General features: G+C 54.6%; 51 protein-coding genes. 16 read left to right on the plus strand and 35 right to left on the minus strand.

Features of this window, described 5'->3' with window-relative positions; genetic code table 11:
- Positions 1-620: 620 nt before the first annotated feature.
- The 5 genes from ACTIDN_RS04415 to fumC all read right to left on the minus strand — a co-directional run bounded on the left by ACTIDN_RS04415 (position 621) and on the right by fumC (position 6,097).
- On the minus strand, positions 621-2,291 hold the full coding sequence (locus ACTIDN_RS04415) for a Na+/H+ antiporter (RefSeq protein WP_441376125.1): 1,671 nt from the start codon (positions 2,289-2,291) through the stop codon (positions 621-623).
- 263 nt (positions 2,292-2,554) lie between these two features.
- Positions 2,555-4,282, minus strand: coding sequence for an ABC transporter substrate-binding protein (locus ACTIDN_RS04420; protein ID WP_441376126.1), 1,728 nt, complete (start codon positions 4,280-4,282; stop codon positions 2,555-2,557).
- Positions 4,260-4,412, minus strand: coding sequence for a hypothetical protein (locus ACTIDN_RS04425; RefSeq protein WP_415508220.1), 153 nt, complete (start codon positions 4,410-4,412; stop codon positions 4,260-4,262). The genes ACTIDN_RS04420 and ACTIDN_RS04425 overlap by 23 nt, the downstream gene beginning before the upstream one ends.
- A gap of 17 nt (positions 4,413-4,429) precedes the next feature.
- Positions 4,430-4,609, minus strand: coding sequence for a hypothetical protein (locus tag ACTIDN_RS04430; protein ID WP_146806739.1), 180 nt, complete (start codon positions 4,607-4,609; stop codon positions 4,430-4,432).
- Positions 4,610-4,648: 39 nt separating this feature from the next.
- Positions 4,649-6,097 carry a class II fumarate hydratase gene (fumC, locus tag ACTIDN_RS04435; RefSeq protein WP_441376127.1) on the minus strand — a complete coding sequence of 483 codons (1,449 nt, stop codon included), beginning with the start codon at positions 6,095-6,097 and terminating at the stop codon, positions 4,649-4,651.
- A gap of 337 nt (positions 6,098-6,434) precedes the next feature.
- On the opposite strand from fumC, the gene ACTIDN_RS04440 reads away from it, so the two are divergent.
- On the plus strand, positions 6,435-9,095 hold the full coding sequence (locus ACTIDN_RS04440) for a cation:proton antiporter (RefSeq protein WP_441376128.1): 2,661 nt from the start codon (positions 6,435-6,437) through the stop codon (positions 9,093-9,095).
- A gap of 103 nt (positions 9,096-9,198) precedes the next feature.
- On the opposite strand, the gene ACTIDN_RS04445 is transcribed toward ACTIDN_RS04440, so the two are convergent.
- A complete protein-coding gene (locus ACTIDN_RS04445; protein ID WP_441376129.1) occupies positions 9,199-9,753 on the minus strand; it encodes an HdeD family acid-resistance protein in 555 nt (184 codons plus the stop codon).
- A gap of 333 nt (positions 9,754-10,086) precedes the next feature.
- Between ACTIDN_RS04445 and rpsD the strand changes: the two genes are divergently transcribed.
- On the plus strand, positions 10,087-10,704 hold the full coding sequence (gene rpsD, locus ACTIDN_RS04450; RefSeq protein WP_048839383.1) for a 30S ribosomal protein S4: 618 nt from the start codon (positions 10,087-10,089) through the stop codon (positions 10,702-10,704).
- A 101-nt stretch (positions 10,705-10,805) separates the two neighbouring features.
- Complete coding sequence (locus tag ACTIDN_RS04455; RefSeq protein WP_048839382.1) at positions 10,806-12,353, plus strand: peptide chain release factor 3; 1,548 nt, start codon at positions 10,806-10,808, stop codon at positions 12,351-12,353.
- A gap of 77 nt (positions 12,354-12,430) precedes the next feature.
- Here the strand turns inward: ACTIDN_RS04455 and ACTIDN_RS04460 are convergent, their stop codons facing one another.
- From ACTIDN_RS04460 to ACTIDN_RS04485, 6 genes are all read right to left on the minus strand, one after another.
- Positions 12,431-13,654, minus strand: a complete 1,224-nt coding sequence (locus ACTIDN_RS04460; protein WP_441376130.1) for an MFS transporter — start codon at positions 13,652-13,654, stop codon at positions 12,431-12,433.
- Between the two features lie 110 nt (positions 13,655-13,764).
- Positions 13,765-14,475 (minus strand): NUDIX hydrolase, encoded by a 711-nt coding sequence (locus ACTIDN_RS04465; RefSeq protein WP_441376131.1) that lies wholly within the window; start codon positions 14,473-14,475, stop codon positions 13,765-13,767.
- A gap of 89 nt (positions 14,476-14,564) precedes the next feature.
- A complete protein-coding gene (locus ACTIDN_RS04470) occupies positions 14,565-15,596 on the minus strand; it encodes an isocitrate/isopropylmalate dehydrogenase family protein (RefSeq protein ID WP_048839379.1) in 1,032 nt (343 codons plus the stop codon).
- A gap of 94 nt (positions 15,597-15,690) precedes the next feature.
- Entirely contained in the window at positions 15,691-17,475 is a 1,785-nt protein-coding gene (locus tag ACTIDN_RS04475; protein ID WP_441376132.1) for an aminopeptidase P family protein, read from the minus strand.
- 71 nt (positions 17,476-17,546) lie between these two features.
- Positions 17,547-18,464, minus strand: a complete 918-nt coding sequence (locus ACTIDN_RS04480; protein WP_441376133.1) for a 50S ribosomal protein L11 methyltransferase — start codon at positions 18,462-18,464, stop codon at positions 17,547-17,549.
- Entirely contained in the window at positions 18,464-20,701 is a 2,238-nt protein-coding gene (locus ACTIDN_RS04485; protein WP_441376199.1) for an ATP-dependent helicase, read from the minus strand. Before ACTIDN_RS04485 ends, ACTIDN_RS04480 begins: the two co-directional genes overlap by 1 nt.
- 168 nt (positions 20,702-20,869) lie before the next feature.
- On the opposite strand from ACTIDN_RS04485, the gene ACTIDN_RS04490 reads away from it, so the two are divergent.
- Together ACTIDN_RS04490 and ACTIDN_RS04495 are read left to right on the plus strand one after the other, a co-directional pair.
- Positions 20,870-21,508: a JAB domain-containing protein gene (locus ACTIDN_RS04490; protein WP_441376134.1), complete on the plus strand. Its 639-nt coding sequence runs from the start codon at positions 20,870-20,872 to the stop codon at positions 21,506-21,508.
- A gap of 23 nt (positions 21,509-21,531) precedes the next feature.
- Positions 21,532-22,299, plus strand: a complete 768-nt coding sequence (locus tag ACTIDN_RS04495; RefSeq protein WP_441376135.1) for a JAB domain-containing protein — start codon at positions 21,532-21,534, stop codon at positions 22,297-22,299.
- A gap of 23 nt (positions 22,300-22,322) precedes the next feature.
- On the opposite strand, the gene ACTIDN_RS04500 is transcribed toward ACTIDN_RS04495, so the two are convergent.
- Genes ACTIDN_RS04500 through ACTIDN_RS04510 form a run of 3 tightly spaced genes read right to left on the minus strand, consistent with a single transcriptional unit; the run spans position 22,323 to position 24,267 of the window.
- Positions 22,323-23,492: a 5-(carboxyamino)imidazole ribonucleotide synthase gene (locus tag ACTIDN_RS04500; RefSeq protein WP_441376136.1), complete on the minus strand. Its 1,170-nt coding sequence runs from the start codon at positions 23,490-23,492 to the stop codon at positions 22,323-22,325.
- Entirely contained in the window at positions 23,489-24,028 is a 540-nt protein-coding gene (gene purE, locus ACTIDN_RS04505) for a 5-(carboxyamino)imidazole ribonucleotide mutase (RefSeq protein ID WP_415508208.1), read from the minus strand. Before purE ends, ACTIDN_RS04500 begins: the two co-directional genes overlap by 4 nt.
- Before the next feature lie 32 nt (positions 24,029-24,060).
- Positions 24,061-24,267, minus strand: coding sequence for a YdcH family protein (locus ACTIDN_RS04510; RefSeq protein WP_048839374.1), 207 nt, complete (start codon positions 24,265-24,267; stop codon positions 24,061-24,063).
- Positions 24,268-24,501: 234 nt separating this feature from the next.
- Here ACTIDN_RS04510 and ACTIDN_RS04515 point away from each other — a divergent pair, with 234 nt between their 5' ends.
- Entirely contained in the window at positions 24,502-24,666 is a 165-nt protein-coding gene (locus tag ACTIDN_RS04515; RefSeq protein ID WP_415508207.1) for a YdcH family protein, read from the plus strand.
- 53 nt (positions 24,667-24,719) lie between these two features.
- On the opposite strand, the gene ACTIDN_RS04520 is transcribed toward ACTIDN_RS04515, so the two are convergent.
- The 3 genes from ACTIDN_RS04520 to rpmE all read right to left on the minus strand — a co-directional run bounded on the left by ACTIDN_RS04520 (position 24,720) and on the right by rpmE (position 26,441).
- Complete coding sequence (locus ACTIDN_RS04520; protein ID WP_441376137.1) at positions 24,720-25,319, minus strand: DUF1013 domain-containing protein; 600 nt, start codon at positions 25,317-25,319, stop codon at positions 24,720-24,722.
- Between the two features lie 211 nt (positions 25,320-25,530).
- Positions 25,531-26,022, minus strand: coding sequence for an Hsp20 family protein (locus tag ACTIDN_RS04525; protein ID WP_441376138.1), 492 nt, complete (start codon positions 26,020-26,022; stop codon positions 25,531-25,533).
- 191 nt (positions 26,023-26,213) lie between these two features.
- A complete protein-coding gene (gene rpmE, locus ACTIDN_RS04530; RefSeq protein WP_048839371.1) occupies positions 26,214-26,441 on the minus strand; it encodes a 50S ribosomal protein L31 in 228 nt (75 codons plus the stop codon).
- 282 nt (positions 26,442-26,723) lie between these two features.
- Here rpmE and mscL point away from each other — a divergent pair, with 282 nt between their 5' ends.
- From mscL to ACTIDN_RS04545, 3 genes are all read left to right on the plus strand, one after another.
- Positions 26,724-27,182 (plus strand): large-conductance mechanosensitive channel protein MscL, encoded by a 459-nt coding sequence (gene mscL, locus ACTIDN_RS04535; protein WP_441376139.1) that lies wholly within the window; start codon positions 26,724-26,726, stop codon positions 27,180-27,182.
- Between the two features lie 175 nt (positions 27,183-27,357).
- On the plus strand, positions 27,358-27,609 hold the full coding sequence (locus tag ACTIDN_RS04540; protein WP_415508203.1) for a hypothetical protein: 252 nt from the start codon (positions 27,358-27,360) through the stop codon (positions 27,607-27,609).
- A gap of 95 nt (positions 27,610-27,704) precedes the next feature.
- On the plus strand, positions 27,705-28,973 hold the full coding sequence (locus ACTIDN_RS04545) for a hypothetical protein (RefSeq protein WP_441376140.1): 1,269 nt from the start codon (positions 27,705-27,707) through the stop codon (positions 28,971-28,973).
- 338 nt (positions 28,974-29,311) lie between these two features.
- On the opposite strand, the gene secF is transcribed toward ACTIDN_RS04545, so the two are convergent.
- Entirely contained in the window at positions 29,312-30,220 is a 909-nt protein-coding gene (gene secF, locus ACTIDN_RS04550; RefSeq protein WP_441376141.1) for a protein translocase subunit SecF, read from the minus strand.
- 14 nt (positions 30,221-30,234) lie between these two features.
- Positions 30,235-31,800 (minus strand): protein translocase subunit SecD, encoded by a 1,566-nt coding sequence (gene secD, locus ACTIDN_RS04555; RefSeq protein ID WP_441376142.1) that lies wholly within the window; start codon positions 31,798-31,800, stop codon positions 30,235-30,237.
- Between the two features lie 304 nt (positions 31,801-32,104).
- Between secD and ACTIDN_RS04560 the strand changes: the two genes are divergently transcribed.
- The 3 genes from ACTIDN_RS04560 (at position 32,105) to ACTIDN_RS04570 (ending at position 36,302) form a co-directional block, all read left to right on the plus strand.
- Positions 32,105-33,085, plus strand: a complete 981-nt coding sequence (locus tag ACTIDN_RS04560; RefSeq protein ID WP_441376143.1) for a Gfo/Idh/MocA family protein — start codon at positions 32,105-32,107, stop codon at positions 33,083-33,085.
- 201 nt (positions 33,086-33,286) lie between these two features.
- Positions 33,287-35,221, plus strand: coding sequence for a ribonucleoside-diphosphate reductase subunit alpha (locus tag ACTIDN_RS04565; RefSeq protein WP_415508198.1), 1,935 nt, complete (start codon positions 33,287-33,289; stop codon positions 35,219-35,221).
- A gap of 64 nt (positions 35,222-35,285) precedes the next feature.
- Positions 35,286-36,302: a ribonucleotide-diphosphate reductase subunit beta gene (locus tag ACTIDN_RS04570; protein ID WP_415508197.1), complete on the plus strand. Its 1,017-nt coding sequence runs from the start codon at positions 35,286-35,288 to the stop codon at positions 36,300-36,302.
- A 65-nt stretch (positions 36,303-36,367) separates the two neighbouring features.
- Here ACTIDN_RS04570 and ACTIDN_RS04575 read toward each other — a convergent pair whose 3' ends face one another.
- Positions 36,368-37,159 (minus strand): tRNA1(Val) (adenine(37)-N6)-methyltransferase, encoded by a 792-nt coding sequence (locus ACTIDN_RS04575; RefSeq protein ID WP_441376144.1) that lies wholly within the window; start codon positions 37,157-37,159, stop codon positions 36,368-36,370.
- A 114-nt stretch (positions 37,160-37,273) separates the two neighbouring features.
- On the opposite strand from ACTIDN_RS04575, the gene ACTIDN_RS04580 reads away from it, so the two are divergent.
- On the plus strand, positions 37,274-38,344 hold the full coding sequence (locus ACTIDN_RS04580; protein ID WP_441376200.1) for a polyprenyl synthetase family protein: 1,071 nt from the start codon (positions 37,274-37,276) through the stop codon (positions 38,342-38,344).
- A 92-nt stretch (positions 38,345-38,436) separates the two neighbouring features.
- Here the strand turns inward: ACTIDN_RS04580 and murI are convergent, their stop codons facing one another.
- Complete coding sequence (gene murI / locus ACTIDN_RS04585) at positions 38,437-39,300, minus strand: glutamate racemase (protein ID WP_441376145.1); 864 nt, start codon at positions 39,298-39,300, stop codon at positions 38,437-38,439.
- A gap of 11 nt (positions 39,301-39,311) precedes the next feature.
- Complete coding sequence (locus ACTIDN_RS04590) at positions 39,312-40,064, minus strand: orotate phosphoribosyltransferase (protein ID WP_048839357.1); 753 nt, start codon at positions 40,062-40,064, stop codon at positions 39,312-39,314.
- A gap of 419 nt (positions 40,065-40,483) precedes the next feature.
- On the opposite strand from ACTIDN_RS04590, the gene ACTIDN_RS04595 reads away from it, so the two are divergent.
- A complete protein-coding gene (locus tag ACTIDN_RS04595; RefSeq protein ID WP_441376146.1) occupies positions 40,484-40,723 on the plus strand; it encodes a hypothetical protein in 240 nt (79 codons plus the stop codon).
- Between the two features lie 98 nt (positions 40,724-40,821).
- Entirely contained in the window at positions 40,822-41,211 is a 390-nt protein-coding gene (locus ACTIDN_RS04600) for a hypothetical protein (protein WP_441376147.1), read from the plus strand.
- A 33-nt stretch (positions 41,212-41,244) separates the two neighbouring features.
- On the opposite strand, the gene ACTIDN_RS04605 is transcribed toward ACTIDN_RS04600, so the two are convergent.
- From ACTIDN_RS04605 to ACTIDN_RS04620, 4 genes are all read right to left on the minus strand, one after another.
- Positions 41,245-42,555: a citrate synthase gene (locus ACTIDN_RS04605; protein WP_415507488.1), complete on the minus strand. Its 1,311-nt coding sequence runs from the start codon at positions 42,553-42,555 to the stop codon at positions 41,245-41,247.
- 151 nt (positions 42,556-42,706) lie between these two features.
- Positions 42,707-43,234 carry a SixA phosphatase family protein gene (locus tag ACTIDN_RS04610; protein WP_441376148.1) on the minus strand — a complete coding sequence of 176 codons (528 nt, stop codon included), beginning with the start codon at positions 43,232-43,234 and terminating at the stop codon, positions 42,707-42,709.
- Positions 43,231-43,554, minus strand: a complete 324-nt coding sequence (locus ACTIDN_RS04615; RefSeq protein WP_441376201.1) for a chorismate mutase — start codon at positions 43,552-43,554, stop codon at positions 43,231-43,233. The genes ACTIDN_RS04610 and ACTIDN_RS04615 overlap by 4 nt, the downstream gene beginning before the upstream one ends.
- Before the next feature lie 51 nt (positions 43,555-43,605).
- Positions 43,606-44,349, minus strand: a complete 744-nt coding sequence (locus tag ACTIDN_RS04620; RefSeq protein WP_441376202.1) for a metallophosphoesterase — start codon at positions 44,347-44,349, stop codon at positions 43,606-43,608.
- A 287-nt stretch (positions 44,350-44,636) separates the two neighbouring features.
- Between ACTIDN_RS04620 and ACTIDN_RS04625 the strand changes: the two genes are divergently transcribed.
- The gene (locus ACTIDN_RS04625; protein WP_441376149.1) at positions 44,637-46,154 is read left to right on the plus strand and encodes a succinate CoA transferase; all 1,518 of its coding nucleotides are present in this window, start codon (positions 44,637-44,639) and stop codon (positions 46,152-46,154) included.
- A 99-nt stretch (positions 46,155-46,253) separates the two neighbouring features.
- Here the strand turns inward: ACTIDN_RS04625 and ACTIDN_RS04630 are convergent, their stop codons facing one another.
- The 8 genes from ACTIDN_RS04630 to ACTIDN_RS04665 all read right to left on the minus strand — a co-directional run bounded on the left by ACTIDN_RS04630 (position 46,254) and on the right by ACTIDN_RS04665 (position 57,518).
- The gene (locus ACTIDN_RS04630; protein WP_415507485.1) at positions 46,254-47,015 is read right to left on the minus strand and encodes a hypothetical protein; all 762 of its coding nucleotides are present in this window, start codon (positions 47,013-47,015) and stop codon (positions 46,254-46,256) included.
- Positions 46,999-51,552 carry an AAA family ATPase gene (locus ACTIDN_RS04635; protein WP_441376150.1) on the minus strand — a complete coding sequence of 1,518 codons (4,554 nt, stop codon included), beginning with the start codon at positions 51,550-51,552 and terminating at the stop codon, positions 46,999-47,001. Before ACTIDN_RS04635 ends, ACTIDN_RS04630 begins: the two co-directional genes overlap by 17 nt.
- Positions 51,553-51,590: 38 nt before the next feature.
- Positions 51,591-52,226 carry a thioredoxin domain-containing protein gene (locus tag ACTIDN_RS04640; protein ID WP_415507483.1) on the minus strand — a complete coding sequence of 212 codons (636 nt, stop codon included), beginning with the start codon at positions 52,224-52,226 and terminating at the stop codon, positions 51,591-51,593.
- Between the two features lie 84 nt (positions 52,227-52,310).
- Entirely contained in the window at positions 52,311-53,246 is a 936-nt protein-coding gene (locus tag ACTIDN_RS04645; protein WP_415507482.1) for a hemolysin family protein, read from the minus strand.
- Entirely contained in the window at positions 53,243-53,782 is a 540-nt protein-coding gene (ybeY, locus tag ACTIDN_RS04650; RefSeq protein WP_441376151.1) for an rRNA maturation RNase YbeY, read from the minus strand. The genes ACTIDN_RS04645 and ybeY overlap by 4 nt, the downstream gene beginning before the upstream one ends.
- On the minus strand, positions 53,766-54,830 hold the full coding sequence (locus ACTIDN_RS04655; RefSeq protein ID WP_048839430.1) for a PhoH family protein: 1,065 nt from the start codon (positions 54,828-54,830) through the stop codon (positions 53,766-53,768). Before ACTIDN_RS04655 ends, ybeY begins: the two co-directional genes overlap by 17 nt.
- Before the next feature lie 44 nt (positions 54,831-54,874).
- Positions 54,875-56,293, minus strand: a complete 1,419-nt coding sequence (miaB, locus tag ACTIDN_RS04660; protein ID WP_441376152.1) for a tRNA (N6-isopentenyl adenosine(37)-C2)-methylthiotransferase MiaB — start codon at positions 56,291-56,293, stop codon at positions 54,875-54,877.
- Between the two features lie 151 nt (positions 56,294-56,444).
- On the minus strand, positions 56,445-57,518 hold the full coding sequence (locus ACTIDN_RS04665; RefSeq protein ID WP_441376153.1) for a lysophospholipid acyltransferase family protein: 1,074 nt from the start codon (positions 57,516-57,518) through the stop codon (positions 56,445-56,447).
- Positions 57,519-57,671: the final 153 nt, after the last annotated feature.

A 57,671-nucleotide genomic window follows, 5' to 3' on the forward strand; every position in this document is an offset into this window, starting at 1 on the left:
CTCCTTCTTCCATCCCTACAATATGGGAAGAAATTCAAGATCTAACAGGCCCTAAGTTGCGTACTGTAATATGAAGTAAAGTGTTCCAGAAAATCTTGGCACTTAAATTCTGCTCATTGTGTTAAAATTTATTTCTAAAAAACATTAAGACTTTTATTCTTATATAAAACCGTAAGCATAATTTTGTACGGATTGGTATTATTGAATACGCATCACTATGCACGGTTAAGTGCATCTGTCTTGTCGAATACCTCAAGATTTTGCAGACCATTATGGAGAAGAAAAACTTTCCCGTAAAAAACAAAGCATGATGAGAGACTTGGCCCGCTCTGGCATTTCTTGAACATGGCTTCCGATGAGAGGTTTCTACCGGGGATGGTGCTGACAAGCGGGCTTTATGGTTATGGAATGGGAATCCAGTCCATTAAACTCACTGTGCGCGGGACTATAGAATGCGGAAGGCTCGGCCGGAGAAATAAGCCTTCTTCAGTATCCCCAGAGCATTTCTGGCAGAATTTAGCCGTTTTAAGAGACACATTCGCAGTGTTCAGAGGATAGTCCCGTTGTTATCCCATAGCCTATCCACAGATTCTGTGGATAAAGAATAAACGAACCAAGGATCAGGCATGAGGTAGGGCGGCGGCTTCGTTAATGAGTTCCTGCTCGTGCACATCTATCTGGCGGGACAAAACGCGTTCTGTCTCATCATTGATTTTTCGATCATGCAAAAATTCACGCAATGTCTTGCGTTGTGCACGAATAATGCGCAGCCTTATGGCAACTTCTGCCCGACGGTTTTTGACAGACAGTTCGCGCGTGCTGCCGGGGTCAGGCTGTTTGCTATCCAGCGTTTGCTGCAATTCCTGAAATTCCTGCAAAAGTAACGGGACAGCATGGGCAATTTCAGGGGCATCTGTACTCGTTGCAGGGTCGGTCTTGCTGCGTGTTGTCTCGTTTTTCAAAATGGTCAGGGCCGTGTTGACCAGAGCCAGACGTGTATCGTCCAATTCCTGCTGTGGGGTGCTGACCTGTGACGGGGGCGGTAATAACCGGAGGGCAAGGGGAAGGAACAAGCTGGCTAGAAGCAGGGAACTGATAATGACCCCCGCAGCAATCGTGATCAGCAGGTCACGTTGCGGAAAGTCTGCTTCTGAGGGAAGGGTAAGGATGGCAGCAAGGGTTATGGTGCCGCGTGTGCCCGCCAGTGCAAGCACCAGTTTCTCACCCCAGCTTGGCACCACGCAGGCGTGATGCCGAATACGGGCCGTGATTTGGCGAATAAATGCAGAACCCGTCACCCAGACAAGCCGAATGAGTGTCATGACTGCCTGCAAGCCAAGAATGGCCAGCAGAACAGTCCACAAAGACAGGTCACCAGAGGACCGCATGATGAGTTGTGCTTTGTGAACAAGGTGTGGGAGTTGCAGCCCCAAAAGCAGGAAGACCAGCCCGTTAAGTGAGAAGGACACCATGTCCCAGATGGCGGTGGCGCGCATACGGGTTTCTATTTGTGTCTCATTCATAACGCCGCTGAGCCGGATGGTCATACCACCTGCGACAACAGCCAGAATACCGGATGTTTCAAGTGATTCTGCGGCCAGATAAACGGCAAAAGGGAGCATTAAGGCCAAAAGGGCGTGGCTTGGTGGATCATCATATCCGCGCCGCAGCAGAAAAATCTCCAGCCTGCTGCTGACTAAGCCAATCACGATGCCTGTTAAGACACCACCCACGGCAACCCACACGAAGTTGGCCGAAGCTGCCTTAAGCGAAAACAGCCCTGTGGTGGCAGCAGCGACAGCAAATTTGAAGCAGACCAGACCGGATGCATCGTTAAGCAAGGCTTCTCCGCCCAGAAGGTAGAGCAGCCGGGGTGGGACACGCCCACCCCGTAAAATACCGGAAACTGAAATGGCATCTGTCGGGGAGAGCGCGCCCGCCAAGGCAAATGCCGCAGCAAGAGAAACCGCCGGAATAAGCCAATGCACAAAATAGCCGCCGCCGAGTGTGACGAGTAGCACGAGCCCAATCGCCATAGCGGCAATAATATGCCGCAATTCACCAAATTCGCGCATGGGAATGCGGTAGGCATCAACAAACAAGAGCGGTGCAATAAACAGCAGCAGAAACAGGTTGTTATCCAACCCCACATTCATGCCTGCCAAGCCAGCAGCAGCCCCGGCAGCAATTTGCAGAAGCGGCATGGGGATATGCAGCCTGAGCACCCGGGCAACAATGCCTGTTATGCCTGTAATGGCCAGGAGTGACAGGGCAAGAAGCGTTTCATGCATTGGAAAGAATACTAATCCCGATCGAGAAAGGGCATAAACGCAAGCCCTATAGAGGCTTTCCCGTATCATAGGCGGCATGGCTCTGCCAGTTGCGGGAGCCGCTAGGCGGGTGTGCGCAAAAGTTGAGACCATATGATGGATTTTGGAGGAGCCTGCTGTGGCGCGTGGAAGGTTATGCCGTGTCGCGCACCAATAGTCCCGTACTTGTCCCTTATTTCATCCACAGATTCTGTGGATAACCCCCCCGGTCGATATGGAGCGCCTTAGCGGACCCAGACTTGAGAAAAGAAAAGCTGATTGACCGTGGTGTAGAAAAAATTACCCAATCTGGCAGATGTCAGCACAACAGTGTCTTTTTCAATCAACGGCGCAGCCGGGGCTTGCTCCATGACCAGACGATCAGCCTGACGCCATAAAGCTTTGGTTTCAGCGCTGGATAATGTGACATCCGTTTTGGCGCGATCCATCAAGCTCTGAATGGTCTGGTTACAGAAGCCGGGAATATTGATGGAACTGTCTGAATTGGGGTGGAAATTTTCACAGCCCAGCAAATCATCCAGAAAGTTGGAGGGTGAGGGATAATCAGCCGACCAGTCTTTGAGGGCAATTTGCACATGGTTACTGGTGTTTTGCATATAGTTAAAAGCGAGCGAGGTGCTTAAAGGGCGAAGTGTAGTTTGGTAGCCAAGGGTTTGCAGCATGTCGCGTATCCATACACCCATGGCCATATCAACGCTGGTATTGCCCACCACCAGCGTAACTTTCTGTCCTGCCGTGCCACTCTCTTGCACAAGCTGTTTGGCTTTCTCAAGATCCGGCGCCTGCCAGAGTGCAGCGGGCTGCTCAAGTGATGCGCCCTTCGTGTAGAAACAGAAGTCTGTTGCGGCAGGCAGCGAGGAAGGCAACATGCCGCACAGGGGGCGGGCTACACCGGGGCCGCCGTAAAAAATGACCATAGCCTTGCGGTTTACCGCGTAATTCACCGCCTGACGGGCCTTGAGCACATTAAACGGCGGAATGTTGACGTTCATGGGCAGGAAATACATAGCCGCGTGGGGCATAACGTGAGTCTGCGCTGTAAAGCGGCTGCCGAGCTCGCCCAATCTGTCCATTGGAATGTCATCTGCCATCCAGTCGAACTGACCATTTTCAACAGCGGTAACGGCTGCTTCATCTGGGATGCCAAAACTGTAGTCTATTGCGTCGGGGTAGCCATCAGGCTGGGCTTCAGCACTCCATTGACGGAATGCCGGGTTGCGAGAAAGCCGCAGGCTTTTATTCGGGTCGTAAGATGTAATGGTATAGGGGCCAGTGCTGGGGATGGGCGTATTGCCCACATCGTGCTCAGGCGTGTTGGCTGGCAAAATAACGGCATGGGTGAATGCCAGTTTCTGCAAGAATTCGGTATCAGGTTTTGTAAGGTGAAATGTGACGGTTCGTCGGATGGGGTCTTCTTCCAGTCCGCCTTTTAGTGTGCATGTGGCGGGAGCATGCAAACAGGCCTCTGCGCCCACAATGGCAGAATAAAATGACCCGGCGGTAGGCGAACCTACTTTAAAGATACGCCGAATGGACGCCGTAACATCTGCTGTTGTCAGGAGCTGCCCATTGGAAAAATGAATCCCGGGCCGCAACGTGAATTTATAGGTTAGGCCACCATCCTCGGGTGTCGGGAGGTTTTCAGCCAGATCCGGCACCACGGTGTTTCCGTCTGCCCCGCGAACCTTTTTGAAGGTGGCCAGACCATCATACACTACAGCAAACAGGTTAATATATTTGCCGCTATAGTTGATCTGTGGGTCCAGCGTACCGCCGGAAGCAGCTGCAACAAGCCGTAGCGTGCCGCCACGATGCGCGGAAAGCAGGCTGTCTGGTGTATCAGCGCTGCTGGCGTTTATGGTGAAAGCGAGTGGGAGGCAGGCAATAAGGGCTGTGCAGAAACGCCAGACGCGTGTGCCACACTCTCCCTTACTGCTGCGCGGGTGGCGCATGATCGACCGGGGCATCCGTCGCAGGAGGCGCCTGAAGGTGAGAGAAGTTTTTGTACAGGGAGCCCAGTACAAACAGTCCCATAATAAGCGTTGCAATAACGACACCGAGCCGTACGAGCCGACCTGCCATGGATGATATTTCCTACTTTAGCGTGATGGCTGCATGTCGCCCGGTGGTTTGTACCAACCGGGTGTGCGTTGACCGTGATGTTTGTGGGGGTGGTAGAAATTATTCTGCGTATGGTTGTCAGCACAGGCGCTCAGGCTGAGAGCACTTAGGATAATCAGGCCGCTCAGGGCGACAAGGCGGTACAAGGCAGGTTTCATAAAACTACCTTACTGGTGTTTGAGCCTGTGGAAAAGACGTTACGCACCTGCTACGCCATGGCCAACCATATCAAGCGGATTAACCAGCCGGTCAAAGCTGCTGCCATCAAGGTACCCAGACTGAAGTGCGGCTTCACGCAGGCTCACACCATGTTCTGTTGCAATATGGGCAATTTCCGCAGCCTTGTCATACCCAATCTCAGGGCTGAGCGCTGTGACAAGCATAACGGAGCCGTTAACGTATTGCGCCAGTCTGTCGTGGTTCAGAGTAGTGCCTTCCACGGAAAAAATCCTGAAATTATGGCACCCATCGGCTAGAATGCGGATGCTGTGCAGGCAGTTCGCCAGAATAACGGGGCGCATGACGTTCAGGTCAAGTTGGCCTTGGCTTGCGGCAAAAGCAATCGTGTTGTCGTTCCCTAAAACCTGCGTTGCTATCATGACCATGGCCTCGCACTGGGTGGGGTTGACCTTGCCGGGCATGATGGAGGAGCCGGGTTCGTTCTCCGGTAATATCAGCTCTCCCAACCCGCAACGGGGGCCAGAGGCCAGCCAGCGCATATCGTTGGCAATTTTCAGGAGAGGCACCGCCAAACCACGTAACCCGGCGGACGCGCGTACCATGGCATCCACACCACTCAGGGCTGCAAATTTGTTGGGCGCTGTTACAAATGGGCGACCTGTCAGGTCTGCAATTTTTTGGGCAATGGCTTTACTGAAACCTTCTGGCGCATTTAACCCGGTACCGACCGCTGTCCCGCCTGCCGCCAGAGCAAACAGGCCCTGCCGTGCGTAACGCAGCGTTTCAAGAGCATCCTCCAGTGCTGTTGCCCAGCCAGACCATTCCTGCCCCACTGTCAGGGGGACGGCATCCTGCAAATGGGTGCGGCCTATTTTGACAACATCCTGCCACTCAGTGGCTTTGCGATGCAGTGTGGCGACCAGTTTTTCCACTTCCGGAAAAAGGCGGTCTTCAAGCTCCAGAAGGGTGACGACATGCATGGCTGTGGGAAATGAGTCATTGCTGGACTGGCTCATATTCACATCGTCATTGGGGTGCACAGGTGTTTTACTGCCTATAACACCGCCCAATAGTTGAATGGCGCGGTTTGCAATTACTTCATTGACGTTCATGTTCGTCTGGGTGCCGGATCCTGTCTGCCAGACATAAAGCGGAAAATGCGCGTCCAGCTTGCCGCTGCTGACCTCATCCGCCACCGTGGCGATCACATCCGCTTTCCAGGAGGGCAGGTGTCCGTTGGCTGCATTTACCAGAGCCGCAGCTTTCTTAACTATGCCATAGGCATGGTAGAGCGGAAGCGGCATATGGTCAGTACCAATGGAGAAATGCACAAGGCTTCGCTGTGTTTGCGCGCCCCAATATTTGTCGGCCGGAACCTCAATCTCTCCCATGGAATCCCGCTCCAGACGCATGCCCTCAGCCTGAATGCCGATAGGGCAGAACCGCAGTGTTGGCGTGGTGTTCATGTCTTGGTCCTTCAGAAGTGCATGAAAGAGTGACTCAGTGGCGTGATGAGGGAGCGGATTAGTCAACGTGTAGTGTTGAGCATGACGCGCAAAAAAACTTCTCACAACTCAGCGACCTATGGGGTTGTGATGCGTTGACCCCTTATCATGAGCAGAATGGCCCAAAATAAGGATAAAGCTGTGAAATTATGAGGATACGGTGTGGTCTGACCGATCGGTCAATGCTACAAGTTTGACAAGAAAATCTTCCCGCCCGCCATTTTGGTGCCGCAACAGGCGGTTAAGGGGTAGTGAGAGAAGAGCAATAAGAATGTGAGTACGGAAGGGCTGGGGAAGTATGGCGGTAACTGGTCTGGCTGCGGTTCTGCTTGCCATTGGTCTTTTGCTTGTTGTGGTCAGTGCAGTGCAGCCTATTGCGCGCAGGCTGGAGCTTTCTGAAACCGTATTGCTGGCTATTGTCGGCATTGTTATTGGTAGTCTGGCTGACTTCGCGCTCCGCAACTCGCATTTTTCCGCCCTTAACGGGCTTGCGGAAATGCTGCTTGATTTCCCGATCAACAGCGAGGCCTTCCTGCTTATCTTCCTGCCTGTCCTTGTTTTTCAGGGGGCGCTGGCCATTGATGTCCGCCGTCTGGCGCACGAAACAGGGACGGTGTTGCTGCTGGCGGTTGTAGCGGTTGTAGTTTCGACGGCAACAATCGGGTTTGCACTCAAGCCGTTTGCGGATGTTCCACTGGTCGTGTGCCTGTTGCTAGGCTCCATCGTGGCCACCACTGATCCCTCCGCTGTGGCCGGTATTTTCCGTGATATTGGCGCGGCTACACGGCTCACGCGTCTTGTGGAAGGGGAAGCCCTGCTGAACGACGCAGCGGCTATTTCCATCTTCTCCATTCTGCTGCCTTCTGTCACGCTGCACCATGCCATTCATCCGGGTGAGGCCATCGTCTCCTTCGTTGTCTCTTTTGTAGGGGCACTGATTGTAGGTGTGGTGTTTGGGCAGTTGACCCTGATGATGATTACCGCATTGGGTAACGCGCCTGCTGCAGAAATCACGCTGACCGTGGCGCTGCCTTATGTAGCGTACATTATTTCTGATGAATTTCTGGGTGTGTCCGGGGTGGTTGCAACGGCGGCCGCAGGTCTTACGCTCTCCGTGTATGGTCCTTCAACTTTCCGGCCACAAACATGGACATTCCTTACCCAGCTTTGGCAGCAGCTTGTCTTCTGGGCAGGGTCTTTGGTGTTCGTTCTGGCCTCCATGCTGGTGCCGCACCTGCTTGTTGGCATGACCAAATGGGACTGCGTCCTCATTCTCATCGCCAGTGTGGCAGGTCTGGCTGCACGCGGGGCCGTGGTGTTCGGGTTACTGCCCTTTTTGGCCATGACCAAACTGTCGCCTCCCGTACCCACACCATTCAAGGTGACAATGGTGTGGGGGGGCTTGCGCGGTGCCATTACACTGGCACTGGCACTGGCCGTAACAGAAAACGAGCGCGTTTCCACGCCTGTTGCACACTTTATTGGTATTATTGCTACGGGCTTCGTGTTGATTACGCTGCTGCTTAATGGCACGACGCTTCGCTCCCTCGTTCTGTTCTTAAAGCTGGATAAGCTTTCTCCTATTGATGAGGCCATGCGCCATCAGGTGCTCAGTATCGGCCTAGACAAGGTGCGGGACCGTGCCGCCAAAATGGGTGAGGAGCTTGGCTTTTCGACCGATGCGACACGCCCCGTTCTTCAGCAGATCGACCGGAGGGCGGATGAAGAGCAATCCGCCAACGAGTTTGATGCTGCCATGAGCGATACCCAGCGCGTTAACCTGGCTCTGTTGACAATCGCCAGTCAGGAACGATCGGTTCTGCTGGACCTGTTCCGTATTCAGGGTTTGTCCCGGCGCGTGATGGAAACATTGCTCCGCAGTAGTGAAGCCGCCATTGACGGGGCTATTTTGGAAGGGCGTCTGGGGTATGTGCGGGCGTTACGGCGCAGGTTAAGTCCGTCTGTACGGTTCAAGATTGCCCAGTGGGTGCATAAGCGGTTGCGCATTGACCGCCCCCTTATGCTGTGCATGGCCGAGCGGTTTGAAATGCTGATGGTCGCGCATTTTGTATCCATTTCTCTGACCCGCTTCATGCGTGAACGGCTGGAGCCGACGCTTGGCCCGCGTATTGGTGAGATTGTTGCAGAGGTTTTGCAGCGTCAGCGCAAGATGCTGAACGAGGCGCTGGAAACCTTGCGCCTGCATTATCACGGATATTCGGAAGCGCTGGAAAACCGTATTTTCCGCCAGATTGTTCTGCGTCTGGAAGGGGAGGAGTATGATGCGCTTCTCTCTGAATCCCTTATTAGTGATGAGTTGAACCGTGAGCTTCTGAAGGAGCTGGAACGCCGCCGGACCCGTTTGGACAAGCCGCTTAGCTTTGACCTGAGAAGCGGAATTGAAAGCCGTTTGAAAAATGCGGCAATCTTCAAGGGGCTGCCGGGGGCGGAGTTGCATGATCTTGCGACTACCACATCCCTGCGTTTTGTTGCCCCACAGGAGCTGATTGCACGGCGTGGGCAGAAAGTGCGGACAGTCTATTTTATTAGTGCGGGTCTGGCTGAGTCTCATGTGGCGGAACGCGATATTCGGTACGGGGCCGGAGACCTGATTGGCGCGTTGGGCGCTTACCGGAACGAGCGCTGCCCGGCCAGTATTCGTGCGGTACAGTTCGGGCACTTCATGGTTATCAGTGCATCACGTTTCCGCCGTCTGGTGGAGGAATATCCAGTTGTTCTGGAGAATATCGAGAACCTGCGGAAAAAGCGGGAAGTCGGGGAGCGTGCTGTTAAGGTTGTGCCCGGTCAGAGGTTATCCGACAAACTGGCGGAGCAGCCGGGCATCGCGGCACGGGCTTTGCTGGGTAACAATAGCCAAGGGCTGATACCCCAAAAAGAGGAAAAGCCCGAAGCTGACGAGGTTGATCAGGAACGTCCGGTGTCAGACCAGAAGATCTGAACGCGAAAAAGGGGCTGCTCTCTAAAAGCAGCCCCTTTTTGTATGGGCAGTTTCCACTCTCCCCAAGGTCTCAACCGCCGAGGAGGAGTGGGAAGCGGTTTGTTCAGAAACCGCTTGAAGGGGGAAGCTGATTATGGGTGTTCTGCCGCAGGGCAAGGCCTATCTGAACCCAGCTCAGGCCGCTGACAATCAGTTCAACAGCAATAAACGTGCCGATAAGCCACAGGCCAGACCATGGCAGAGTCAGATAAAGGCTTACCCCGACGATCAGACTGATAATGCCGCCACACAGGATAATACCCCAGCCTGCAAAATTGCGATTTTGGAACGCCACAACGCAGCGCATAATGCCCACAACAATAAAGCAGATAGCCGCAAAAAGAGTGATTAAGGTAGCGCCTGTGGCAGGCTCTTCAATAATGATGACGCCCGCGGCTACATAGAGCAAACCGCCAAGAAGCGAAAACAGAAAGCCGCTCCAGCCGCGCATGGCAAAGGCGTGTATCATCTGCATGACACCTGCCATAATAATCAGGAAGCCCAAAAAGACCGTGCTGGCCAGAGTGACGGATACTGTGTCGATGCAGGCCAGCAAGCCAAGGGCGATCAAGGCAACGCCCAGCCCTACGAATAGCCCCCATTTTCTGGTGAAATCCATATCTTTCCATCCTCGCTTTACATAAGAGACACAGGAAGCAGACTACGCCATTTATGGTGCTGGGCACAGCATTTGCTTGCAGTGGCATAGTGCGTCTGCCAGAGCGCGGCTGTGTCCAGAGTTGACAGGTGGCCTGCCTTTCCGTAAGTGCTGCACCCATTGCCGGGAACGTGGACAGGACGGCTGCTGTGAATGGACTATGCTCCCATTCATGCAGTAATACGGACTGCGCCCGCTCTGATCCGTGGGGGACAGAGACTACCGGCCCAAATATGCAGGCAGTAAAGCGGCAACGCAGCGCTGTGTGCAGGTGTGAAAAGAGTAGAGCGCACTATGAGCAAGCGTCTCGAGAGCAAGTATAAAATTAACCGTCGCCTTGGCGTTAACCTGTGGGGCCGTGCAAAGTCTCCGGTAAACCGTCGCGAATATGGTCCTGGCCAGCATGGTCAGCGCCGTAAAGGCAAGCCTTCTGACTTCTCCATCCAGCTGATGGCTAAGCAGAAGCTTAAAGGCTACTACGGTAACATCAGCGAAAAGCAGTTCCGCCGCTACTATCAGGAAGCCGTGCGTCGTAAAGGCGATACGTCTGAAAACCTGATCAACCTGCTGGAACGCCGCCTGGATGCGGTTATCTACCGCATGAAGTTCGCCATCACGCCGTTTGCTGCGCGTCAGTTCCTCAACCATGGCCACGTCCTGGTTAACGGTCGCAAGCTCAACATTCCGTCTTACATTGTTAAAGACGGTGACGTGATCGAAATTCGTGAAAAATCCAAGCAGCTCGCTATCGTTCTGGACGCAACCCAGACGACCGAACGCGATGTGCCGGAATACATGGAAGTCGATCATCGCCAGATGAAGGGCACGTTCCTGCGTGGTCCTAAGTTCTCTGACGTACCTTACCCGGTACAGATGGAACCCAACCTGGTGGTCGAATACTACTCCCGTTAATCGGCGCTTCGGCCCGATTTGTGCAGCGCCGGGTGGAGGGTATCCCTCTCCACCCGGCGTTTGCCGTTTTTACCTGTTTTATACCAGCCGGATGATCCGTTATGTCTGATGCGCCCACAACCGACCTGAGCACGGAAATTAAACGCCGCCGTACTTTTGCTATTATCTCGCATCCAGACGCCGGTAAAACGACCCTGACAGAACGGATCCTGCGTGCAGGGGGCGCTATTCAGCTTGCCGGGAACGTGCGCGCCAAAGGGGAGCGCCGCCGTACCCGCTCTGACTGGATGAGCATTGAGCGTGACCGTGGTATTTCGGTTGTCAGCTCGGTGATGACGTTTGAATATGGTGGGTGTATTTTCAACCTGCTCGACACGCCGGGCCATGAAGACTTCTCGGAAGATACTTACCGTACCCTGACAGCCGTTGACTCTGCCGTCATGGTTATTGACGCTGCAAAAGGCATTGAAGACCGGACGCGCAAGCTGTTTGAAATCTGCCGTCTGCGTGACATTCCCATCGTGACCTTCATTAACAAGATGGACCGTGAAGCGCAGGACCCGTTTGAGCTGCTGGATGAAATTGCGGCGTCATTGGCGCTTGATACGTCCCCCGCAACATGGCCGGTGGGACGGGCTGGCAAGTTTGTTGGCACTTACGATATTCTGACCAAACAGCTCCATACTCAGGAAGAACTGTCCCCGACTGACCCGCGGATGGTACAGCTGACTGAAGAACTGGAGCTTGCGGAAGGTGTACTGCCCCAGTTTGACCGTGAATCTTTTGATGCAGGGCATCTGACCCCAGTTTTCTTCGGGAGCGCCATGAAGGAAATTGGCGTGACGGATCTGCTGGATGCATTGGTAGCGTTCGGGCCATCCCCACGCAGTCAGGTGGCAGAAAGCCGGACAGTGCAGGCGGACGAACCCGGCATGACGGCTCTGGTCTTTAAAATTCAGGCGAATATGGACCCTAACCACCGGGACCGTATTGCCTTTGCCCGTATTTGCTCTGGCAAGCTGGAGCGCGGCATGCGTTTGCGGCATACGCGTACGGGTAAGAGTTTTGCAGTGCACACGCCGCAGTTCTTTTTTGCGCGTGACCGCCAATTGGCTGAAGAAGCTTTTGCTGGGGACGTAGTGGGTATTCCCAACCACGGCACCCTGCGCATTGGGGATACGCTGACCGAGAGCGAGGATCTGAAATTTACGGGTGTGCCGCACTTTGCCCCGGAAATTCTGCGTCGTGTCCGTCTGGATGACGCCATGAAAGCCAAAAAGCTGAAACAGGCTTTAACCCAGCTTGCTGAAGAAGGTGTGGTACAGCTTTTCCGGCCGCAGGATGGTGCACAGCCTATTGTTGGCGTGGTGGGTACGCTTCAGCTTGACGTGCTTCAGGCCCGTCTTAAGGCGGAATACGGGGTGGCTATCGGGTTTGATGCCACGCCGTTCTCGCTGGCGCGCTGGGTTACAGGCCCGCGGGATAAAATTGAAACCTTTGCTCAGATTAACCGTACAGCCATGGCGGATGACCTGGATGATGATCCGGTTTTCCTAGCGACATCTTCTTTCATGATGCGCCGGACGCAGGAGCAGAATCCTGACATCAGCTTCCATGATATCAAGCAGATTGGTCTGGAAATAAAATAAGCCTCTCAAGGCGGGACAACTCAGCCCGCGCTGTTTGCCAATTGTACGCCTCTGGAAAGAGGCTGCGGCTGGCAGCCTTATGAGGCCTGCCGTGCCCCTTTTTCCGTCAGGCATACAACAAAGGAGAGAGCGGGCAGGGCTGCACCAAAAATGGAGGCCAGTGCCCAGCCCCCATGAGCATAAGCCCAGCCACCTACAGCGGAACCCAACGCGCCCCCAATAAAGAAAAGCGCCATATACACGGCATTTAACCGTGCACGATGTTCTGGTGCCAGAACAAACAAAACGCGCTGCCCCAAAACCAGATTAGCGGTAATACAAAAATCAATCACCACCCCGGCTACAGCTAACACGACAACAAACAGCATGGAGGGGCTGACAAGCCATGTTGTGAGGAAGGCTGCTGACGTAAGCGCCATGGCTAGAAGTGTTGCGGGCCAGATCCAGCCTCTATCCGCAATACGCCCGGAAAGCGGCGCAGAAATGGCGCCTGCAACTCCTACTAGAGCAAATACTGCAATTTCACCTTGTGTCAGGGCATAAGGGGGCGCTGCCAGCAGGAGGGGAGTGACAGTCCAGAAAAGGCTGAAAGCCCCGAACATGCAGGCATGGTAAAAAGCACGGCGTTGAAGTGCCGGGATAGAGACAAGAAGAGACCCCATTGAGCGTAAGAGCGCAGTGTAGGATTGCCGGGTGGTGGGTTGCCTGCTTGGGAGCACTCTTCCCAAAACTACAGACAAAACCAGCATAATACCTGCGGACAGAAGAAAAATGGCGCGCCAGGAGGCTATATGCGCCACAAGGCTGGCGACTGGCCGCGCCAGCATAATCCCCAGCATCAACCCGCTCATTACATTGCCTACAACGCGCCCACGTATGGCAATGGGGGCAAGATGCGCTGCAAAGGGGACCAGAATTTGCACTGAGACAGATAGAATCCCTACAAGCCAGATTGCCAGAAGAAACGGCATTGCGTGGCTGGTAAAAGGCAGAAGGAGCAACGCGCCTGCCAGTAATCGTGTCATCCAGACAATCAAACTACGATTTTCGAGCAGGTCTGCCAGTGGCACAATGAGCAAAAGGCCAAGGCAATAGCCTATCTGGGTGACAGTTACGATCAGACCAGACTGGCTCTCCGGCATGCCCAAAGCGGCACTGATAAGGCCGGAGAGAGGCTGGGCATAATAGAGATTGGCAACGGTTAACCCGCAGGCCGCAGCAATAAGAAAAATAAGATGGGCTGCAATACTTGCCTGATGGTCCGATGCGTCTTGCTGTGGTTGTTGGCGGGTGGGTGACATGGGGGTGGTCCTGCGCGGGAAAGAGTGTCAGCAGGCCGAAAAGACCCGATCAATGGTGAGTTGCTTTTGCAAAAGGTTGGAGAAAAAGTAAACTTATGCGGTCAATGGCCCTACGCCTGCTCCAACAGGGCGCGAGAGGTTGGCAATATGTCATGGTGTGCCAGCCATTCTGCGCGATGCTTATGGGGCGCCAATGCAAGCTGGTCATACTCCCTATTTGCAGAAGCGTGCCAACAAGCTTTGACCTGCTGGAATGAGCAGTGCGTTTTGAGGGGCATACCTATGTCCAGAATGCGTGTGCCCGGATGACGGGCCACCAAACGTGGCGGGCCCACCTCTAACAGATCTGCTGTCAGTCCTAACTCTTCTTCTGCCTCAGCCAGTAGCTGCTCTTTTAGGTCCACATGATGCGTGATGCCCCGTTTCTCAATACTTCCCGCAGGTGGGCTTTGCCAGAAGTTCCCTTGGTAAAGCGATGACGGACGCCGCCGCCCCAGCACAAAACCCTCTGGTGTTTCCAACAGGCCAATAACGGCAAGGGGTTGCAGGCGAAGTGTGGGGAAAAGTTCAGGCTTCTTCATTTGCGCCAGAACCGATTTGTACTCGGTCCAGTAGCCATCAATGCAGCCAGAGGTAATGCGGGTTGCCGAGAAAACGCAGCCATTGAACAGGGAAGGCATGGCGCGGCAAGCATCTGCCCAGATACGCTCTATCTTGTCTTGTATCGCGCTATCATGTGCTGGTTTATGCGGCATAACACGCACAAAGCAGGATGGAAGCAGGGGGAGGATAGGCCACTGGCCAGAGAACAGCGCGGTCATGTCGGCAGAATACGCTGTGAGAGAGTAAAGTTGTAAAGAGAATAAACAAACAGGGGATAAAGCTAAAAAGCCTTATCCCCGGCTTTGTTTTAGACGAGCTGCTGTTTCAGAGCTGCTGTCAGGTCTTTTGTTGTGGCATCGCCACCAAGGTCTTTTGTGCGCAGGCCACCATCCGTAATGACCTTTTTAATAGCAAGGTCAATGCGGTCAGCAAGATCCTGACGGCCTACATGCTGGAGCATCATGACAGCGGCAAGCAGCAGGGCTAGCGGGTTGGCAATGCCTTTGCCAGCAATGTCCGGTGCTGAACCGTGCACGGCTTCAAACACAGCAGCTTTGTCACCAATATTGGCACCCGGCGCCATACCCAGACCGCCAACAAGACCGGCTGTGAGGTCAGAGAGGATGTCACCGAACAGGTTGGTGGTTACCACCACGTCAAACTGCCATGGGTTGATGACAAGCTGCATGGCGCAGGCGTCAACAATCCGTTCGTTGAAGGCGACGCGGCCTTTATATTCTTCAGCAACCTTGCGGCCTTCTTCAAGGAACAGACCGGTCAGCAGTTTGAGAATATTGGCCTTGTGCACGATGGTAACCGTTTTGCGGTTATTTTTCAGTGCATATTCGAAGGCATATTTAACAATGCGGCGGCATTCCGTGCGGGAATTGTAGCCGGAGCTGAGTGCAATGCCCTTGGGGTCATCGCCCACAGGGATGTAGTGCTCCATAGCCGCATAATAGCCCTCTAGGTTCTCACGGAACAGCACGAGGTCAATTTTGTCAAAACGGCCACCCGGCACGATTGTTTTGGTCGGGCGCAGGTTGGCAAAAAGGCCGAATTCCTGACGCAGGGTGACGTTAATGGACTTGAAGCCGCCACCGACTGGTGTTGTCAGCGGGCCTTTGAGTGCCAGGCCTGTGCGGCGAATGCTCTCAATGGTCTGTTTTGGCAGTGGGTCATTGACCGCATCCACCCCAGCCATACCGGCCAGTTGTTTGTCCCATTCGAACGGGGCACCAACCGCGTTCAGGATTTCGATTACCGATTCAACAATCTCGGGGCCGATACCGTCACCGGGTATAAGAGTAGCGGGGATGGTCTTGCTGTCTGTCGTCATTCTGGAAGCTCCCTTCACTTCGCGACTTTTCTGCGCCCGTTCGGCTGATGACGCGATTCCCAATTGCGTGACCAGCCGATTATCCTGTTTGCCTTCACGCCGCCGTGAGGGGCGCGCAGGCGGTTTTCAGCCATTTTTGTGCTTCTGGAGGCAAGTGCGGACCAACCAGTTCCAGCACCCGTGCATGGTAGGCATCCAGAATAGTCTTATCTTCCTGCCCCAGAGTCTGCTCATCAATCAGGCGGCGGTCGAAAGGAGCCAGAGTCAACGTCTCAAACTCATAGCCGGGGCGGGCCCCTTCCACGTGGGGCATGGGGTGCACTAAAACCAGCGTTTCCAGACGGATCCCATAAGCACCCGGCTCATAATAACCGGGCTCGTTGGACAGGATCATCCCTGCATCCAGCGCAATAGGGTTGGGTATTTTGGAAATGCGGGCCGGCCCCTCATGTACGGAGAGAAAGCTGCCAACGCCATGCCCTGTACCGTGGTCATAATCCTGCCCAGCCTGCCAGAGGTCAAAACGGGCGAGAGTATCGAGCGCAGAACCGGTGGTGCCTTTGGGGAAGCGTGCGCGGCCAAGGCGTAAGTTGCCTTTCAGGACGCGGGTGAAGGTTTCCTTCAGGCGGGCAGGTGGGGCATCCGGCCCGGTCCAGAGTGTGCGGGTGACATCTGTTGTGCCCTCCGGGTACTGGCCACCGCTATCAATCAAATAGACTTCGTTAGCGGTCAGGGCACGGTCTGACTCCGGGGTGACGCGGTAATGAATAACGGCACCATTAGGGCCTGAGCCAGAAATAGCAGGGAAAGATTCGCCCCGGTAATCCGCGCCTTCAGCCCGAAAGGCATCAAGCGTTGCGGCCGCTTTTAGCTCCGTAGTGTTAAGAGCGTTCTGGTCCAGCCAGTGCAGGAAACGACATAGGGCGATGCCATCTTTCAAATGGGCCTTCCGTGTGCCTTCCTGTTCTGTCGGGTTTTTCAGGGCTTTGGGCAGCAGGCAGGGGTCTGGGCTTTCCTGCACTGTCGCACCATGGCGGGTTAGTGTTTCCGTAAACCATACGGCATTGGTTGCCGGGTCAACGCTAACCACGTGGCCTTTCAGTTCGGCCAGCACCTGTTCCATAGCGTCTGGTTCATGCACACGCACGGTTTCCCCCAACCAGTCACGGACGCTAGCGGGAAGTTTGCTGCCCTGAATGAACAGGTCCACCGTGGTATCTGCGTGGAGTACGGCAAAAGCCAGCACAACCGGCAGGCAGGGGATGTCCGCACCACGAATATTGAGCAGCCATGCGATCGAGGAAGAATCGCTTAATACAGCAGCAGCTTGGCCAGTCCGCTTCAGCCCCTGCGCCAGACGCTCACGCTTGCTGTCTGATGCTTCGCCCGCATAAGCGAGGGGGTGAATAACGGCTGGGCCTGCGGGAAATGCCGGGCGGTCGGTCCAGAGATGATCCACTAGATTTCCGTCGGTGGCGCTCAGGGTATAAGTTTGCGCCGTTGCCTGAAAAGGTAAAAGTTCGGCTTGGCTCATGATCCGGGAATCATAACCAATGCGTGCGCCTTTTGGGGCATGCTCTGCCAACCATTGGTTGGGGGGCGTCTGGTACATATGCTCACAGGACCAGCAGCTTTTATCCACCTGTTGGTCCATTTGTGTGACATAGCGGCCATCCGAGAACACGGCAGCGGCTTCAGGAAGGACAATAGCCAGCCCGGCACTGCCAGAAAAACCGGTCAGCCATTCCAGACGCTCAGCACAGGCTGGCGTGTATTCCCCCAGATACTCATCACTATGCGGAATAATCAGCCCATCCAGTCCCTCCTGTTCCAACAGGGAGCGCAAAGCAGTCAGACGGTTGGCGGAGGGAGAGGGCATTGGCGGGTCCTTAAATCGTAGTCTTTAACAATAAAGAAGCAGTGCAGCGCACTGCTATCAGGGGGTGGGTCTTATGCTGCTTGCGGCAGGGCGTAGGGTTTACGCAGGACCAGCGTGGCCCAGTCCCCTTCACGGAAGGTTTTTTCCAGTACCAGCCCTTGCCGTTGATGGGCCGCCAGAACCATGCGGATCTGGGTACGCAGCAGGCCAGCCAGGATAACGGTACCACCCGGAGCCAGATTCAGGGCCAGATCTTTAGCCATCAGGCAAAGCGGGCGGGCCAGAATATTGGCAAACACCAGATCGTAGGGCGCTTTGCGGCGAATTTCGGGAGTGCGCCAGCCATTGCCCAGACGGCAGGTCAGCGCACGGCTCAACCCATTACGGGCGGCATTCTCTGCAGATACCCGGACAGACCATGGTTCAATATCAACGGCTAGCACTTTCTGGTGCAGTAGGGCTGCTGCGGCCATGGCCAGAATGCCAGAGCCACACCCAAGGTCCAGAATACGGCGGGGCTTGCGATGGGCCATATATTCAAGTGCCCGCAGACAGCCACGGGTGGAGCCGTGCTCGCCAGACCCAAAAGCTACCCCGGCATCCAGCGTCAGCACAATGCGGGTGGCATTATGCGTGTCGGGCAGATGTGTGCCCCGTACAACAAAACGCTGCCCCACTTCCTGCTCAGGGAAGGCCTCGTACGTACGGGCCAGCCAACCTTCGGCCTCGGTTTCGGCCCGCTCAAGGGGGGCTGCTGTGCCGCTGGTTAACTGGGCAAGTGTCAGAGCTGTTTCCAGCTCATCATCACGGTGGCCTACGTCTTTCACACCCTCAACGCGCCACAAAGTGCCCTCAGGGTTGGCTTCAAAAATACCAACGGTGGTGCATACGGTGCCTATGGCGCTTTCATAGGCTTCAACAGCGGATTCAGGCACGGTAACGCTGACCGTCTCGAGGGCTGTGGCGTGTCTGCGGGGAGGAGGGGCCATTAAATTTTCTCTATAAAGGAGGAGAGGAGGCGTTTGGTGTCACCACTTTCAAACGCAATCTCAAGGTGGTGGCGGTCTGCGCTGATGATAATGCCAACCCCAAAGCGGGGGTGGCGAACATGGTCACCAAGCTGAAAGCTTGCCGTGTTTGCATCTGCCAGCATGGGGTCCTGCCGGCGGCGCGTGGTGAGAGGCCCGTTTGCAAACACGGAGTCAGTCATGTTGAGGCGCTGCTGCGGGGCTGCACCGTTTTCCTTGCGGACAATATGCTCATCCGGCAGTTCATCCAGAAAGCGGCTGGGCATGGAGGGCTGCCAGTTGGCGTAGATACGGCGGCGGTCAGCATGAAAAATAAGGGCGTGTTTGCGGGCACGGGTAATGCCCACATAGGCAAGGCGGCGTTCTTCTTCCAACCCTTTCAGGCCGCCTTCATCTAACGTGCGTTGAGACGGGAAGACGCCTTCCTCCCATCCCGGAAGAAATACGGTATCAAACTCCAGCCCCTTGGCCCCGTGCAAGGTCATGAGAGAGAGTTTGGCATCGCCCGCGTTTTCGTCATGCTCCATGACCAGCGCAACATGATCCAGAAACTCACCAAGCGTCCCAAAATCGGACAGGGCGCGCACCAGTTCTTTCAGGTTTTCCAGTCGTCCCGGTGCTTCTATTGAGCGGTCATTGCGCCACATATCCAGATACCCGCTTTCTTCCAGCAGGTGTTCAACCGCAACCACATGTCCCTCGCGGCTCAGGATGTCTCGCGTGGTGGACAGGGCGTTCATGAGCGTTGCAAGCTGGGCCGCCATTTTACCTTTCAGGCCCCCTTCATCCAAAAGCGCCTGTGTGCCTGCCGCCAGTGGAACTTGCCGGGCCCGCGCTGCGGCATGAAGCTTTTGAAGTGCAGCCGGACCAATCCCGCGTTTTGGCACATTGATAATGCGTTCAAACGCAAGATCATCCGCAGGCTGATTCACAATGCGCATGTAAGCCATGGCATCGCGAATTTCAGCGCGCTCGTAAAACCGTACACCGCCTACAATTCGATATGGCAGGCCGGTTTGGACCAAGCGCTCTTCAAACGCACGCGTCTGGAAACCGGCGCGGACCAGAATGGCCATTTCAGCCAAAGACTGGCCTTTGGCGAGGAAGGACGCTGCCGCATCACACACGGCACGGGCCTCAGCTTCCGAATCCCACACACCGGTTACCAGAACTTTTTCCCCGCTGGCATCGTCCTTGCCGGAACGTAGGGTTTTGCCCAGCCGTCCGTCATTATGGGCAATCAGGCCAGCTGCGGCACCCAGAATATGTTGGGTAGAGCGGTAATTGCGCTCAAGCCGGACGATTTGTGCACCGGGGAAGTCTTTTTCAAAGCGGAGAATATTCTCAACTTCCGCCCCACGCCATGAGTAGATGGATTGGTCATCATCCCCCACGCAACAGATGTTGGACGGATAGCCAGTCCGTTTGGCCAGCAGCCTGAGCCACAGGTACTGGATGGTATTGGTGTCCTGATATTCATCCACCAAAATGTAACGGAAGAGCCTGTGGTATTGGTCTAGAACATCGGGGCGGGTACGCAGAATTTCTGCCACATGCAGCATGAGGTCGCCAAAATCGCAGGCGTTCAGTTCGCGCAGGCGGGTTTGGTAGGCTGTATAAATGGCGCGGGCGTGGCCATCGGCAAAGTCTGAGTCTTCAGTGTCGGTCACACGAGCAGGGGTCAGGCCGCGATCTTTCCAGCGCTGAATAACGCCCATTAGGCCGGGGGCTGGCCAGCGTTTTGTATCAATGCGCCACGGTTCCATCACCTGCTTGAGCAGGCGTAACTGGTCGTCTGTGTCCAGAATGGTAAAACCGTGTGTCAGGCCTACATATTCTGCATGGCGGCGGAGCATTCTGGCGCACAGAGCATGAAAGGTGCCAAGCCACAGCCCTTCAACGGGTTCGCCCAACAAAAAGCTGATACGTTCGCGCATTTCCCGCGCGGCTTTGTTGGTGAAGGTAACGGTCAGGATTTGCCACGGTTTTGCGTGGCCACTGAGCAGAATATGCGCAAACCGTGTGGTCAAAACGCGTGTTTTCCCGGTCCCGGCACCAGCCAAGACCAGAAGGGGGCCATCTGTTGTTTCAATGGCGGCGCGCTGCTCTGGGTTCAGGCGTTCAAGATAGCCCGGCGCTCCTTCAGGGGCGGGAGAAGAAAAAAGCGGCGAAGGGGGATGTTCTGACGTGCTCACTATGGCTTTATAATACCATGTGAAGCGAAGGCCAATCGGAGCCGTTAAAAACCGGGCGGCTTTTTAGCCCGAGCATCATGAAAGCGCCCTTCGGGGCAAGTGAGGCACAGCGGGGGGCAGGTTTTTGCAAGTACGGGCCCATCCGGACACAGAAAACGGATGCGCCAGCGTGTGGAGCAGAAGGGCGCGGGTGGCCTTGCTGATTACGAAATACTTGAGATGCTTCTCTTTCCCGGAGTTCCCCGGCGGGACACCAAGCCGCAGGCAAAAGCGCTGATCAATAGTTTTGGCAGCCTGAGCGCTGTTCTGGAAGCGCCTGCGGCAGCCTTGAAAGAGGCTGGTATGGGGCCTGCATGTGTGAGACTTCTGACACTCATGCCAGAAATAGCCGAGAAGTTAAGTACCCCCCAGACCACCAAACGTGCCGATATTGGCAAGTGGGATAAATTGCTGACCTATTGCCATACGGCTTTTACAGGTCTGCCGGCCGGGCAATTACGGGTGTTGTTTCTTGATATCAAGAATCATCTACTCGCCGATGAACCAGTTATGGAAATGTCGGATAAAACGGTTGAAGCGTGTGTGGCCGATATTTTAAAGCAGGCTCTGGCTCATAATGCATCCGCCTTGGTGACGGTCAGGCTTGTTTCGGACGGTCTTTCCAGAGCGCAGCAAATGCAAAAAGACATTGCGTTTGTTCAGGCTCTTTTAAAAGCGGCACCTTTGCTGGCGTTGGACGTTTATGATCATCTTGTCATGAGAAACGGTCAATGGCTGAGCTTCCGCAATATGGGACAGGATGAGTGGTAAAGAAGGCAAGTCCTTTACTACAGGTGTCTGGCACAGCAGGTACGCCTCTTGCCTTGTCCGATGCCGCAAACTTTTCGCTGGATGTTGCGGCAACGCCCATACAGCTTCCGTTTCTACAAGAATTGCAGCAGGACTATGCAACATGTGGAGACGAAAAACCTGTTCCGGCAGGCCCTCCTGTTTGTGGTGACGTAGTTTTACTGACCAAACTTATTCTTGCCATTACGCCACGTGAAAAACATGCAGAAGATATGGCGGTGGAACTCATTGCAAGGTTTGGGTCTTTTGCCGCAGTTATTAGCGCGCCGTGTAGAGCTCAGGAGAGAGCCTCTGGTGGGAACAAGCTGCTCAGCATTTATTTTCAGCTTGTTTATGATGCAGCGCGGCGGATGCATCTTGCCAAATTAAAGAAGGGAAAAATTCTTCTTAAAAAAGAACAACTTGAAGCCTATTTGCGTACGGTTATGGGGCATGAGGATATTGAGCAGGTTCGCGTCCTCTTTCTGGATTCAGCGTTCAAATTGCAGGCAGATGAGGTTAGTGGCCGTGGCACCATAGATCATGCCCCCTTATACCCGCGGGAAGTGGTTCGGAGGGCCTTGGAGCTTCAATCGCCTTATCTTGTTCTGGTCCACAACCATCCAAGTGGGGACCCCACACCGTCTCAGGACGATATTGATATAACGTACCGAATTTCCAAAGCCGCGCAGCTTATGGGCATTACGGTGTGGGACCATGTCATTGTAGGGCATGGTCTTTTATTTAGCTTCCGGCAGGAAGGGCTGCTTTAACGCCTTTCCTGCCGGAAAAAATTTTAGCAGTCCTCAAGCTCCGGAACTGTTTCCGGCTCTGCCAAAGGTCCCAGCGCATCCTGAATACCTAAGGGGCCGGGTAGACTACCATAAGGGAATACCACGTTTACGTGGCCCATCTTGCGCCCATTACGGGCCTCCGCCTTACCGTATAAATGCGGTAGAAGGCCCGGGGCTGCCACAATGGCTGGCCACAAGGCCATGTCATCAGGGCCGATCAGATTTTTCATAACAGCATCTGAATGGCGAGAGGCCTCAGGCAACGGCAGGCCTGCCACAGCACGAATATGCATCTCAAACTGATCAACCGGGCAGGCATTCATTGTCCAGTGGCCAGAATTATGGGGGCGGGGGGCTATCTCGTTCACAAGCAGGGTGCCTGTGCGGTCAACGAACAGTTCCACGCCCATAATACCGATCAGATCCAGTTGCTCGGCAATGGAGGCAGCAAGGGTTTGCGCCTGTGCTGCCACGGTTGGATCTATTGGGGCGGGAGCCAGAGTAAGATCGAGAATACCGTTTTTATGAAAGTTCTGGCCGGGGTCAAAGCAACGGATAGTCCCGTCATGCCCGCGCACAACCATTACGCTGACTTCACAGGCAAAATCGACCATGCCTTCGGCCACAAGCCTGCGGGGTGCCAAAGCCTCAAACGCTGGAATCATGTCCTGTTGGGTATAAACCCGGCGTTGACCTTTTCCATCGTAGCCATCTCGGGCTGTTTTGAGAATGAAGGGAAAGCCCAGCTTTTCTGCTGCCTCTGACAGAGAGGCCACATCATCGACCTGATGCCAAGGTGCAATAGGGATACCAGCCTCTGTCAGGAAAGCTTTTTCGACACTGCGGTCCTGACTGGTACGCAGGATTGTCCCGGAAGGGTGCACAGGGCAATGTTGCGCTAAACAGTCCAGACCATCTGCATTAATATTTTCAAACTCAAACGTAATGACGTCTACGGCACGGGCAAATTGTTCCAGAGCCGTCAGGTCATCATAGGCACCCAAGGTAACACCATCCGAGACTTGAGCCGCAGGACCGTGCGGATCTTGAGTCAGGATATGGGTTCTGAAACCCAATTTTGCGGCAGCCATGGCCGACATACGGCCCAACTGGCCGCCGCCAACAATGCCAATAACGGCATTGGGAGCAAGTACGGGGGAAAAAGAAGTCATTGGTCTTCGGAAGTTGGGGCGTTGGCGACAGAGGCGGTTTGCAGGGCGCGCCATGTGTCCAGACGGGCTGCGAGATCAGAATCCTGCAATGCCAAAATTGAGGCAGCAAGAAGCGCTGCATTCTTGGCCCCCGATGCACCAATGGCCAGAGTGCCAACCGGTACGCCGCCGGGCATCTGGACTATGGAAAGCAGACTGTCCATTCCCTTTAATGCGCGGGATTCAACGGGAACACCCAACACCGGCAGGCGTGTCCAGGCAGCGCACATGCCGGGCAGATGGGCAGCCCCACCAGCACCAGCAATAATGACGGACAGCCCCCGGCCCGCAGCAGTTTTTGCGTAATCACACAAACGGTCCGGCGTACGATGCGCAGAAACAATTAACGTTTCGTGTGGGATCTCAAACTCTGTCAGAATGGCATCAGCATGCCGCATTGTCTCCCAGTCAGACTGGCTACCCATGATAATGCCAACTTTAGGAGTAACTTCTGCTGCTTCGGTGGTAGCCGAAGGAAGGGGGGCTGTTTCGCTCACTTTTGGGGTCTGTCCGTTATGCTCAAGGAAAGTCAGGCAATATCATCAGGGATGAGCTGACTTTCAAGGTAGGTAATTCTGTCCCGCAGCAGCAGTTTGCGCTTTTTGAGACGCTGAAGATAGAGCTGGTCCACCAGTCCATCCCCTTGAATAAGGCGGTTGATGACGGTGTCCAGATCGCGATGTTCGCTGCGAAGCTCATGGAGCTGGCCAAGAAGAGAATCACGGTCTTTCAGCATGTTCTGACATCTCCTGAGCACTATTCTCGGCAGTTATGAACGGAAAATAGAGCGGCGTACCAGTAATTTCTCGCGGGTTTTCGTTTTTGAATCGTATCAGAAGGCGTGAGAAAACAAAAGCCGAAGCCATGAGGGGAACGCATATCTTGCAGCCAGTTTTTATGAAAAAAACATGAAAACATTTAAGACTTCTGCGTTACGGTTTTATGACCACCAACATAAATGGAGGCACCGATGACACTCTCTTCGCGGATTGAAAGCTTAAAAACGCGTCACTCACGGATTGATCAAAAAATTTCATCGGAAGGCGGACGCCCCAGACCGGATGCTCGCGTTCTCATGACCCTCAAGCTTGAGAAGCTGAAGATCAAGGAAGAAATAGAACGCCTTTCCTCCTGACACACGCCGTAAAAAAGCCGCTGGAGGTGTTCCTTCAGCGGCTTTTTCTTTACTTATTCGCTTGGTGCGCTTTCGTGCTCACCAAAGGATTCCGGCAACGGAGCCTGCGGTACTTCGTGGCCTTCGCGTTCGAGACGCAGATTGGCAGCCTGCACAGCAGCGTTGAGGTCAGCCTGTCGGCACAGACCAATGGTCACGGGGTCACGCGGTTTAATGTTAGGCGTGTTCCAGTGTTGCTTGTTGCGCACTTTAGCAATGGTATCTTTTGTCGTGCCCAGAAGTTTGACGACTTCCTGATCACCCAACTGCGGAAAATTACGTAGCAGGAAGGCAATGGCGTCTGGACGGTCATGACGTTTGGCAACAGGGGTGTAACGCGCCCCTTTTGACCGACGTTTGACCGGGTTGTTGACTGCCAGAATTTTCAGTTTTGCATCAGGATTTGCCTCACAACGGCGGATCTCTTCCTGCGTCAACTGACGGTTTGAGACCGGGTCATACCCGACAATACCCTGAGCCACTTCACCGTCGGCAATCGCCTGAACTTCAAGTGGGTGCATCCCGCAGAATTCGGCAATCTGGCCAAAGCTGAGGGCTGTTCTTTCAATCAACCACACTGCGGTGGCTTTAGGCATCAGCGGTAGGGTCGTCATTGGTTCCATCCTGTCGTCGGGTGGCGCTTGCGCAGGCACCGGAGAGAGTGACGGTTCGGAACCCTATCCGATAAGGCCCGCGTGCCTGCCGGCGCGCTTGTGTTGAGGATGATATGGAGGGAGCGCCCCCACAAGGTCAAGAAGCAAATGCAGGAAATAAGGAAAGGAGGGCACTTATCCCTCCTTTCCTGGTAAAGCTAGGCTGTTTCAATCAGGCAGCAGCAGCGGGGAAAGTGCTGGTTTGAGCCAGCGAGGCTTCTGACTGAGTGTTACTGGGCGCGCTGGAACCTACCTGAACCGGTATGCGTCTGGGTTTAAGGGCTTCTGGTACAATCTGGCGCACGGCAATACGCAGCAGGCCGTTGTTCATCTCCGCTCCGGTCACTTCTACATGGTCGGCCAAGGCAAAACGGCGCTCAAATGCGCGGCGGGCAATACCCCGGTGCAGAATTTCCCCTTCATTTTGCGGTTCACTGACGCGGCCTGACACAACAAGTGTATTGTCCTGAACAACAAGCTCGATATCGTCAGCACCAAAACCAGCAATGGCCATGGTCAGGCTATAGCTATCATTTCCAGTTTTTGCGATATCGTAGGGTGGATAGCTGGGAGACGCAGCAGTGCGGGCTGCGGTATCCATCACCTGCGCCAGACGGTCGAAGCCGATAGCTGACCGGAAAAGGGGTGCAAAATCGTAACTCATCAAAACCTCCTCATTTAGCAAGGTTCTGCCGCGTAGCGTGGCCCCCATTATGGCGGGCTGTGCGGCATTTACTGTGAACAGTGACCAAAAACCCCGGCAGGGCATTTTTGCTCAACGCTAAACGTGGAAAACCCCGCCCCCTGTTTCAAGGGGCGGGGTTTCAAATTTTGTGCACGACTGTGTGCGGCGTCTTATTTCTTGCGAACGCCAATGCCAGCAAAGCGCTTGTTGAACTTTGCCACCTGGCCCCCGGTATCAAGGATACGCTGTACGCCGGTCCATGCTGGATGGGACTTCGTGTCCACGTCCAGACGCAGCGTGTCACCAGGCTTGCCGTAGCAAGAGCGGGTGGTGAATTCGGTGCCGTCTGTCATGATGACGTTGATTTCGTGGTAGTCTGGGTGAATGCCGGTTTTCATGATGGCTCTTTTCCGTTCAAACAAGGCTGTCCCGATACCGACCGGGCTATGCGTGGGAGTGGATATACCGATGTGTGTGGCTGTGATCAACAACTCTTACGCAGAATTCTGCCTTCAAATGGCAACATTATAGGGACAGGTGAGGGTTACTTCTGTTGCATCAGGGGATTAAGCAGGACGGATAGAGAAAAAGCATGTCTGTTTTTTGCTTTATATCTTGAAAAAAGCCTCACATCCTGAGTACAGACGCTGGTGATAGACAAATAAACTCAGGAATGTTTCATGGCTGATGATAAAAAAGGGCTTCATGCCCCAAGTTGGGTTGGCGAATTTAAAGCGTTTGTTATGCGCGGTAACGTGGTTGATCTTGCCGTTGGTGTGATCATCGGTGCATCTTTCACTGGTATTGTGAACAGCCTTGTAAAGGATGTGTTCAACCCGCTTATTGGTTTGGCAATTGGTGGGATTGATTTTTCCAACCTCTTCGTCACGCTTAAGGGCCCTCATCTGGCAACTCTGGCTGAAGCACAGAAAGCTGGCGCTGTTACAATTAACCTCGGCCTCTTTATCAACGCAGTTATTCAGTTCCTGATCACGGCTCTGGTTATTTTCTGGTTGATCAAAGCTTTGACCCGCATGCATGTGCGTGAAGACGCGAAGCCTGCTGCGCCGCCAGAACCCACGAAAACGGAAATTCTGCTACAGCAGATCCGTGATGAACTGGCTTCCCGCCGGGTTTAAGACCACGCCGGGCTTTCGTTGAGGCGAAAGCAATAAGCAGGTTTGCTGGGAAACAGAGTTGGGCTACGCTTCGGTTATCATGAAGCACCCTTTCTTTGTTTCCCTTTTTTTTCCTAAGTGCTGCCGCTTAGGTGGTGTGGCTTTGGGAGGTATGGTCCTCTTGGCTGCGTGTCAAATGGCACCCAAATCGGTCAGCCTAGACCCAACACCGCGCACCATGATGTATTCTTATATTATTGCAAACGGTATGGCGCGTGGTCGTATGATGGCTGGACGCGCTGACGCAACTCAGATCATGAGTATGGCGCAGGCTGACAGGCTTGCTTTGATTGCCATTATCACAGCAGATCGCGAGCCATCACGGCAAGCAACGCAGGCTGCTAATGCCGCCCTAGCATCTTATATTTACGAAATTGAAAAAAAGTGACGCCGAGAAAAGCGTTGTTTCAGAGGTAGGCGAAACTAGAACTTACCGCTACTGTAACAGCCACTTAATGCTCACTGTTGTCAGGGACATAATCTGTGACGAACGCATCAGATTCTTTTTCGATCCACACTTTTCGGCCTTACCGTGGTTTGAAGCGGGCTTATGTGCAGCAGGAGGACGGTGCGGCGGGCGTTACAGAAGAAACAGCAGCATCATCTGTAGTGTCTCACGGTGTAACGGCTTCTCTTAAACCTCTTGGGGAAGCAGAATTGGCAATTGATGCTGACAACGCTGAGGTTACACCGTTTGATGCAGAAGCATTAAGTGTGGACCCGCAGGCAAAAGCATATTTTGACAGGCACGGGATATCTAGCCTTCATAATGCATTCTCAGTTGCCAATATTCTCCATACTCACAAAAACGTAAAAGAAGCCGCCATAATTTACGGCTTGGGCTTCAGGATGCACTCTAAGCATTCAGAGCAGAATCCTTCAGCAGCGACACTCCTTCAATTAAGGTTGTTGTGTATGCTTAAGGCGGGGTTGCCGCTCCCCCGCAGAGAAGTTGATATTTTACGAACCTATAATACTCCCCTCGCAAAATATATTGAGGGCGTTGAAATGGCTTGGTCTGGCCAAGATGGACGCGAGGCGCTCCTTCATATGGGAAATGCGTATGAAGAATTTTATACTGGGGAAGAAATTGATTGTCGCTATTTGGAAATAGCAACTAGATGTTCTAATAACTTGTTTGGGAAATCTCCTGAGGAAAGTAAAAGTCCTACAATTCCGAGAAATATTTTCATGTATTTCGATGGGGAGATGTCCGAAAAAGTACAGGAAAACTTTACATATCACAGTAATATATCAGGGTTTGATTTTAAATCTTTTAACAAAGAAGAAGCACAAGAATGGCTCTATCAAAACTATGGTGTTGAAGCCCGTTCATTATTTTTGAATATGCGGCATCCTGCTGAGGCGACTGATTTTCTGCGTGTGCATGTCACTCAGATATATGGTGGATGGTGGATGGATGCGGATATTCGTCTTCAGGATAATAACGCGATAGAGTTTTTGGAATCACAAAAATCCGACAACGTATTTTTTACTGAAGATAACTATTTTGTTCATAATGATTTTTACGGAACAGTAAGCAATAGCTCTATAGGGGAAGATTGTTTGTTGTCACTGTATCGAAATAGTTACAAATATCACGATTTATATACGGCTCATAAAACAGGCTCCGGAATTTTTAACCGGGCATTGAACCGTCGTGTATACCGTACATTACAAGGTGTTTCAGTAAAAGATGATGTGCAGGTTTACGACACGACAGTGTTCGATCAGTTAATTGATTCTTTGTGAGATTTTGATTTAAGGATTAAGGGAAGGTTTTATTGAAATTTAATAGTCATATATCCCTTCTATTGTAAGCGCGACGCTGTTTTTATGGCAGGTATTCAAGTTCTTGAGCTTGCAGCGCAAGCTCAATTGCAAACGTGGTAATTTTAGAATGTACTCAAAACCTCAGCCAAATTTTCACCGGTTTGATTAAAGAGAGTGTTATGCTGGCTGATGGGGTAGGTGGTTCGAAATAAAACAAAACACCGGTAATTAAACTTTATATTTTTCTCAGATAAAAACGGTCAAATTGGCATAAAATTTATTGGCAACATAAGTTTTTACTTACATTGCCAATCATATTACGTGCGCTCATTCCGCTTTAGCAGCAATAACAAAGGTGCTGCAATGAAGATGGAAGAGGATGTTCCAACTACAATCCCGAAGAGCATTGTCCAAGCAAAGCCAGACAGGGTAGCGCCTCCAAATAATGCAAGCGGGAGGGCTGCGAGGAAGACTGTGGAAGACGTGCCCAAGGTACGGTTAAGGGTTTCGTTGATTGAAAGATCAATCAGTTCACGTAGCGGCATTGTGCGGTATTTGCGCAGATTTTCGCGTACCCGGTCGTACACTACCACTTTGTCGTTGGTAGAATAACCCAAGATAGTCAAAATGGCTGCGACCATAACAAGGTCAAATTCAAAACCTGTTATGACCAGAAAGCCGACAGTCTTGGTAAGGTCCAGAATAAGTGTGATGACGGCACTGATGGCGAATTCTTTTTCGAACCGGAACCAGATGTAAGCCAAAATCATTGCCAGACTGAGGCCGAGAGCGAGCATCCCGTTCCGGAAAAGTTCGGAAGAAACCGAGGCACCCACAGCATCAGCGCGCAGAACGGTTGAGCCGGGCTGCGCTTCAGCAATTGCGTGGCGTACGGTGTCTACAACATCGTTGGTTGCCTGCTTATCACTGGCTTCCAGCCGGATCAGTACGTCGTCCGGTGCGTCAAAGGCTTGGAGGGACGCATGGTCGATGTGATGCGCTGCCAGCGTTGAGCGGATTTTGGCAAAATCTGCCGGTCCTGACGTCTTGGCTTCAACAACAATGCCGCCACGGAAGTCCAGACCCAAAGTAAGGCCCGGATAGAAAAACAGTCCGATGGAAGCCAGTGACAGCACAGCCGAGGTAATAAGCCCGACAAAGCGCCCACGCATGAAGTTAATGTGGGTATCCTTGCGAACAAAGCGCAGGAGGGGACGTCCAAACATAATGCGCCTCGTCTTCAGACAGGAAGGCTGGATGGGCGTGTACGCGCATACCAGCGGACCATAAGCAGTCGGGAAAGAAGGAGAGTAGTGAACAGCGTAGTGGCAATACCAATTGTAATGGTCAGAGCGAAGCCGCGTACCGGCCCCGTACCAAACACAAACAGCATGACGTGCGCCAGCAGGGCCGTAGCATTACTATCGACAATGGTGGACGTAGCACGCTCAAAGCCAGCCTGAAGAGCGGCTAGAGCCGTGCGGCCTTGTGCCACTTCTTCCCGAATACGCTCATTAATGAGAATATTTGCGTCCACAGCCATGCCCAAAGTGAGCAACATCCCCGCCATGCCCGGCAGAGTGAGTGTGGCTTCAAACAGGGAGAGGATGGCAATCATCAGGACCAGGTTGGCCACCAGGGCAATATTGGCGTACCAGCCAAAGCGCCCGTAAAATAGCGCCATAAAGATGATAACCAGCACCAACCCAGAGGCAAGGCTGAGCATGCCAGCCCTGATGGAATCTGCTCCAAGTGATGGACCAATAGTGCGTTGTTCTACAACAGCAAGCGGAGCGGGCAAAGCACCAGCACGGAGCAGAAGAGCGAGATCCGTAGCGCGCTGTGCGTCAAAACCACCAGTGATCTGACCACTGCCACCCGTGATGGGGGTGCGGATGACTGGTGCTTCAATAACCTTGTTATCAAGCACAATGGCAAAACGTTTGCCCACATTGGCTTGTGTTATGGTTGAAAAGGCGTGCGTGCCGACTGAGTCGAACGAAAACGAAACAGCCCATTCACCAGTCTGGGAATCAACCGCAGCGCCTGCATTCGTCAGGTCTGTGCCGTCAACATCCACATGGTCGTAAACAGGCAGTGGGCTACCTTCTGCCGAGTTTGACATGGGCACGAGGCTCACACCCGGTGGAGGCGCTGAAGCATGCAGAGGGTTTGAGTCAACCAGACGGAAAGTCATTTTGGCGGTTGTGCCAAGCAGACTCTTGATGCGCTCTGGGTCGCTCACGCCGGGGAGTTCAACGACAATACGGTCATCGCCCTGCCGGGTGATTTCCGGATCTACTGCACCGGTTGCGTCAATACGCCGACGCACGATCTCGATGGACTGCGTAATGGCGTCTCGTGCGCGAGCGGTAATGGCTTCCGGCGCCAGAGTTAGAGCAATGGTGCCATCAGCTTGCTTCTGGACCGCAAATTCGTGTGGGATGGCCTGTGGCAGCTTTTGCAAAACAGCAATGTCTGCGTCCGCTTCGTCTGGCGTGCGGGGTGTGAAGGAGAGCGTGGCTTTGTCGGTATCCGTCACAATATTACGGTAGCCAAGCTGTGCCTTGATCAGACTTTCACGCGTACTGTCTGCTAATGTTTGCAGACGGTCATGCGTCAGGCTTTTCAGGTCCACCTGCATGAGGAGATAAGACCCGCCGCGCAAATCCAGCCCCAGGTGGATTTGCCGCCAGGGCATGGACGGGAAGGGGTTGCGCAGGCCATTGGGCAGGCAAAGTAGCAGACCTAATAGGCATACACCCAGTACCGAGGCCATCTTGAGGCGGCTGTAATACATTCTCACCTGAATTAATCGGTTTTTGTCGCCCGGAACATGCCGCTACCGTGCGCGGGATGCAACAGCCCAGACACATAAGGTTGAGCCGCTCAGGCATTACGTTTTAGAAAGTGGCGGCTATGCATCACCTGCCACGCATAAAAAATGGCCAAATTTAGCCATTTTGACGGGTTTCGGAAAAAATTAGGCCTGATGGCAAGAATTTTGGCTCAATAGACTGACTTTACCCGGAGCGCCCCTTTGGGTTTGGCCCAAGGCCTGCTACCGCTGCACAGACTAAAGCCACCAAGGCAGAGAGCGGAGACATAACATGCAGACCAGTTTGCGCGTGGGCGTTATTGGAGCCGGACATTTTGGGCGTTATCACACGCTGAAAATACGTGATGTAGCGCGTGAGACTCTGGTTGGTCTGTTTGACCCTGACAGTCGTCGGGCTGCCGAGGTGGCAGGAGAGGCAGGATGCCCCGTATTCAGCTCGGTTGAGGAGCTGCTGGTTGTTTGTGATGCTGTCGTGGTGGCAGCACCTGCAGAGTTTCATTTCGATCTGGCCGTGCAAGCCCTACGGGCCGGCAAGCATGTCCTGATAGAAAAACCTGTGGCGGCAACGCTGGAGCAGGCTGATTTTCTGGTGACCTTAGCTGAAGAAACCGGGTTGGTGTGTCAGGTAGGGCATCTGTTGCGGTATTCAGCAGAGCATAAGGCAATTACGCAGCGGATTACACGGCCACTCTATATTGAGGCCACGCGTATTGCGCCCTTCAAGCCGCGTGGCACGGATGTGTCTGTTATTCTTGACCTCATGATCCATGACCTCGATCTGGTGCTGGCAATTGTGGACAGCCCCATTGCGCAGGTGGATGCGTTGGGCGCTGCTGTGAGCTCTGCCCATGAGGATATTGCCAATGCTCGCGTGCGGTTTGAGAACGGCTGTGTTGCCACCATTACGGCCAGCCGTATTTCCTTAAAGACTGAGCGCCGGATGCGTCTGTTTTCTGAAGAAGGGTATCTCTCGGCTGATTTCGGCAAGCGTGAACTGACCATGATTGGTCGTGAACGTGGGTTGCCTTTGCCGGGTACAGGGGGATTCAAGCGGGAAGCGATTTCATGGAAGGACAGTGATTCGCTGTATGCGGAGCACGAGGCCTTTGTAGCCGCCTGCCTTGATGGCGCGCCTGTTATGGTAGATGCCCGGGCTGGCCGCCGCGCCCTTGAGGCTGCTCTTGCTGTTGCTGAGGGGATAGAGACCACGCGCCGCAGTATGGAACTCTCCGGGCTGATTCGTGCTCCGTAAAAAAAATTCTGGCCTGAAATATTTTATGATCGCTGAAAACTGCCGCAAATTCAGAAGGCAAGTATTTTTTGGTGGGTTAAGGTAAAAAAAATCACTAGATATAGGGGAGCGTTTAGCGCAAAAGCGCGACATATGGTGTGTCTCTCAAGGCCGCCCACAACCCTGCAAGATAATGCTAATCGCAAGCGGAGCAAATGATCCATGAGTCTGGTCGACGTTCAGGAAAATGAAAGCCGTTCCTCCGACCCCCGTATCTCGGGGACTTGCGATATGTTTGCGCCAGAGCAGTTGGAAGACATGGTGCAGTTGCCCGGCCATTATCAGGTAAGGGTTAACCGTAAGCGTGACGCATTGCTGACGCCTTTTGGTAAAGCAACGCTCGATAACCGCTATCTGCTGCCGGATGAGAGCTATCAGGACCTGTTTGGGCGCGTAGCGTCCTATTACGGGGCGGATGCAGGGCACGCACAGCGTATTTATGACTATATGAGCCAGCATTGGTTCATGCCGGCTACTCCGGTGCTCTCCAATGGCGGGACCACGCGTGGTCTGCCCATTTCCTGCTTCCTGAACGAGGCCAGTGATAGCCTTGATGGCATTGTGGGGCTGTGGAACGAGAACGTTTGGCTGGCCAGCCGGGGCGGCGGCATCGGGTCCTACTGGGGCAACCTGCGCTCCATTGGCGAAAACGTGGGCCGCAATGGCAAGACATCGGGTGTTATCCCCTTTATCCGCGTGATGGATAGTCTGACGCTCGCAATCAGCCAAGGGTCCCTGCGCCGTGGGTCAGCGGCTGTTTATCTGCCCGTCTGGCACCCAGAGATTGAAGAATTTGTCGAAATCCGTCGTCCTACCGGTGGGGACCCAAACCGTAAGGCGCTGAACCTCCATCACGGTATTCTGGTTTCTGACGCCTTTATGCGGGCGGTAGAAGCAGACGAAGAATGGGCACTGCTGTCTCCAAAAGATAATTCGGTTATCCGTAAGGTCTCAGCGCGTGCACTGTGGATCCGGATTCTGACAGCGCGTATGGAGCAGGGCGAGCCCTACATTGTTTATTCGGACCATGTGAACAATGCCCGTCCAGAGCACCACAAGCTGGCTGGTCTGGAGGTCAAGACCTCCAACCTGTGTGCGGAAATTACACTCCCAACGGGTATTGACCATCATGGTAAGCAGCGTACTGCGGTGTGCTGCCTGTCATCCCTGAATCTGGAAACATGGGACGAGTGGAAAGATAATCCACAGTTCATTGAAGACGTGATGCTCTTCCTGGACAACGTGTTGCAGGACTTTATTGATCGCGCCCCGGTAGAAATGGAAAAGGCGGCTTATGCTGCCATGCGTGAGCGTTCTGTGGGTATGGGGGTTATGGGCTTCCATTCCTTCCTGCAAGCCAAGAACCTGCCGTTTGAAAGCGTTATGGCGAAGGTCTGGAACAAAAAGATCTTCCAGCATATTCGTGAGCAGGCGGACGCGGCGTCCCGCAAGCTGGCTGACCTGCGTGGCGCTTGCCCTGATGCAGCCGAGTACGGTGTGCATGAGCGCTTTTCCAACAAGATGGCCATTGCGCCCACAGCGTCTATCTCCATCATTGCAGGCAATGCCAGCCCGGGTATTGAGCCGATTGCAGCCAATGTATTCTTGCAGAAAACACTTTCAGGCTCCTTTACCGTTCGTAACCGCCATTTGCAGAAGCTTCTGCAAGAAAAGGGGAAAGATACGGATGAGGTCTGGTCTCACATTACCCTGAACAAGGGCAGCGTGCAGGCTCTGGACTTCCTGACGCAGGATGAGAAAGATGTTTATAAAACAGCGTTTGAGCTTGATCAGCGTTGGATTATAGAACACGCGGCCGACCGTCAGCCGTTCATCTGTCAGGCGCAGTCCATTAATATCTTCCTGCCTGCGGACGTGCATAAGCGTGATCTGCACCAGATCCACTACATGGCATGGAAAAAGGGCATCAAGTCTCTGTACTATTGCCGCTCTCTATCCATTCAGCGTGCTGACACTGTCAGTAACGTGTTGACCGCAGCAGATGTGCTTGCTGCTGAAGATGCACAACGTGCCGCTGTAGCGGTTCCGCCTACCGCCGCCAGCACGGATTATGATGAGTGCCTTTCCTGCCAGTAATGGGAGGAAAAGCCTGCATTTGTTTGATTTTTAAAGATTATTCCTTTCTGTGAAGGACGCCACCATGAGCGACGCCAAGACCGGCACCAACGAACAGGAACAGCATTTTGACCTGCTGACCTCCAACCCTGTTTATAAGCCGTTTCGTTACCCATGGGCTTATGATGCCTGGCTGACCCAGCAGCGCCTGCACTGGCTTCCGGAAGAAGTGCCGCTGGCTGACGACGTAAAGGACTGGCACCGTGTTCTTAACGATACGGAACGGCATCTGGTAACCCAGATTTTCCGCTTCTTCACACAGTCTGATGTTGAGGTGAACAACTGTTACATGAAGCACTACAGCCGGGTGTTTAAACCCACTGAAGTGCTGATGATGCTCTCAGCGTTCTCCAATATCGAAACCATCCACATTGCCGCTTACAGTCATCTTCTTGATACGCTGGGCATGCCGGAAGAAGAATATTCTGCATTCCTTAAGTATAAGGAAATGAAGGATAAATACGATTACATGCAAGGCTTCTCGGTCGATAGCAAGCATGAGATCGCCAAGACTCTGGCAGCCTTTGGGGCCTTTACGGAAGGGCTACAGCTTTTTGCCTCTTTCGCCATTCTGCTGAACTTCCCGCGCTTCAATAAACTGAAGGGCATGGGGCAGATTGTATCGTGGTCCGTGCGTGATGAAACACTACACTGCTTGTCTGTTATCCGCCTGTTCCGGGTGTTTGTGCATGAAAACCCGGAAATCTGGACAGACAGACTTCAGAATGAGTTGCGTGAAATTTGCGCCACCATTGTAGAGCACGAAGAAGCCTTTATTGATCTGGCCTTTGAAATGGGAGCAGTAGAAGGCTTGGATGCTGCTCAGGTGAAAACTTACATTCACTTTATTGCAGACCGTAGGCTTATTCAGCTTGGGCTGGAACCCCTCTACAACACGACCACCAATCCGCTGCCATGGCTGGATGACATGTTGAACGCGGTGGAACACACCAACTTCTTTGAAAATCGTGCCACTGAATACAGCCGCGCTTCAACTTCCGGCACGTGGGAAGAAGCCTTCGAAGCCTCTATTTTCGAATAAATGCTGCCACACATTTCGTGTGTTTAAAACGAAAGGCCACCCGGTATGGAGTGGCCTTTTTTGTGTCAGTCTTGCGGGACGGGGGAGCGCGTCATGCCCTGCTGCTTAGGCCCCAGAGCCAAGGCATGGCCTTCTTTCAAAATCAGGCGGCTTTCAGGGGTGAAACTCCCATCTGCTTCATGCAGCACTACTCCGGGCACAATGCGCGATGGGCTCCGCACACAGTAGCGGCTTTGGAGAAGCATGAGGCGCGCCTCCCGCCCGGTCTTGGGCCAGAGGGGGCATAGGGTGGTGCCGCCAAAACGATTCTGCGCCAGCGCATTGCAGGCATCGGCCAGTAGGTCCGCTGGTAGAATGAGAGTGAGCGTTCCCTTATAGCGTAACAGGCGCGTACAGCCCTTTACCCAGCTTTCCAGAGTATCAGGCAAGGCGCGCCGTGCCAGATCCCGGCGAGACAGCGGGGAAGGTGTGCCATTGCTGGCGTGCCAGGGCGGATTCGCAAAACAATGGTCGAAACGGCCAAACGGAACATCGGGTGGCAGGTCATCCGGAAAGAAACAATTTAGCAGTGTGACTTCTGTGCGCTGGTTAGCGTCCAGATTGTGCTGCGCGAGTGCAAGGCTTGGGGCATCAACTTCTATACCCCACAGAGACAGCCCTGATATGCGTTGGCTGAGACATAAGAGGCCAGCCCCCGCACCACAGCCGATTTCTGCCACGCGCTGGCCAGCTTTTGCAGGAATGCTGGCAGCCATGAGAACAGGTTCAAGGCCGGTTCTGTTGCCAGAAATAAACTGGTCGTAGCGAATTTTTCCGGCCATAAGTGTACCGGTAGAGAGTGAAGGAAGTTCGGACATACCCGGCCTTGACCAGAACAGTCTGGCTGTCTTGAAGTGGTTGATGCTTGACCGTTTTTCTGGTGCCCCGCATATGAAGGGACGTCAACTCATCCCATGGCTGGGGGAAAGCGTTTGGGTATTGCAGTTAGTCAGCCGGAGGTCGGCACGGCCACAAGCCAGGATGGATCTAGTGTTTCTGTGAGTAAGCCAGGAGAAGCGGGCTTAAAAGCCCTTGCCGATTATCTCGCGCCGGATATGCGTGCATGTAATCAGGTTATTATTGATCGTATGCAGAGCCCGGTTGCGCTTATTCCGCAACTTGCGGCCCACCTTGTCGCTGCGGGGGGCAAGCGCCTACGGCCCCTGCTGACATTGGCCTCAGCCCGGTTGTGCGGATATGACAATCAGGACGGTAAGCTGCGGCATGTTGAAATTGCAGCCTGTGTAGAATTTATTCACACAGCAACCCTGCTGCATGACGATGTTGTGGATGAAAGCCAGCTTCGCCGCGGTCTTGCGAGTGCCAATGCCATTTTCGGCAACAAGGCCTCCGTTCTGGTAGGGGATTTTCTGTTTGCCAGAGCCTTCCAGATTTTGACGGCTGATGCCTCGCTGGATGTAATGGCCATTCTTTCCGCAGCGTCTGCGACCCTCGCCGAGGGTGAGGTCATGCAAATGACCACACAAAATGACCTTTCAACCTCGGTCGACCAATATTTGCAGGTGATTTACGGCAAAACAGCGGCGCTTTTTGCAGCAGCCTGTGAATCCGGCGCTGTCATTGGTGAGATTTCTGCTGATAAGCGGGAAGCGCTACGTGTTTACGGTGCCAACCTTGGTATGGCTTTCCAGCTTGTTGATGATGCGCTGGATTACGCAGCAGACCAAGCTGTGCTGGGTAAAGAAGTGGGCGATGACTTCCGGGAAGGGAAGGTTACCTTGCCGGTGTTGGCAGCTTACGAAGCCGGTAGCGAGGAAGACCGCGTATTCTGGCGCCGGGTGATTGAAGAGTCTGAGCAGACGCCGGAAGATCTGGAGGCAGCGCTCCAGCGTATTGCTGAAACAAATGCCATTGCCGTGACTATGGCAAAGGCAGAAGAGTACGCAGCCAAGGCACGGGATGCTTTGGGTGTGTTTGCAGAGTGTGAAATCAAGTCCTTGCTTATTGAGACGGCAAGTTATTCTGCCAGTCGTGCCAGCTAGGCTGTTTGCCTAAGGGCGATAGCGTGAGAAGGTCAGACCCACACGGTCTGACCTTTTTTTTATGGTTTGGTGACTGAATGGTAAAAAGCGCTTCAGCTACAAATCTGTAGATGGAAATTGGTTTGGTCAGCACCTGACGGCCACAGAGTAATTGCGTCAAACCCGAAAGAAGGAAGACGCGCGGCCAAGGCCTCACTTCGCTCCGGCATAGCCGTAAACCACGCGCGGGGTGGTAGAACTGCCTCCGTTTTGCCGGGAAGCTCTTCAAGGCACGTAAGGGTATGGCGGGCCACAGCATCGGCAGGGTCCAGCCACGTTATGTGTGGGGGCGACAGAGCACGGAGTTGCTCCAGCACGAACGTATAATGTGTGCAGCCTAGCCCCACCGTATCCATCAGACCCTGAGTGTCGCGCTCAAAAAGGCCTAGAACTTCGTTTTTGATGGCATCTGCCGGGATTGGTTCTCCCCTAAACGCACATTCTGCCAGCGCGGCAAGGCCGGGAGCAGCATGAGCAATAAGGGTACAGTCTGGGGCGTAGAGTGTATGAAGGCGGGTAAGGTAGGGGCGCCGGATAGTGGCGCGGGTTGCCAGCAGGCCTATGACCTGACTGTGTGTTGTGCGTGCGGCCCAGCGAATGGGGGGGACACAACCAATAAAGGGCATGTCCGGCCACGCGGAACGCAGGGCCTCCAGAGCCAGAGTGCTGGCTGTATTACACGCGACAACAACAGCTTGCGGGCGCAGTTGCCTAATAGCTTGAGAGAGAAGCGAGACAATGCGTTCGATTAGGAAGGCATCTGCCTGCTCGCCGTACGGAAAAACGGCTGTGTCAGCCAGATAGTCGATATGAAGATCAGGCTTGAGGGCACGCAGGGCCCGTACAATGCCAAGGCCACCTACTCCGGAATCAAACGCCAGAACATGGTGGGGGGCAGACTGTACGGGCTCTGTCATGGCGTGCTGACTTAGCCCTGTTTTGCCTTGTAGGCCGCTGCTTCTTCAAGGCTGCCAACGCCACCGTGGCGGGCAGACCATGCGCAGGGATCTTCCAAGAAGCGCCGGACTTCAGCCGCAGCCGATTCAGAGAAGTAAGGACGCGTGGAGCAGACTTCGAGAACATCCCACCATGTGCACAGGGAGTGCAGCGCAACATTCATGTCGGTCAGGGTCCGGTGTGCACCGGGGAACACGCCGTAATAAAACACGACAAAGGCATGGTTGATGAGAGCTCCTGCATCGCGCAGAGCGTTGGCAAACCGTACTTTGGAAGCACCATCGGTTGTCAGGTCTTCAACCAGCAGGGTGCGCATGCCTTCTGGCACATCACCTTCAATCTGTGCATTGCGGCCAAAGCCTTTAGGCTTTTTGCGAACATAAGCCATGGGCAGCAGCATACGGTCGGCCATCCATGCGGCAAACGGGATGCCGGCAGTTTCACCACCTACAATGGCATCAAGGCTTTCGTACCCAACATGACGGCCAATTTTTTCAACACCCAGTTCCACAATCTTGGCGCGTGCACGGGGGAAGAAGATGATGCGGCGGCAATCGATATAGACCGGTGACTTCCAGCCGGATGTCAGGGTGTAAGGGTCTTCCGGGCGGAAATTGACAGCTTTGATTTCCAGCAGCAGGCGTGCTGTGGTCAGCGCCGCATCGTGGTCCCAGTCACTACTGTGGGTGGTATGGGGGGCTGCAAGATTTGCGGGTGACGTCATGAAGCACATCCTTGGCGAAATGGCGGTTGGAATTGGCTTTGGCATACCCTCCGGCGAAGGGAAAATCCATGCCTCATCGTATTCCAAGGCCGCAAGAAATCACAAATGATGCGTTTGCAGCCTATCCTGAGGAGAAAAAGCATGCCTCCTCAGGGGTCTATTAGGTTAGACTGCGGACCTATGGTGCGTACGGTGCAAACGTAAATAGAGGCACTGTGGGAGTCGGGCGTGAGGCGCTCTTCAAGCCATAAAACTATTGGGGCGACATGCCGTATCCTTTAAAGCCATGAAGACTATGGCAAAAAGAACACGGAAAAGAAGTTGTGATAACTACCTGTTAGTTTGTTGCTTGCTTCGGTGTGCTTTCTGGCGTTTAATCACCCCTGTTGAGATTGATTATTAATTGAGGAATATGTGCTGTGGCTGCTGAACTAAGTCGGATCGCCCGTAAGTGCGAGCGAGCTGTCATTACAGCGTATCAGGAGCTGCGTGAGGTGGGCACAGAAGATATGACCGCTTTTCACGCCTGCACAACGCTCTACCGCATCCATCACCCTGAAGCCTCTTTGAATGAAGCGCGGCGTCTGGTGTCTGAGTGGATTGACCACCATGTTGTACGCAAGTCTGACGGTCCGACAAAAGGGTGTGACTGCGGCTAAAGGTAACCTTAGCCTGCCAGACTTGCTCTTCCAGCATGCTGTATGAAGCCAGACGGTGTTATAGCCAGTCTGGCTTTTTTATTTTTAGAGTGGCGAGCATGACGCAAAATCTGAGTGGGTTGTGGCACGGGCAATTTAGTTACCCGCGTACATTTCAGGCAGAGTTTTTTACGGCCAGCCTGCTCGAACAAGCAGGGCTTTTATCGGGTGTCATCACAGAAAAAGCGCAGGATCCGCTGCATGCGTCTGGTGTGTTTCTGGCTCATGTCAGTGGGCAACATGACGGCACAACCGTTCATTTTCTCAAACGCTATGAGAGCATCACCCGCACACATACCGTTCACTATACCGGTCAGGTTAATAGCGATTCTACCGAGATTAGTGGCACATGGTCCATACCAAGCAATTGGTCTGGACCGTTTTTGATGGTGCGCGCTCACCCTCAGCAACAGCATGTTGTGATGAGGCAGACGGAACAAGTGGACTAAAAAAGGGGAGCCGAAGCTCCCCCATAAGCAAAATTACCGTTTGTCAGCTGGCGTAAAATCGCGTTCTGCTGCGCCAGTGTAGATCTGCCGTGGGCGGCTGATGCGCTGGCCCGGCTCCTCAATCATTTCTTTCCACTGGCTTACCCAGCCAGTAGTGCGGGCAACTGCAAACAGCACGGTGAACATGCTTGTGGGAATGCCCATGGCTTTGAGGATAATGCCGGAATAGAAATCAACATTCGGGTAAAGCTTACGCTGTACGAAATACTCGTCATTAATAGCGATTTTTTCGAGTTCGATCGCCAGATCCAGCAACGGATCATCTTTAATGCCCAGCTCTTCAAGAACTTCGTGGCAGGTCTGCTGCATGATTTTGGCGCGCGGGTCAAAATTCTTATAAACGCGATGCCCAAAGCCCATAAGCTTCACGCCGCTATTTTTGTCTTTCACCTTGCTGATGAAGTCAGGAATATTTTCCTTGGTGCCGATGGTGTCCAGCATTTTCAGGACAGCTTCGTTCGCGCCGCCATGGGCGGGTCCCCAAAGCGCAGCGATACCAGCAGCAATGCAGGCGAACGGATTGGCGCCAGTGGAGCCTGCCAGCCTGACTGTAGATGTTGAGGCGTTCTGCTCATGATCCGCATGTAAAATCAGGATGCGGTTCATGGCGCGTGCCAGAACAGGGTTGATCTTGTACGGTTCAGACACCCGCGCGAACATCATGGAAAGCAGGTTTTCTGCGTAGTTCAGTTCATTGCGAGGATAAATGAAGGCCTCACCTTGCGTATATTTATAAGCCCATGCCGCTATGGTCGGGATTTTAGCAATCAGACGCATAGCCGCGAGGTCACGGTGCGCTTTAACAGCAATGTCACCTGCATCTGGGTAGAAAGCGGAGAGCGCACCAACCGTTCCGCACAAAATAGCCATGGGGTGTGCATCGCGGCGGAAGCCGTTGAAGAAATTGCGGATCTGCTCGTGCAGGAGAGTATGGTTGGTCAGTGTTCTGTTGAAGGTTTCTGCTTCACTCTTATTGGGCAGATCCCCATTCAGCAGAAGATAAATGACTTCTTCGTAGGAGGCATGTTCGGCAAGTTGGGCAATGGGATAGCCCCGGTGCAGAAGGATGCCTTTATCCCCATCAATAAAGGTGATTTTGCTATTGCATGATGCTGTTTCGCCGTACCCGGGATCAAACGTAAAAACGTCCAATTCGGCCGGCAGCTTACGAATATCAACAACGTCCTGGCCCAGAGTGCCGGTGAGAACTGGGAATTCGGCAGTTTTGCCATTGAGCGAAATAGTGGCAGTGGCCTGCTTACCTTCGTTCTGCAACGTGCTCATGATACTTCCTTCTGCATAATAAGACGGCAGAACCTTTATGCGGCCTGCTGTTTGGCTGTTGTCTCTGATCTCACAGGAAACCGGAAGGAGGCTGCCGATAAACCGCACGTTATCTTAAAGACTCAAAGGCGGAAAACTGCCATTTTTGGCTTTAGGGTCGCGCGAATGTGTCTAAAGTCAGGTTATGATTATCATAGCGGGACCACTCTGGAGCCTGCTCACTGTCCTCGCTGCTCCATGCCGTGAACGCGGCGATAGATCCTGTTGCGAATCCTTGATCCAGCTCCATGGCCATTGGGTCAAGCGCTCGGGCCAAAGCAGAAATGCCCGGATTGTGGCCTACCAGTAAAACAGAGCGTGCGTGTGGAGGGGCCTTTTGTATTTGGGCCAGCAGCGCTTCAGGTGGTGCTTCATAAATGTCAGGGCAAAAAAAGGGCTCAGCTTCCAAGGGCGTGAGAAAAGGCTGAAGCCCCGCAAGCGTTTGCCGGGTCCGGAGGGCAGGGCTACATAAAACATAGTCTGGCGAGAGACCTTTCTGCCTGAGCCAGAGGCCGCAACGCTGAGCTGCGGCCTGTCCTGCTGCTGTCAGTGGCCGCGAACGGTCTGCTATTTCGCTGAAATCCCCCATAGGAGGGTTTGCGGCTTCGGCGTGTCTGAGCAGCAGCAGGGTAGTGTTCATTTTGTAGGAGCCTCGGCAGACTGCCGGGCAATGGCCTCATGGTGCCGGATGACTTCATGAATAATGAAGTTGAGGAATTTTTCTGCAAAATCCGGGTCCAGATGGGCTTCCTCTGCCAATGTACGCAAACGGGTGATCTGCCGCGTCTCCCGCGCCGGGTCTGCTGGTGGCATGCCATAGCGCGCCTTGAGAGCACCCACAGCCTTGGTGCAACGGAAACGCTCCGCCAGCATGGCCACAAGAGCGGCATCAATATTATCAATACTGCGCCGCAGGTCCTGAAGGGCGTCAACGGGGGAAGGCTGGTCTGTCACGGTTATTCTATGTCTCTTTATCATGGGGTAACGGTAAGAATGTTCTGCCATGCTGGCTTACAGAGCAATAGAAGATTCTTCCATAAAATCTGCTGGAAGGTCCAGCCATGCCAGATGCCCCCCTTTGCCAGCGCCTGTATCAGTAAAAATGGCCTCGCCGCCGGTGCGGCCGGGAATGGTTAAAGGGCAGCCGTTGGTGGAGCGTTGATCATGGCCGCAATAAACTGTGTAGCCGGTTGGGATATGGTTGACCCAGTTGAGGCAACGCTCAGGGTAACCATCTTTCTGCACACGGTTGGTGGTTTCCCCAAACAGTGCGCGGGACAGAAGAAAGGTCACACGGCCCAGAGCAGGCGGCGGCGGTTCCATGAGCATACGTACATCAAATGCGCCATGCACAAACACTTTGCGGCCTAGAACAATCCACGCCGGGGCGGCTTCAAGATAGGGAAGGATTGTGCTGAGGACATCCTGATTCTCAGGGCGGTAAAGCTGACTGAGGGTTGCTTCCAGCGGTGGGTCGGGCCGTAGTTTGCGGCCCATAAGAGCACGACCCAGCTTGCGGTCATGATTGCCGATGAGAAAAAGACCGCGCCCTTCCTTCATGACCTGCATCATGGCGCGTAGAACGCCTGCACTGTCAGGGCCGTAATCCACCAAGTCACCCAGTTGGATGATAAAACGATCTGTTGCGATGGCGTGCCGGAAAGCCTGTAGGTCTCCATGCACATCGCCCACGACGCGGAGTCCTTTCCGCAGCGCGTTTTTCACGTTTTCGTCAAGCAGGAAGCCTCTGTCCATCTGTGTTTGTCCACCAATCCTTCCTTCCATGTAGGCTTCCCGCATACGTGCCGAAAAGGGGCGGAGCGCAATTTTTTGTGTAAAAGCATCATGCACAAGCATGTGACAGGCCAGATGGCCTTTTTTCTGCCTAACGTGTGTGCGCACCCCGGCCCCATTTGGAGCCGGTTTGAAAAAGCTAGAAAACAGAGGGCTGTAGCCAAAGGCCGGACACGATATAAGGCCAGCCATTAGTCCGTTGGTTCTGCTTTTTCAGAACGATTTGAACAAGAACAGGAAGCCTCTTCATGGCAGAGCGCATTCGCAATACCTCTTTTCTGAACAAGGTTCGTCCGGCAGAAGCAGCAGCCGAACTGATCCGCCCCGGAGACATTGTAGGGGCCAGTGGGTTTACTGGTGCAGGTTACCCCAAGGCTGTGCCAGAAGCGCTGGCAGGCCTGATGGAAAAAGCCCACGCCAAAGGGCAGGAATACCGCATCAGCCTGATTACAGGCGCTTCAACCGGGCCTCAGCTGGATGGAGAGCTGGCACGTGTTAATGGCGTGTCCTTCCGCTCACCGTTCAATACCGATGCTGGTATGCGTAACCGGATTAACGAGAACGAAACGGATTATTTTGACAACCACCTTGGTCAGGTTGCCAGCCGTGCCGTGCAGGGAAACTACGGCAAATTTGACGTTGCCCTGATCGAAGCAACGGCCATTACCGAAGAGGGTGGCATTGTCCCCACATCGTCTGTCGGCAATTCCCAGACATTTCTGGATATTGCGGACAAGGTGATTATTGAGGTCAATGAATGGCAGCATCCGGGCCTTGAAGGGATTCATGATATCTGGGACGGCAACGTCAGTGGCGCGCCGGGCCGGGACATTATCCCCCTTAAAAAGGCTGATGGACGTATTGGTGGCCACTCCCTGAAGGTGGACCCCAACAAGATTGTGGCCATTGTTAAAACCAATGACCGTGACCGGAATGCGCCCTTTGCTGCACCTGATGCCGCCGCCAAAGCCATTGCAGGGCACCTGCTTGACTTCTTTGGCCACGAAGTGAAGCAGGGCCGCCTGCCGCCGTCTTTGCTGCCACTGCAGTCCGGTGTAGGCAACGTGGCCAATGCGGTGTTGGACGGCCTGAATGAAGGACCGTTTGAAAATCTGCTGGGGTATAGTGAGGTCATTCAGGATGGCATGTTGGCCATGCTGGATTCCGGGCGTATGCGCATGGCATCGGCCACGTCCTTCTCGCTCAGCCCCGATGCGGCAGAAGAAATCAACAACCGGATGGATTTCTTCCGTAACAAGATCATTCTGCGCCAGCAGGATGTTAGCAACAGCGCAGGCATTATCCGCCAGTTGGGCTGTATTGCCATGAACGGCATGATTGAGGCTGATATTTACGGGAACGTGAATTCAACCCGCGTCATGGGGTCCAAAATGATGAACGGTATTGGGGGATCTGGCGACTTTGCCCGTAACTCCTACCTATCCATCTTCCTGTCCCCATCAACGGCCAAGGGCAGCAAGATTTCTGCCATCGTGCCAATGGCAGCCCATGTTGACCACATTATGCAGGACACGCAGATATTTGTGACCGAGCAAGGGTTGGCTGATTTACGCGGGCTGTCCCCGGTCAAACGGGCGGAAGTGATTATCGCAAAGTGTGCACATCCGGATTATCGCCCGCAGTTGCAGGATTATCTTGACCGTGCGCTGAAACATTCCTTTGGGAAGCACACACCCCATCTGTTGAATGAGGCTCTGAGCTGGCATCAGCGTTTTGTGGAAACAGGCAGCATGTTGCAAAGCTGAGTTACGGTTCAGCATAGCAAGAAAAAGGGCGGCACTTTCAAGGTGCCGCCCTTTTTGTATGGCCTCTGCAAAAAGCAGGCACCGGATAGGGAGATGCGGTTAGCTATCGCTGGCCAGTGCCTTAGTGAGCTGCATTGGTTGTTCTGTCACAACGATGTCGACCGGGCGTTCTGCAAAAAACTTGCTGGTTGAAAACGCAGCAGAATGCGGGTTTTCGGTAATGATGGCTTCTGCATCCCGGTGCACAAGCGCGAACAGATCCGGCGTTGCATTGGGCGAGAGGTATGCCGCGTAGGGGTGGCGGCCAGCCATACGGTGCGCTGTGTAGGCATCGTGCGTGGAATGGATGGGGATTGCGACCATCATGGAACTATCAGCACGCAAAGCAGCTTCTGTCGCTTCATGGTCTGACGCAACCAGAACAACGCGGTCACGCATCCGGGCGTTGCGTACCAGTTTGGCCACATCCACTGGATTGGTATCGTTCAGGTCAAGCATCAGTAAGGTGTGCCCACGGCGTGAGGACGCCAGAACCTCGCTTAACTGGTTAGAGCCGGGCACAACTACAACACGGCCGTTTTCCTGCGTGGCCAGTTGCAGGCGTAACATGCCCGGGGTGGAGGCCGCATGCAGCAACCCGGTGGAACCGGGCGTCATGCTGAGCCCAGTACCCGGTGAGCAGATGACAAGCCCGTGGTGAATACGGGCCATAAGCCCGTCAGCATGGGATTTGTGGAGTGCCAGACCGGTTCCGGCCAGCACGCACACACCCACGGCAAGGGCAGCTTTTCCCAAACACCTCTTCAGTGGGTTGCACTGGGGTTTGGGGGTATCGGATGTCAGGTCATACTGATGCGACATCTGGTGTTTCCCTGTCCTGTTGGCCTGCCATGGCCGCTGCGCGCGCAAGATCAACCGATAGCACGCGGCTCACACCGCGTTCCTGCATGGTTACGCCGAACAGATGGTCCATGTGGGCCATTGTCAGCTGATGGTGCGTCACAACCAGAAAGCGTGTTCCTGCCTCTGTGACCATGTCGCCAAGAAGAGCACTGAAGCGTCCAACATTGGCATCGTCTAACGGTGCGTCAACTTCGTCGAGCACGCAGACGGGAGCGGGGTTACAGCGAAAGACTGCAAAAATCAATGAAAGAGCGGTTAAAGCCTGTTCACCCCCCGAAAGCAGAGAGAGCGTGGCCAGTTTCTTACCTGGGGGCTGTGCGTAAATTTCCAAGCCCGCTTCAAGCGGATCATCACTGCCGACCAGCCCGAGGTGAGCACGGCCCCCGCCGAACATACGGGAAAAAAGTGATTGAAAATGGTGGTCTACCTGCGTGAAGACCGCCATTAACCGCTCTCTGCCCTCTTTGTTAAGAGAACCAATGGAGCCACGCAGCCGCGCAATGGCGGCTTCAAGGTCTGCAATTTCAGCAGCCAAGGTATTCGCTTGGGTTGAGGCTTCTTCCGCCTCTATTTCAGCCCGAAGATTGACTGGCCCGAGGTCTTCACGTTCTCGCGTCAGGCGAGAAATTTTACGGCGCAGGGAACTTTCTGCGGAGTCTGTTATCTCGCCCATGGGGCGGCGGGGCGGTTCCGGTGTTTCTGCCAGAAGCTGATCCAGAATGGCCTGAGCCTGCTCACTTTTGCCCTCAGCCTTCAAAACGGCTTCTCGTGCCGCTGCAAGCTCGGCTTCCGTTTTGCGGCGCAGCTCGTTCGCGGCTGTCAGATTGGCTTCAGCCTGCGCTCGGGCCGTGTCTGCCTCTGCAAAGGCGGATTCTGCATCGTGTAGGGCTTTAAGGGTGGTTTGTTTCTGACGTTCCGCTTCTGCGGGGAGTTCAGAGACACTCAGATGCTCGGTGCGGGCTGCATCCAGCCGTGTCGTTGCCTGTTCAAGCTCTGCACGGGCGGCTGCTGCGCGGGCTGTCCAGTCCGTGACGGAGGTTGCAAGTGTTGTCTGCTGGTGTGCCAGAGTGGTTTTCTCTGCCAGTAACGCGGCACGCAGTTCCCGTAAGGTCTCAAGAGTGGAGAGAATCTGCGTACGTTTGTCCTGCTGTGCTGCGATATCAGCATCTGCGGTGGCAGGGATGGAAGCTGCGGTCTCAGCAAGTGTTTTGGCAGCTTGTTCCTGATGCGCGGCTAGCTCTTGGGTTTCCGTAGTCAGTTCAGCTAACCGTGGAGCAAGGGCATCCAGCCGTGACTGGAGCTCCAATGTTTGCTGTTGAAGAGCTTGGTGGGCCGCGCGCGCCTCTTCAGCCGCTTTGTCCGCTACTGACAGCGCCTGCTCGGCACTCTGGTAAGCCGTGCTGCTGTCTGCCTGATGTGTTTGAGCCGCAAGCAGGGCTTCTTCAAACTGGCGGTTGCTTTGACCAGCTGTAACGCGTGCTTCAAGCTCCTGCAAAGTGGCGTCTTCGGTGGCAACATTTTGCCGCAGGCGGTCACGTTCCGGCAGCAGGGTTTCGAGGCGTGCCGTTGCTGTAGCCTGCTGGTTTTCGGCTTTGGACAGAGCGCTGTTGGCGGTTTGCAGCGTGTGCTCAGCCGTTTTCAGGGCTGAACGCGCTTTCTGCTCTGCCTCCTGTGCCGTGGTGTCCTGCTGGCGTGCGTTCTGCAAAGCTGTGCGAAGCGCATCAGGTGATGGCAAGCCAGCCTGTGCCTGCGTAGCGGCTGCCAACGCGGCGTCAGCATCTGCACAGGCACCCACGGCGCGTTCATGCTGTGGCCGGAGGGCATCCAACCGGGCGCGGGAGGCAGCGTGGCGGCGCTGTGTTTCGGCCTCCTGCGTACGCGCATGTTGAAGGCTCTGCTCCAGCTTGGCGCGTTCTGCCCGGTGCTGTGCTGCAATGCCATCCTGTTGCTGCACGGCCTGACTGGCGCTTATAGCGGCCTGCTCCACAGCCGGTGCTTTTTGCGCAAGGTCAGCCAGACGCTGCTCGGTTTCTTTCAGAATCCGGCGTTGGCCGAGGCGTCGGGTGGCGGCATCGGGCTCACCCGCGCGGGTGTAAAATCCATCCCAACGCCATAGGTCACCCTGACGGGACACAAGGCTCTGGCCGGGATGCAAGCCTGCTTGCAGGGCTGAACCATCCTGACCATCTGGAAGGAGGCCGACAAACCCCAGAAGGTGGGTCAGTACGGCGGGCGCGGTAATAAAGGCAGAAAGAGGTTTGGCCTGTGCGGGCAGGGCCGGAGGGGGAGTTTGTCCCTTTAAGGTGTGCCAGCCGCGTGGCGCATTCTCCGCAACAGGGGCATCCAGTCCTTCGGAAAGGGCAGCGGCCAAGGCGGCTTCATAGCCTTCGGGCACATCCATCTGGGCGGAAACAGGTTCAGCACTTGCTTCAGCCTCGTCACCCAGAGCGTGCGCCAGCCCTTCAGCCTGCGCCTTAAGGCGTGTGATTTCCGTACGGAGCGTATCACGTTCGGTTACGGCATCCTGTTGGGTGGCTTTAAGAGTGGCAAGCTGAGCATCAGCCGCTTCCAGCGTTGTGGTAAGCGTCTTGAGCTCGTTTTCCAATGCAGCCCGTTTGTTTTGCGCTGCTTCCAATACAGAATCGGGGATGGCGTCCTTGGTGGCTTGCTCAAGGCCACGGCTGAGAGTCTGTTCCTCTTGTCTGGCCCGCTGAAGTGCAGTTTCTGCCGCGCGTTTAGCTTCTGCAATGGTTTTGCGCTGGGCCTCATCCGTTTGGAAAAGACGGGTGGCCTCGGTCAGTGCGTCAGATGTGTCGCGGCGCTGCGCCGCTGCTGTGTCCAGAGATTGCTGGGCTGACTGATAGGCAGTGGTAGCCTCGGCCGCAGTCGCGCGCAGGCTAGCAAGCGTTTCTGCCGACAGCAGGGACGCTACGGTTTCCGTATGTCGTTTTTCAAGTTCAGTCAGATCACGCCGCAGGGTGGCAAGGCGATTGCGGGCCTGCTCTAGCGCCTTTGTCGCTTCAGACTGTGTTTTACGTGCGTTTTCGGCATCATTCTGTGCAATGGAGAGCGCTACACGCGCTTGAGACCGCGTCCGTTCAGCCTCTTCCAAGGCTGTGCGGGCAGCGTTTTGAGCGTCGGATGTGCTTTCCAGAGCCGTTTGGGCCTGCTGTTTATCCGCTTCGGACGGCAAGCGGTTTTGCAGGCTGTGTAGTTCGGCTTGAAGGCTGGAAAGAGCTTCGGCGCTGCGTGTGTGGCGTGTCTGCGCTGCCACAAGGGCATCCTGCGCCCGGTTGTGTGTGTCCCGTGCCGTGTTGAGCGTTGAGGTCAGGGTAGCAAGTGTTTGTTCAGCTTCTGCCAGATCCGCTGTTAGAGCTGTGTAGCGCTCATCAGCTTCCGCCGTTCGTGTGGGGAGGGATGCAATAGCGGCGTCTGTAGCCTGTTGCTCAGCCTGCAACCGCTCAAGAGTGGCGGCGGCGTCATCCACGCGGGTTTGCGCCGCTGTAAAATCGGAATGGTGCTGGTTCAACCGTTCAGATGCGGCCTGTGCCTGAGCGGCGGCGCGTTGTTCTTCCCGTGCGACACCTTCTGCGGTGACACGGTAGCGCTCCAGTATGGTGCGGGCGGTATCTGCTTTTTCCCGAATTGCGGGCAGAGCCTGTGTGGCTTCATACTCTGCAATGACGGCGGTTTCTGCTGCATCTGCCTGCTCGGTCAGGGCTTTGCGAGCGCGGGATGCAGTCTCAATAGCACGTTCTACGGCTTGCCGCGCACGAGCATGCAGCACGGCCAAAAGTTCGGTCTCGGCTTCACGCAGGCCTGCCGACAACTCCCGGTAGCGGCTGGCCTCACGGGATTGTTCGGCCAGACCGTCCAGCCGGGTCGAGAGCTGCTGGCGTAGGTCTTCCGCGCGGGTCAGGTTGCTTTCAGTGGCGCGCAGTTTGAGTTCGGCTTCGTGCCTGCGGGCATGAAGGCCGGTAATGCCTGCGGCCTCTTCCAGAATAACGCGGCGTTCTTCAGGCCTTGCCCCAACCAGCATGGCCACACGGCCCTGGCTGACCATGGCGGACGATCGTGCGCCCGAAGCAAGGTCTGCAAACAGGGTTTGTACGTCACGTGCACGGCAGACTTTACCGTTAATACGGTACTCGCTTCCGGCACCGCGCTCCGCACGGCGGGTAATTTGCAGTTCATCCTGATCAGCAAAGGCTGCCGGACCCAGACCCTGTGTGCCTTCCAACGTGACCGTGACTTCGGCCAAAGCACGGGCCGCACGGCTGGTTGTACCTGCAAAAATCAGGTCATCCAGCTCTCCACCACGCAGGGAGCGTGCGGAGGATTCGCCCATGACCCAGCGCAGGGCTTCTACGACATTGGATTTACCGCAACCATTCGGCCCCACAATACCTGTGAGGCCGGGGAGGATTTCCACGGTGACGGGGTCTGCAAAGCTCTTGAAGCCTGCAATCCGAATACGGACGAAACGAACGGTCATAAAACGCTGTGACGTAAGCGGCTCATGCGTATGGGGGGTTAGCTGGCTTCAGACAGATGTTTTACGAATTCATCGTAAGACATGTCGTTTGAGACCTGCACCTTGTCGTTGAAGCGGAAGGTGGGGGTTGAGTCGAAATGATATTTGTTCTGGGCGTCTGTCTGCTGGTTCAGGATGAACTGCATAAGCTGCTGGTCAGCAATCGTTTTATCAAAGGTATCACCGGGCATACCAGCAAAGGCGGCCATTTTCTTCAGGGCTTCAACCGGGCTGGACTCCCGCACATAAGCCCAGCGGTCAAGGCTTGAGAGCAGGGAAAGTGCGAAGGCTTCATAGCGGTCAACTGGCAGGGTCCGTGCAACCATGGAGGCCAGAATAGCGAGCTGATCGGTTGGGAAGTCGTGGAAGACGTAGCGGATTTTGCCGGTATCAATCAGGTTTTTCTTGACCTGTGGGAACGTGTTTTCAGCAAAATGGGCGCAGTGAATGCAGGTGAGGGAGAACCATTCTTCCACCACCAGTTTGGCGTTTGGGTTGCCCAACACGCGGGGGGCAAAGCGGCTGTCTGTTGCAGGAGTGGTGCCAGCGCTCTGGGCCTGTGCAAAGCTGCCCGTTGCCCCAAGAAGAAGGCCCGTGCCAGCTGTGGCGAGAAGTGAGCGGCGGGAAAAAGCCATGGAAGTCCTGCTCCGTGAAAAGAAAGCTTTAATGGTTCTGGTGTATAGGCATGACGGCAGTTTTAGGCTGCCGTCAACCTGTAGTTAGGTTTGCTCTGTATTTTGCCCAGTGTTGGCGGGCGCTTCCGGCGCGTTTGGCAGCTTGCGCAGCCGTACCCGGCGGATATGCCGTGCATCGGCATCCAGCACCCTGAACACATACCCGTTTTCGTGGTTGAGAACTTCACCACGGGTTGGAACATGCCCCGCCATCCGGAAGACAAGGCCGCCGATGGTCTCAATTTCCGCCTCTTTTTCTGATGAGGTCAGAATCGGGCCAACGCGGTGTTCAAATTCTTCAACCGGGCACCGGGCATCCACGTCAAAAGAACCATCTGGCCGTTCCATAATCATGGTGACAGCCGGTTCGTCATGTTCGTCTGAAATGTCCCCGACAATGGTCTCGATCAAGTCTTCAATCGTGACCAGACCATCAATGCCACCGTATTCATCAATCACGAGCGCCATATGTGTCTGGCGCTGGCGCATTTGCAGCATAAGGTCCAGCACCGGAATTTGCGGCGCAACCATCAGCGGTTGACGCAGCAGAGCTTCCAGATTGAAGGCCTCACTGGTGCCAACATAGGCAATAAGGTCCTTTACGTGGATCATCCCGACAATATCATCGAGCTGCTCACGATAGACGGGCATACGGGAATGGTTTTCCCGCCGCATCATGGCCAGAGCGTCATCCAAACTGATGGAGACGGACATAGCCACGATATCTGGCCGCGGGACCATGACATCATCCGCAGAGATGTTGCGCAGCCGCAGAATATTGGCAATGAGCGCACGCTCCTGCCGGTCTAGTTCTGGCTTTTCACCATCCGCCGTGTCTTCTTCCGATTCATCAGCAGCCTGCTGCACGAGCGCTGCAATGGAACTGCGGAGGCCGGGCGCGTTCTTCTTGCGGCCGAAGAAAGAGAACAGGCTGTTGCGCTGAGGTTGCTGTGCATCCTGCTGTGGGTCAAAGTCACTCATGAGCGGGGTTTCCACGGATTAGGAACGCCTAGCCGGGACAAAAGGCGGGATTCCAGCATTTCCATTTCTCGGGCTTCCCCCGCGTGGTGGTGATCGTACCCTGCAAGATGCAGGCTACCGTGAATAACAAGATGCATCAGGTGGTTACGCACCGGGCGCCCTGCCTTGTGTGCTTCACGGAGCACCGTCTCAAAAGCAAGAATGATATCCCCTCCCGGGAAACCGGGCGGAGGTTCAAAGGTCAGCACATTGGTTGGTTTGTGCTTGCCGCGATGAGCGCCATTCAGGCGTTTGACCACACGGTCACAGGACAGAACAACACTGCCCGGTTGTAGGCCTACGCCCGCGCAGGCGGCCAATGCACGCCGCACTGCGGTTTCTACCCCTGTGACATAAGAGCGCCAGCGCCGGTCTTCTACAAGAATCTCGGGCGCGGTCTCAAAAGCGGATTGGGGAAAATTACCCGGAAAACCGGGGCTTTCCCAATGAGCCACGTCCAGATCCTGAGCGTGGCTGCTACTACTTGGCGGTTCCATTGTTCTCCTGACGGCGCCTTGTATGGGACACTTCCCTGTTTGCCGTCGCCTTTGCATCATACGCCTCAACAATGCGCGCGACCAGCCTGTGGCGCACAACATCTGCGGCTTCAAAACGGGTTATGGTCACGCCGCGTACATCGGCCAGCGTATCAATAGCATCGCGCAGGCCGGATGTTATGCCCGGTGGCAGGTCAACCTGTGTGAGGTCTCCGGTAACAACCATGCGGGAGCCGGGGCCAAGCCGGGTTAGGAACATCTTCATCTGCGCGATGGTGGTGTTCTGTGCCTCATCCAAAATAACAAAGGCGTGGGAGAGGGTACGCCCACGCATGAAGGCGAGGGGCGCTACCTCAATATCTCCAGCGGCCATGCGCCGCATCACCTGATCGCCGGGCAGCATGTCGTGCAGGGCATCGTAGAGAGGGCGGAGATAAGGGTCGATCTTGTCTTTCATATCACCGGGCAGAAAGCCCAGCCGCTCGCCCGCTTCCACAGCAGGGCGGGAGAGGATGATACGATCAACAGAACCAGCCTGAAGCATGGCCACGGCCTGCGCCACCGCCAGATAGGTTTTGCCGGTACCGGCTGGGCCAATACCAAAAACCAGTTCCTTGCTGGCAAGGGCCTTCATGTAGCCAGCCTGACCGGCTGAGCGGGGCTCAATGGCGCCATGACGCATTTTTAGGGTGGGCATGGCCCCCTCGGGCAGGAAGGCGGGAACGGCTGCATCTGTAGACGGAGAAGAGCGCATGTCAGGTTGCCTTATGCTTGCGTGAAGCGTGGTCATGCGGATGGTGGCTTCAAGAGCGCTCACATCCATGGTGCCGCCTGCGGCCAATTTTTTGTACAGTGAGGTCAATGTGGTACGGGCTATAGCGGTCTGGGGTGCTGGCCCGGTAATGGCAATGCGGTTGCCGCGGCGGGCAACCGTTACATTCAGCCCTTCTTCCAAATGCCTCAGGTGGCGGTCATGGTCCCCCACCAGTTTGGCAAGCAGGGCGTTATCTTCAAAAAGTAACGTGACCGGAGCCACCTGCTCGGACATGGCCGGAGCAGCGTGGCGGGCGGAAGAAGGCTGGCGTGTGGTGGTCAAGCGTATTCGGTCTCCTCTACCAGCTCACCAGACAAAGAGTTGGTGAGACGCTCGGTAACTTTGACGGAAAATGTCTGCCCAATAAGAGAATGTGGCCCCTGAACATGAATAGGCTGGAGCCATGGTGAACGGCCGACAATCTGCCCCGGTTTGCGGCCTTCTCCAGTAAAGAGCACAGGAATGGTTTTGCCAACAAGTGTTGCGTTAAATTCATCCTGCTGCTGGCGTAAAAGTGCTTGCAGGGCTTGCAGCCGGGCGTCTTTTACATCTTCAGGTACCTGAAGCGGAGCACCTGCTGCCGGGGTGCCGGGCCGCTGGGAATATTTGAAGGAATATGCCAGCGCGAATTTGACATCACGCACCAGTTGCATGGTGGCTTCAAAATCCTCATCCGTTTCGCCGGGGTGACCGACAATGAAGTCTGACGACAAAGCGAGGTCCGGGCGGACGGCGCGGAGTTTAAGCACAATGTCACGGTATTGGTCTGCCGTGTGCCCACGGTTCATGGCAGCAAGGATACGGTCAGAGCCGGACTGGACGGGCAGATGCAGGAACGGCATGAGCTCTGGCAGGTCACGGTGCGCGTTAATGAGTGCGTCATCCATATCCCGTGGGTGGGATGTGCTGTACCGGATACGGGACAGGCCCGGAATTTTGGCCAATTCGTATGCCAGTTGCGCGAGCCCCCAGACAGTACCGTCTGGCGCTTCACCGTGATAGGCGTTGACGTTCTGGCCAAGCAGGGTGATGTCCTGCACGCCGCTTTCTGCCATGCGGCGGGCTTCCGCCAAAACAGAGGTCACTGGACGGCTGCTTTCAGCGCCGCGGGTATAAGGCACGACACAGAAGGAGCAAAATTTGTCGCACCCTTCCTGAATGGTCAGGAAGGAGGTGTAGTTGCCCTTGGTCTGCGGGGCGGCTGCTTCGGGCAGGAAGTCAAATTTCTGCTCTGCTGGAAAGTCTGTATCAATCACGGCACCACCAGCACGTGCAGCGCGGGCCACCATTTCTGGCAGGCGGTGGTAGGTTTGTGGGCCAAGCACGATATCAACATACGGGGCACGGGTCAGGATTTCCTGCCCTTCTGCCTGAGCAACACAGCCAGCAACAGCAATAATGGTCTGCTGGCCTTCTGCTTTGCGGGCTTCCTTAATAAGGCGCAGACGGCCGAGTTCAGAAAACACCTTTTCAGCGGCTTTATCGCGGATGTGACAGGTGTTGAGAATGATCATGTCCGCAGCATCGGGCAGCTCAACAGGCTGGTAGCCAAGCGGGCGCAGCACATCGCTCATGCGGGCGCTGTCATAAACATTCATCTGGCAGCCCCATGTAATGACATGTAGGCCACGGCGGGCGGAAGAAGGTGCGGTGGTTTCAGTCATGACAGCAGACGCTCCGGCAGACCGCAGGCCCATTCCGTGCGGCAGGAGCAGGGAATCAGGCGGACAGCGCCTGAGGTCAAGCTTCTTTTCTTATACGCCGCAAGATTATGTCCTGACCGTGGGGTCTGGGAAACGCTCTGGCAGGCCTCAGACCCAAGGGGCATGATTGAAGAGAAAGCTGATATTACAGCCTCTTTCTGCACGCGGTGAGTGTTGCGCCTACTGTGTCCAGCAGCTTTGCGATGCCGCGTACTTTAGTATGGGGAAGTTCCGCCGGGTCATACCTGCCGGGGGCTGGTGCTGCGTCCCGGTTCTGGCGGAGTTCCGCAGCACCCTGAGCAACAGCGTTCCAAGCGGCTTGTGCCAGAGCCTTGCGGCTAGGAAACAGGTCCGGGTCGAGCGGTTCGTGCAGGATGACGGAGGCGCGGAGTTCTTTCCACTGCACGATTTGCCAAAGATGCGGGCCAAGGTCCATGTCGCCATACCATGCAAAGACAGAGCGGCGCAGGCGATGGACTGGCAAACCTTCCAGCCGGTCAAATACAACAGAAATGGGCTGGATAAGCGGCGTCATGCCGGGTTCGTAGGAGATTGGGAGGAGTGAGAGGTCCATCCCCTCCTTGAGTTTGGGGAGTTTGGCGATGGCAAAAAAGGCAGACATGAAAGGCAGCACCCGTGAGCCATCCGAGGATGTGCCTTCAGGGAACAGGACAAGGTTATCGCCTTCCACCATGCGGCGAATCATTTCATCACGCTCACGCCCAGTCGTGCTGCGCTGGCGGCTTACAAAAATCGTACGCCCAATTTTCGAGATCAGGCCCATGACGGGCCATTTTTCGATATCGCCTTTGGCAACAAAGACTGACGGCAGAATAGTGCCGAGTATGAGCACATCCACCCATGAGGAGTGGTTGGAAATATAAATAACCGGGCGTTCGCCGCGTTTACGGGCCTTGAGACCGCCAACCGTGCCGGCGCGCTCTCCCACAACCCGAATACGCAGGCCCAACAGTTTACAGAGAATACCCCAGATCACGCGCGTCCAGCGGATTTTTGCAGTGCCGGGAACGGCCAGCAGGCACGCCTCAAACCCGACAGAAAGGGGAACCCAGAAAACAACCCCACCCAACCGCAAGGCCCCACGGGCTTGGGCGGATAAGGTGCATAGTTTTTCTACCCAGCGAGGGAGGGGAGAAAGCTTCTCTGGTCCTATCGGCTCTATGGGCAAGCGTGGCGTAGCAACGCGACGGCGGGTCATGTGTTGGCCCCTGCCAGAATGTGGCAGGGCGTCATGAGGTTATGGAAGAAGAAAGCCATGTGCTTTCATAACGCGAAGTTGTGCGGCTGGACAATCTTGCTTGGTGTTGTGTCTATAACGAAACACAGGAGCGAAAAAGGCCGTTTTATGTGG

It is taken from the genome of Acetobacter sp. (genome assembly GCF_052102375.1).
Classification (GTDB): domain Bacteria; phylum Pseudomonadota; class Alphaproteobacteria; order Acetobacterales; family Acetobacteraceae; genus Acetobacter.

Excerpts from the sequence above, each read along its gene's own strand:
- ACTIDN_RS04415 (WP_441376125.1), bottom strand. The coding sequence starts at position 2,291 with ATGCATGAAACGCTTCTTGCCCTGTCACTCCTGGCCATTACAGGCATA.
- ACTIDN_RS04420 (WP_441376126.1), bottom strand. The coding sequence starts at position 4,282 with ATGCGCCACCCGCGCAGCAGTAAGGGAGAGTGTGGCACACGCGTCTGG.
- ACTIDN_RS04425 (WP_415508220.1), bottom strand. The coding sequence starts at position 4,412 with ATGGCAGGTCGGCTCGTACGGCTCGGTGTCGTTATTGCAACGCTTATT.
- ACTIDN_RS04430 (WP_146806739.1), bottom strand. The coding sequence starts at position 4,609 with ATGAAACCTGCCTTGTACCGCCTTGTCGCCCTGAGCGGCCTGATTATC.
- fumC (WP_441376127.1), bottom strand. The coding sequence starts at position 6,097 with ATGAACACCACGCCAACACTGCGGTTCTGCCCTATCGGCATTCAGGCT.
- ACTIDN_RS04440 (WP_441376128.1), top strand. The coding sequence starts at position 6,435 with ATGGCGGTAACTGGTCTGGCTGCGGTTCTGCTTGCCATTGGTCTTTTG.
- ACTIDN_RS04445 (WP_441376129.1), bottom strand. The coding sequence starts at position 9,753 with ATGGATTTCACCAGAAAATGGGGGCTATTCGTAGGGCTGGGCGTTGCC.
- rpsD (WP_048839383.1), top strand. The coding sequence starts at position 10,087 with ATGAGCAAGCGTCTCGAGAGCAAGTATAAAATTAACCGTCGCCTTGGC.
- ACTIDN_RS04455 (WP_048839382.1), top strand. The coding sequence starts at position 10,806 with ATGTCTGATGCGCCCACAACCGACCTGAGCACGGAAATTAAACGCCGC.
- ACTIDN_RS04460 (WP_441376130.1), bottom strand. The coding sequence starts at position 13,654 with ATGTCACCCACCCGCCAACAACCACAGCAAGACGCATCGGACCATCAG.
- ACTIDN_RS04465 (WP_441376131.1), bottom strand. The coding sequence starts at position 14,475 with ATGACCGCGCTGTTCTCTGGCCAGTGGCCTATCCTCCCCCTGCTTCCA.
- ACTIDN_RS04470 (WP_048839379.1), bottom strand. The coding sequence starts at position 15,596 with ATGACGACAGACAGCAAGACCATCCCCGCTACTCTTATACCCGGTGAC.
- ACTIDN_RS04475 (WP_441376132.1), bottom strand. The coding sequence starts at position 17,475 with ATGCCCTCTCCCTCCGCCAACCGTCTGACTGCTTTGCGCTCCCTGTTG.
- ACTIDN_RS04480 (WP_441376133.1), bottom strand. The coding sequence starts at position 18,464 with ATGGCCCCTCCTCCCCGCAGACACGCCACAGCCCTCGAGACGGTCAGC.
- ACTIDN_RS04500 (WP_441376136.1), bottom strand. The coding sequence starts at position 23,492 with ATGACTTCTTTTTCCCCCGTACTTGCTCCCAATGCCGTTATTGGCATT.
- ACTIDN_RS04510 (WP_048839374.1), bottom strand. The coding sequence starts at position 24,267 with ATGCTGAAAGACCGTGATTCTCTTCTTGGCCAGCTCCATGAGCTTCGC.
- ACTIDN_RS04515 (WP_415508207.1), top strand. The coding sequence starts at position 24,502 with ATGACACTCTCTTCGCGGATTGAAAGCTTAAAAACGCGTCACTCACGG.
- ACTIDN_RS04520 (WP_441376137.1), bottom strand. The coding sequence starts at position 25,319 with ATGACGACCCTACCGCTGATGCCTAAAGCCACCGCAGTGTGGTTGATT.
- ACTIDN_RS04525 (WP_441376138.1), bottom strand. The coding sequence starts at position 26,022 with ATGAGTTACGATTTTGCACCCCTTTTCCGGTCAGCTATCGGCTTCGAC.
- rpmE (WP_048839371.1), bottom strand. The coding sequence starts at position 26,441 with ATGAAAACCGGCATTCACCCAGACTACCACGAAATCAACGTCATCATG.
- mscL (WP_441376139.1), top strand. The coding sequence starts at position 26,724 with ATGGCTGATGATAAAAAAGGGCTTCATGCCCCAAGTTGGGTTGGCGAA.
- ACTIDN_RS04540 (WP_415508203.1), top strand. The coding sequence starts at position 27,358 with ATGGCACCCAAATCGGTCAGCCTAGACCCAACACCGCGCACCATGATG.
- secF (WP_441376141.1), bottom strand. The coding sequence starts at position 30,220 with ATGTTTGGACGTCCCCTCCTGCGCTTTGTTCGCAAGGATACCCACATT.
- ACTIDN_RS04560 (WP_441376143.1), top strand. The coding sequence starts at position 32,105 with ATGCAGACCAGTTTGCGCGTGGGCGTTATTGGAGCCGGACATTTTGGG.
- ACTIDN_RS04565 (WP_415508198.1), top strand. The coding sequence starts at position 33,287 with ATGAGTCTGGTCGACGTTCAGGAAAATGAAAGCCGTTCCTCCGACCCC.
- ACTIDN_RS04570 (WP_415508197.1), top strand. The coding sequence starts at position 35,286 with ATGAGCGACGCCAAGACCGGCACCAACGAACAGGAACAGCATTTTGAC.
- ACTIDN_RS04575 (WP_441376144.1), bottom strand. The coding sequence starts at position 37,159 with ATGTCCGAACTTCCTTCACTCTCTACCGGTACACTTATGGCCGGAAAA.
- murI (WP_441376145.1), bottom strand. The coding sequence starts at position 39,300 with ATGACAGAGCCCGTACAGTCTGCCCCCCACCATGTTCTGGCGTTTGAT.
- ACTIDN_RS04590 (WP_048839357.1), bottom strand. The coding sequence starts at position 40,064 with ATGACGTCACCCGCAAATCTTGCAGCCCCCCATACCACCCACAGTAGT.
- ACTIDN_RS04600 (WP_441376147.1), top strand. The coding sequence starts at position 40,822 with ATGACGCAAAATCTGAGTGGGTTGTGGCACGGGCAATTTAGTTACCCG.
- ACTIDN_RS04605 (WP_415507488.1), bottom strand. The coding sequence starts at position 42,555 with ATGAGCACGTTGCAGAACGAAGGTAAGCAGGCCACTGCCACTATTTCG.
- ACTIDN_RS04610 (WP_441376148.1), bottom strand. The coding sequence starts at position 43,234 with ATGAACACTACCCTGCTGCTGCTCAGACACGCCGAAGCCGCAAACCCT.
- ACTIDN_RS04620 (WP_441376202.1), bottom strand. The coding sequence starts at position 44,349 with ATGGACAGAGGCTTCCTGCTTGACGAAAACGTGAAAAACGCGCTGCGG.
- ACTIDN_RS04625 (WP_441376149.1), top strand. The coding sequence starts at position 44,637 with ATGGCAGAGCGCATTCGCAATACCTCTTTTCTGAACAAGGTTCGTCCG.
- ACTIDN_RS04630 (WP_415507485.1), bottom strand. The coding sequence starts at position 47,015 with ATGTCGCATCAGTATGACCTGACATCCGATACCCCCAAACCCCAGTGC.
- ACTIDN_RS04635 (WP_441376150.1), bottom strand. The coding sequence starts at position 51,552 with ATGACCGTTCGTTTCGTCCGTATTCGGATTGCAGGCTTCAAGAGCTTT.
- ACTIDN_RS04640 (WP_415507483.1), bottom strand. The coding sequence starts at position 52,226 with ATGGCTTTTTCCCGCCGCTCACTTCTCGCCACAGCTGGCACGGGCCTT.
- ACTIDN_RS04645 (WP_415507482.1), bottom strand. The coding sequence starts at position 53,246 with ATGAGTGACTTTGACCCACAGCAGGATGCACAGCAACCTCAGCGCAAC.
- ybeY (WP_441376151.1), bottom strand. The coding sequence starts at position 53,782 with ATGGAACCGCCAAGTAGTAGCAGCCACGCTCAGGATCTGGACGTGGCT.
- ACTIDN_RS04655 (WP_048839430.1), bottom strand. The coding sequence starts at position 54,830 with ATGTCCGAGCAGGTGGCTCCGGTCACGTTACTTTTTGAAGATAACGCC.
- miaB (WP_441376152.1), bottom strand. The coding sequence starts at position 56,293 with ATGGGCCTGCGGTCTGCCGGAGCGTCTGCTGTCATGACTGAAACCACC.
- ACTIDN_RS04665 (WP_441376153.1), bottom strand. The coding sequence starts at position 57,518 with ATGACCCGCCGTCGCGTTGCTACGCCACGCTTGCCCATAGAGCCGATA.